This is a genomic window from Amycolatopsis orientalis DSM 40040 = KCTC 9412, assembly GCF_000478275.1.
GTDB lineage: Bacteria > Actinomycetota > Actinomycetes > Mycobacteriales > Pseudonocardiaceae > Amycolatopsis > Amycolatopsis orientalis.
The window spans coordinates 225,033-279,463 of record NZ_ASJB01000083.1 but is presented as its reverse complement, the minus strand read 5'-3'; the positions used below and the strand labels follow the sequence as shown (position 1 = coordinate 279,463).

Sequence of the window (54,431 nt, the reverse complement as noted above, 5' to 3'; positions counted from 1 at the left end):
ACCCAGCCTCCAGCAGGATCCGCGCGGTCGTTTCGATGTGACCCAGCCGGTGCGGGCGGTGGCTGTTCTGGCCGGTGCTCGCGGTCAACGCCGCCCAGGCGTGCGGCGTGGTCATCGTGCCGTTCGAGGTGCACCGGACGGCGTTCGCCGAACACGGGTGGCCGGGTCTCCTGCCGTCGCTGGTCACCGACGGCGGCGCGGTGGTCCTGGCGATCGCGCTGATCGTCGCCTACGTCCGTTCGCGACGGCTCACGCGGACAGGCGACCCAGTTCGGCTTTGACGGCTTCGACCGCGGCCTTCGTCTCGGCGACCGGGTCGGCACCGTCACGGGCGATGCGGCCCAGCGCGTCGACGAGCGCGGTGTTCGCCGCCGGTGTCCACAGTGGACCTGCGGCGCGGCCGTTCTCCTTGACCAGCCGGGCGGCGTCGTTCGCCGGGGTGAGCTTGTCGAGCACGCTCAGCCGTGCGGGCAGATGAGGGCCGAACTTCGTGGCGAACTCCTGCTGGAAGTCGGTGCGTTCCAGCCACAACCACCGGACGAAGTCCTTGGCGGCGTTGGGATTCAGGCTCTTCGCGTTGACCATCGCGCTCAAGCAGCTGACCGGGACCGAAGGCGCGCCCGCCGCGTCGAGCCGAGGGAAGGCCAGGATGCCGAGATCGTCCTTCATCGTGTCCTGGATCTTCGGCAGGTTCCCCAGCCAGGTCCACTGCATCGCGACGAGTCCGTCGATGAACGGGATCGGATCCGCCCAGTCCGCCGGGGCGCCCAGCAGCAGCGAACCGTTGAGGTCACGGAGTTTCGCGAACGCCGTCGCGGCGCGCGGATCGTCGAAACCGACGGATTTGCCGTCCTTGACGTAGTCGAGGCCCGCGGCCCACAGCAACGGACCGGCGAGTGCCGCCGCTCCCGCGTCGTTGCCGGCGAACAGGCCTTTGACGCCGTCCTTGGACAGTTTCCGCGCCGCGTCGACGAGTTCGTCGAGCGTCTGCGGCGGCTGTACCCCGGCTTCCTGCAGGAAACTCTTGCGGTAGAAGAGAACCTGGGTGTCGAGCGCCTGCGGGATCCCGTACGTCTTGCCGTCGACGGTCTGCGCCGCGAGTACCGAGGGGGCGAAATCGCCGCGCACCGGCCCGAGGACGTCGTCGAGCGGGACGAGGAGGTTCTGCCGGACGCGGTCGAGGGTGACCTGCCCTTCGAAGACGTCCGGAACCGGGCCGGCTTGAAGCGCGGCACCGAGTTTCGCCTCGTAGTCGTCGGCATTCCACTGCACCGCGACCTTGGCCTTCTGATACGCGGCCGCGTACCGCGTGACGGCTTCCTGGACGCCGGGCTCGGGATACGGGTGGTACCACTGCGAGAGGTCCACCGGTTTCGGTTTCGGCCGGGTCGCGGCGGCGGAGTAGGCCGTGGAAGGCGGTGGTTTTCCCGATTGGACGGTGTTGGACCCGCAGGCGGAGAGCGCGGTCGCTCCCGCCAGCGCCAGGAACGCGCGCCTGCTTGTCTTACGCACCAATGAAACCCTTCGCCAAAGCCGTGAAGCGCATCTTGGGGGACAGCGTCCCTCAAGATGCGCTTCACGGAAGGGCAGGCGCGCGGGAGATTAACCCGTTAGAGCTGACTGATGTCGAGCTTGCCCGCGGCGTGGAATGCCCGCAGCCGCTTCTTGTCGAACTTGCCGACACTGGTCTTGGGGACTTCGTCCACAAAGGTCCAATTCTCCGGCAGCTGCCACTTCGCGACCTTGTCCGCCAGGAACTCGCGCAGTTCCTCGGCGGTGACGCTCTGGCCTTCCTTCACCACGACGGCCACCAGCGGGCGTTCGTCCCACTTCTCGTCGGGGATGCCGACGACGGCCGCTTCGGCCACCGCCGGATGCGCCATCACCTGGTTCTCCAGATCCACCGACGAGATCCATTCGCCGCCGGACTTGATGACGTCCTTCGCGCGGTCGGTCAGCGTGAGATAGCCGTCCGGGCTGATCTTGCCGACGTCGCCGGTGCGCAGCCAGCCGTCGTGGAACTTCTCCGGGTCGAGCTCGTCACCGGACGTACCGCTGTAGTACGACGCCGCGATCCACGGACCCTGTACCTCCAGTTCGCCGACGCTTTCGTTGTCCCACGGCAGTTCCTCGCCGTTGTCGCCGATCAGCCTGGCGCTGACGGACGCCGGGAACCGGCCCTGCGTGTAGCGGTACTCCCAGGCCTTCTCGCCGGTCGCGGCCGCCGGGGGACGCGCGACGCTGCCCAGCGGCGACGTCTCGGTCATGCCCCACGCGTGCAGGATCGGCACGTTGTAGCGGTCTTCGAACGCGTGCATCAGCGACGGCGGCGCGGCCGAACCGCCGACCACGACCTCCCGCAGATGCGAGATGTCCTGGGGGTTCGCGTCGAGGTGGGAGAGCAGGCCCTGCCAGATGGTGGGAACGGCGCCGGCGAAGGTCGGCTTCTCCGCGTCGAGCATCTGTGCGATGGGGGCGGGCTGGAGGAACCTGTCCGGCATCAGCAGCGAGGCGCCGACCATCATCGCCGCGTACGGCATGCCCCAGGCCATCGCGTGGAACATCGGGACGATGGCGAGCGCCTTGTCGTGCTGGGCCAGCCGCATGCTGTCGGACATGGTGACCTGCATCGAGTGCAGCCAGATCGACCGGTGGGAGTACGCGACGCCCTTCGGGTCACCCGTGGTGCCCGAGGTGTAACACATCGCGGCGGCCGACCGCTCGTCCACCTCGGGCCAGTCGAAGGTGTCCGGCTGCCCCGCCAGCAGCTCGCCGTAGGAGTGCACCTGGACGCCTTCGGGCGCCGGAAGGGTGGAGGGGTCGCCGTTGGCCACGATGACGTGACGCACGGTCTTCAGCTCGGACAGCTGCTTGGCCAGCAGCGGGACCAGCGTGCCGTCGACGATGACGACCTGGTCCTCGGCGTGGTTGGCGACGAAGACGAGCTGCTCCGGGAACAGCCGGATGTTCAGCGTGTGCAGCACCGCGCCCATGGCGGGGATCGCCAGGTAGGCGGCCATGTGCTCGGCGTTGTTCCACATGAACGTGCCGACGCGCTGGTCGCCGGTGATGCCCAGGCTGCGGAGCGCGTTCGCCAGTCGCGCGGCGTGCTTGCCGAGCTCACCGTAGGTCTCGCGCCGGGCTTCTGAACCGGTCCAGGTGATCACCTCGCTCTCGGAGTGCACCGTCGTGCCGTGGCGGAGCAGCCTGGCCAACGACAGCTGTCCGTCCTGCATCGTGCTCAACATCGCGTACTCCCGTGGTGCTCGTTCTCCGGTGAACTGGGACATTAGACCGGACCCAGTGACTTGGGCAGTAACGTCGAAGGCAACCGTTCGGTCACAGTGTCGCGCTAACGGGTGTTCGCCGGTTCGGGTCAAGATCGTCAATAATTCGTCTTTTTCTTACCGCCAAACGAAAAATGGCTAACAGTGCGAAGCCCTGGCATCGCTCATAAGGGTGATGAACACCATCGCAACGCCGCCCGAAAGGCGTGTTTCCGCAGGCTGGGGCGGGTTGCCCATGGCGTGGTCGAGGGGTAATAAGTGCGTGTCGGTTTCACGGCCACGGAACAGGTGGCGTTTACTGGGGCCGTGGTACAGAGACGGCTGGCCAGCGCTTGCGGCTGCAAGCACGGGTAAATGGCCGTCGGCCGCGAAAGCGGAGACCTGAGATGAAAGGACTACTACGTTGGCTCTGCCCACGTTGACTCCGGAGCAGCGCGCCGATGCCCTCGCCAAGGCGGCTGAGGCTCGCAAGGCGCGCTCCGAGCTGCTTGCGTCGATCAAGTCCGGCAAGGAGAGCATCGACAAGGTGCTCAAGCAGGCCAAGGAGAACAAGACCATCGGCAAGACGAAGGTCACGCAGCTGCTGAAGGCCGTGCCCGGCCTGGGCGCGGTCAAGGTCGCCGCCCTGCTGGAGCAGGCCGGGATCGACCCCGACCGGCGTGCCGCCGGCCTGGGCGAGCGGCAGCGCGAGGCCCTCCTCGAGGCGCTGAAGTAACGCTTCCGCCCAGGTCACACGGGCTGTCCAGGGGAAGGTGTCGCCCGAGTGGCTGTTGTCCGGGCAACACTTTCCCCTGGTCTCAGCCGGAGCCTGGGACGCTGGTGGGGTGACGACCAGTACCGCACCGGCGACCCCGGCAGACCTGGCCGCCCGCTATACGCGGGGCGACTTCCTCCTGGCCACGGCCCGGCACGCGCTCCTCGCGAGCGGTGCCGCGACCACCGTGACCGACACCGATCCGGCACGGCTGTCCCGGGCGCTACCGGGGCTGTTCGCCGACTCGGGTGTCCCGGTCGCGGTGGGTGTGCTGCCCTTCGACACCAGTGAGGGCACGGGCACGCCGGGTCATCTGGTCTTGCCCCGCGTGGTCCTTCGCGCCTCCTCCGACCATGCGGCCGTTCCGCCGCGCACCGCGCTTCCACGGCCGGTGAAGGTCACGCCGGTACCCGAGCCGGAGGCGCATCTGGCCGCCGTCCGCGCGGCCGTATCGGCGCTGAGCGACCGGGACCTGCGCAAGGTCGTGCTGGCCCGCGCGCTCGATCTCGACTTCGCCGAGGCCGTACCGGTCGACCACGTCGTCCGGAACCTGGCGAACGGGAACCCCCGCCACACCACCTACGCCGTGCAGTTGCCCGGCGGGCGCACGCTCGTCGGCGCCACCCCCGAACTCCTGGTGTCCCGTACCGGCGGCTCGGTCCTGTCCAGGCCGCATGCCGGGTCGATGCCCCGGTCGGCAGACCCGGCGATCGACAAGGCGAATGGTGAGACGCTGCTGGCGTCCGAAAAGGACCACGTCGAACACGCCGTGGTGGTGGAATCCGTCGTCGAAACCCTGCGGCCGTTCTGCCGCACGCTCGACGTCCGCGGCCCGGAGCTGGTCTCGACGCCGGCGATCTGGCATCTCTCGACGACCGTCACCGGTGAGCTGATCGATCAGGACGTCACCGCGCTGGACCTCGCCGCCGCGCTGCATCCGACGCCCGCGGTCTGCGGGACGCCGACCGCCGCGGCGCGCTCGCTGGTGGGGGAGCTCGAGCCGTTCGACCGCGCGTACTACGCGGGAGCCGTCGGATGGGTCGACGCGGCCGGAGACGGCGAATGGGCCGTCGGGATCCGGTGCGCGGAGATCGCCGACACCTCGATGCGGCTGTACGCCGGTGGTGGCATCGTGCCCGCGTCCGACCCCCGGACGGAGCTGGACGAGACGTCGGCGAAGTTCCGCACCCTGCTCGCCGCGATGGGCCTGGAGATCAGAGGGTCGTGAAGTCTTCGGTGACCGAGATTTCGTCGGACGTGAGCAGCGCGACGGCGGCCCGGTAGCCCTCGGCCGCCTTCAGGTCCACGAGCCGCGTCCGCGCCGGGTCCAGGGCCGCGTCGCCCGACGAGACCAGCCGCGCCGCCTCGTCGTGGCCGGAGAACGTGATGCTCTGCAGCGGGATCTTCAGTCCCTTCCCGGTCGCCTTCATGACGGCTTCCTTGCGCGTCCAGTACGTGAAGAACGCCGTCGTCCGCTGCTCGGCGAGCAGACCGGACACCGCCGCCTGCTCGGCCGGGCTCAGCGCGTACTCGATGAGCGAATCGTCGGCGCGCCTCGTGGCGGTCTCGACGTCGAGGCCGACCGGCGTGCCCGCGGTGGCCGCGACGCCGATGAGGTCGCCGGAATGCGAGATCGACAGCATCAGCGGCGCGCCGGGCACCCGAGGGCGGCCGTGCGGTTTCCCGCAGTCGTCGCAGGTCGCGTCGAAGCTTACCTCCTCGACGGCCAGGCCGAGCCGCTCGGCGGTGACGGTCTTCGCCAGCACCCGGCCGGTCAGGAACCGGCGTTTGTCGATGTCCTGGCGATAGGTGTCGTACCGGCCTTGCTCAAGCTCGTCGAGCAGGGCCAGGAACCGGGGTTCGGCGGGCAGGGGCGGGGACCAGCGGACCGCACATTCGATCACATCTACTTCTTACCCGATTCCGCATCGGCTTCACTCGAATGTTCGTCGAGCAGCGTCGTTTCGTCGAACGGCGACTCGCCGTTCAGGGTCCGGTCGAGCTGCTCGCGGTCGATCTCCTTGGTCCAGGTGCCGATGAGCACGGTCGCGACGGCGTTGCCCGCGAAGTTCGTCAGCGCGCGGGCCTCGGACATGAACCGGTCGATGCCGACGATGAACCCGACGCCGTCCACCAGCTCCGGCCGGTGCGAGGACAGCCCGCCCGCCAGCGTCGCGAGCCCGGCGCCGGTGACCCCGGCCGCGCCCTTCGACGCGATGATCATGAACACCAGCAGGGAGATCTGCTCGCCGATCGTCAGCGGTTTGTCGAGTGCGTCGGCGATGAAGATGGACGCCATCGTCAGGTAGATCGCGGTGCCGTCGAGGTTGAACGAGTACCCGGTCGGCACGGTGATCCCGACGACCGGTTTGGAGACGCCGGCGTGCTCCATCTTCGCGATCAGCCGCGGCAGCGCCGATTCCGACGACGACGTCGAGAGGATCAGCAGGAACTCGCGGCCGAGGTACTTCAGCAGCTTGAAGATGTTGACCCTGGCCAGCAGGCCGATGATCAGCCCGAGCACCACGAACACGAACAGCGCGCAGGTGATGTAGAAGCCGAGCATGATCACCGCGAGGCTCTGCAGCGCCTTCCAGCCGGTCTCACCGACGACGGCGGCGATCGCGCCGAACGCGCCGACCGGGGCCGCCCACATGATCATCGCCAGGATCCGGAACACGAGCCGCTGGATGTGCTCGATCCCGCGGCGGATCGGCTCGCCCTTCGTGCCCAGTTTCTGCAGCGCGAACCCGGCGAGCAGCGCGACCAGCAGCGTCTGCAGCACCTCGCCCTCGGTGAACGCCGAGACCAGGGTCTTCGGGATGATGCCGAGCAGGAACTCGACCGTGCCCTCGCTCTTGGCGATCTGGCCCTGGCCCTTCTGGGCGATCTCCGGGGTCAGGTGCAGGCCGGTGCCGGGCTGCAGGATGTTGCCGACGACCAGGCCGATGACCAGCGCGACCGTCGACATCACCAGGAAGTAGCCGATCGCGAGCCCGCCGACGCGGCCGACCTTCGCGGCCTTCGCCACCGAGCCGACGCCGAGCACGATCGTGCAGAAGATGATCGGCGAGATCATCATCTTGATCAGGTTCACGAAACCGGTGCCGAGCGGCTTCAGTTCCTTGCCGAGGGCGGGGAACAGGATGCCGACGGCGATGCCGAGCGCCACCGCCACGATGACGGCGATGTAGAGGTAATGGGTCCGGTCCCGCTTCGTCGCGGGTTCCTTCGTGCTCATGGGTGCCCTTCGACGAGATGAGAACAGGTTGCGAAAACTTATGACAGGTTCTCGGTGTTCGACAACCGAAGCGGTACCCTTGGCCTAAGCAAGCGCTTAGTAATGTCGAGGAGGAGCGGGCCGACCATGGATTTCTCTCTCAGCGTCGAGGAACGCGAAGTGCGCGACTGGGTCCGCACGTTCGTCCAGCGTGAGCTGATGCCGCGTGAGCAGGAGGTGCTCCGCCGCGAACGCGCCGGTGAGCCAGGGCTCACCTCCGACGAACTGCGCGAGCTGCAGCTGAAGGCCAAGGAGTCCGGGTTCTGGGGCGTGCAGACGCCAGAGGAGTACGGCGGCATGGGCCTGTCCGCGGTGATGACAGCGCTGCTGGAGGCCGAACTCGGCCGCACCTTCGTGCCGTTCCGCTTCGGCGGCAACGCGGACAACATCCTCTACTACGCCAACGACGAGCAGAAGGAGCGCTACCTGCTCCCGACGATCTCGGGCGAACGCAAGTCGTGCTTCGCGATCACCGAACCCGGCGCGGGCTCGGACGCCAAGGCCATCCGGACGTCGGCCCGCAAGGACGGCACCGATTGGGTGATCAACGGCGAGAAGACCTTCATCACCGGCGGTAACGAGGCCGACTTCGTGATGGTCTTCGCGATCACCGACCCGGAGAAGGGCGCGAACGGCGGCGTCACCTGCTTCCTGGTCGACCGCGACGCGGGCTGGAAGTCCGAGTACATCGACACCATGGGCGAATGGGGTCCGGCGTCGCTGGTCTTCGAGGACGTCCGCGTGCCCGAGACGCAGATCCTCGGCGAACTCGGCCACGGTTTCGACCTGGCCATGCAGTGGATCGGCGCCGGCCGCTACCTGCTGCCCGCCCGCGCGATCGGCTCCTGCGAGCGGCTGATCTCGATGGCCATCGAGCACGCCAACACCCGGGAGACGTTCGGGCAGAAGATCGCCGAGCGCCAGGCCATCCAGTGGATGATCGCGGATTCCGGCACCGAGCTGGAGGCGCTGCGCTGGCTGGTGCTGCACGCCGCCTGGCAGGTCGACCAGAAGCTGGACTCGCGGCACGCGCAGTCGATGGCGAAGCTCTACGGTGGGGTGAAGGCGAACGAGATCGTCGACCGCGTCCTGCAGATCCACGGCGGAATGGGCTACACACGGGAACTGCCGGTCGAGCGGTGGTATCGCGAACTGCGGCTGCTGCGGATCTACGAGGGCACCGACGAGATCCAGCGCCGGACCATCGCCCGCAACCTGCTGAAGGGGCACGTCAAGGTCGGCGGCACCTTGGGTTGAGCCTCCCTGAGCCGCCCGGATGCCATGAAAGGTCCTTTCCTTGCAAAATTTGCAAGGAAAGGACCTTTCATAGCGTCGGTCTCTCTAGCTCTCGTCCTCGTCGTCGTCCTTCTGGCTCCGCATCGCGATCGGGACCCCGGCCAGGTCCTCCTCATTGCAGAGAAGTTTCACGTCGTAATACGGCGAACCCTTGCGGTCGTCATAGTCGAGATGGACGGCCAGCACATCGACCGGTTCCCCGAGCCACTCCTGAGCCTGACGTAGCCATGTCGCGCACCGTTCGAGCGCCGTGGGCAGGTCGTCGTCGCGGAAGCCCACCGGGCGGTAGGGAACGTCCTGCACCTGATCACGGGGGTTCGAAGGCACCGGCAACGCCGGCGAGAGACCCGAGTCGTCCAGTTCGAGTTGGATCGTTTGCTCAGTCACCCTTCGAGCGTCCCCCAGACAAGCCGTCTGAGCAAGGCGTACGGACCTAAAGTCGCCGCTAAACGGGCACTCGCCACACTCCTGAGACCACTTCACGGCAGTTTTGCAGGTGAGCGGACCCCAGCGGACCGGCGCAGCCGAGCGCCCGCAACGCCAGTTCCGCGTAGTGCGAGGCCAGTTGGTCGAGGCCGAGCGGCCCGCGCGGCGAGTACCAGCGCGCGACCCCGCTGCACATCTCCACCAGCGCGAGCCGGGTGACCGAAGGCTGGTCGGTGTGGAAGACGCCCGCCGCGACACCGTCCTCGATGGCGTCCGCCCACAGCCGTTCGTAGGCGTCGCGCAGCGCCACCACCTCGGCCCTGGCCGCGGGGGTGAGCGCGTGGACCTCGTTGTCCACCACGCGGGTGTCATCCGGCTGGATGGCGTGCGCGAGGACGTGCAGTGCCACCAGGGATCCGAGCCGCGACACGGGATCGGCCAGCCCGGCGGTGGCCTGCTCGGCCGCGTCGAGCAGCCGCCGCAGTGACTCGTTCATGATGGCCACCAGCAGGTCCTCTTTGGTGCCCATGTAGTGGTACAGGCTGGCGGACGACAGTTCCGCCTCCTGGGCGAGGTCCCGGATGCCGGTGCCGTGGAAACCCTTGGTGGCGAACAGTTTCACCGCCGCCTGCCGGACTCTCTCCCGGGTGTTCACAGCCATGACCCGGTCGTCCTGTCCCACGACCCGGCTCGCGGGTCCGTGACCTTCTTCAGCTCGCCCTTGGCGACGCGTTCCGACGGTGTCATCGGCAGCTCCGCCGGGAACGCCCAGAACCGGGGAACCTTGAAGTAGGCCAGTTTCGTCAGGCAGAACTCCGCCAGCTCGGCCGGTTCGCACCGGTGCCCCTCGTTTTCGTCGAGGACGATGTACGCCTTGACCTCCTCGCCGCGGAGGTCGTCCGGCACCGCGACGACGGCGGCGAGCTTGACCGCCGGATGCAGCTGCAGGGCCCGTTCGACCTCGTCGGCGGAGATGTTCTCGCCGCTGCGGCGGATCATGTCCTTGGTGCGCCCCACGTAGTACACGCGGCCTTCGTCGTCCATTGTGGCCAGGTCGCCGGTGTGGAACCAGCCGCCGGAGAACGCGCGCGCGGTCGCTTCGGCGTCGTCGTGGTAGCCGTGCATCAGCCCGACCCCGCGGATCAGCAGCTCGCCGGTTTCGCCGCGTGGCAGCGGTTTCCCCTCCGCGTCGGCGATCATCACCTCGCGGGTGGGCGCCGGCCTGCCGAGGCAGCCGGTCCCGACCGTCTCCTCGTGATCCGCCGGGTACATCCGGATGTCACCGCCGGTCTCGGTCATCCCGAAGGCCTCGAACCACGGCGCGCCCCAGCGTGCTTCGAGGGTGGCGTGCAGGTCGCGCGGGATGGCCGACGCGCAGATCGCGCGGACCTGGTGCGCCTTGTCCAGCTCGCTTTCCGGCTGGCGCAGCAGAAGGGTGGGCATCAGGCCGAGGCAGTAGAACCAGGTGACGCCGTGTTCGCGGACCTTCTCCCAGAAGGTGGACGGGTGGAAGCGGTCGAGCACCACCAGGGTCGCGCCGCCCGCGAGCCCCAGCGCGACGTTCCACTGTGGATCGATGTAGTGGAACGGTTGCGCGGTCAGGATGACGTCGTCCGCGCCGACCGACGGGAAGTCCGTGGCCAGGCTGATCGCCAGTGTCGTCCAGTACCGGTTCGGCAGTACGCAGCCCTTGGGCGCGCCCGTGGTGCCCGAGGTGTACTGGATGTTGACCGGACGCTCGCCTTCGCTCGCGAAGACCGGGGCGCCGCCTGGAGGCGCGACGAGTTCGGCGGGCGTGAGCACGCGTTCCAGCGAGGTCTCCGGCGCGATCTTGGTCAGCAGCTCCAGGAACTCCTCCGCGGCGACGGCGAACCTGGCACCGGAATGCCGCAGCACGTGGGCGCCGTCGAACTCGCGGTACCCGGTGTTGACCGGGACGAGCACCCCGTCGATCTTGGCCAAGGCCAGCCACAGCAACGGGAATTCGGGCTGGTTGCGCAGCATCACCGCGACCCGGTCACCCGGTTCCACGCCGAGGTCGAGCAGCGCGCGGGCGAACTCCGTGCTGCGCGCGTCGACGTCGGCGAAGGTGAAGCTCTCCCCGGTGGAGTCGAGGATCCACGCCGTCTTGTCCGGCCAGAGCGCGGCAGCCCTCGTGGTCAGTCCCACGAGGGTCTCGATCCCGGCGAGAGAGGTCATGTCCGGCTCCGGAACGCTTCGGCCGAGGCGGCGACCTCGGCGGAGTGCTCGGTGATCAGCGCGTGGCTGACTTCGAGTTCGAGGGCGGCGTCGAGCGAGCTGTCGATGCCGGAATCGAGGGCGCGTTTGGCCATCGTGGCCGCGGCGGCCGGATGCGCGGCGATCCTGGCCGCCCAGTCGAGTGCGGTGTCCATCAGGTCGTCGACAGGCACGGCGGCGTTGACCAGGCCGAGTTCGTGCGCCCGGGTGCCGCTAACCCGTTCGCCCAGCAGCAGGAGTTCCTTGGCCTTCAGCGGTCCGACCAGCAACGGCAGCAGCCGCGACGCGGCGCCCGTGACGCTCAGCCCCAGCGAGACCTCGGGGAAGGCGAACACCGCGTCTTCGGCGGCGAGGATCAGGTCGCAGCCCATCGCGAACTCGGCGCCCGCGCCGATCGCGTAGCCGTGGACCGCGGCGATGACAGGCTGGCGGAGCCCGCGAAGGCGGCGTGTCACGTCCTGTAGCCGGTCGAGTCGCGGGCGTGAATCACCCTCGGGGGTGGGCTCTTTCAGGTCGTGCCCGGCGCAGAAAGCGCGCCCCCGGCCGGCCAGCACGACGGCGCGCGCGTCGGAGCGGGCGGCCGCGTCGAGGGCCTCCAGCAGGTCGTCGACCAGTTCGGCGACCACCGCGTTGAGCCGTTCGGGGCGATTCAGCCAGATCACAGCGATTCCGTCGTCGAGTGCGTAGTCCACGGTGCTCATGTCGCCGAGCCTAGACGAGACGATCGATCGATCGATAGGGTCGAAACCATGCGGGTCGACACGGTCTACGAGAACGCGCGATTCCTCACCGGAACGGAGGAATCCGCGGCGCTTGCCACCCTGAACGGGCGCATCGTCGCCCTCGGCGAGGACGCGGCCGCGCTTTCCGCGAAGCGGCGGGTGGACCTCGGCGGCTCCGTGGTGGTGCCCGGTTTCCACGACGCGCACAACCACATGGCCTGGTTCGGCATGTCCCTCGACGACGTCCCGCTTTCGGATTGCCGCAGCGTGGACGAGGTGTACGAGGCCGTCGCGCGGCGGGCGGCCGGGCTGCCGCCGGGCTCCTGGATCATCGGCAGCGGCTACGACCAGAACAAGCTCGAAGGCGGGCATCCGACGAGGTACGGCCTCGATCGCGCCGCCCCGGGCCTCTTGGTGCGGCTGAAGCACACGTCAGGGCATATGACCGTGGTCAACTCGGCGGTGCTGGAGCGGCTGGACCTGGCGAACGTGCCGGTGGGCGGTGACGTCGTCCGCGACGAGGACGGGTCGCCGACCGGGCTGCTGCGGGAACAGGCCCAGCTCATGCTGCGGCCGCTGACCTACCCGACGCCGGTCGAGCGGGTCGTCCGCGGGCTGGACAGGGCGAGTGAGCGCTACCTCGCCGAGGGGATCACGAGTGTCCAGGAGGCCGGGATCGGCGGGGGTCTCGTGGGGGAGACCCCGGCCGAACTCGCCGCGTACCAGCTGGCGCGCGATCGGGGCGTCCTGCGGGTGCGGAGCACGGTGATGGTCGCGGCGAGTGTGCTCCACGACCTGGACGCCGGAGCGGGCTTCGGGCTGGACCTGGGGATGCGGACCGGGTTCGGCGACGAATGGCTGCGGATCGGCGCGATGAAGCTGTTCGCCGACGGTTCGCTGATCGGCCGGACCTGCGCGATGCACGAGCCGTTCGCCGGGGAACCGGACAACGTCGGCTACTTCCAGGTGCCCGAGGACGAGATCGCGCGGACGATCGCCGCCGCGCACCGGGCGGGCTGGCAGATCGCGACGCACGCCATCGGCGACCGTGCGATCACGGTCGTTCTCGACGCCTACGAAGCCGCGCTGAAGGCGCATCCGCGGCCCGATCACCGGCACCGCATCGAGCATTGCGCGGTGCTGCGGCCCGAGGAGCTGAAGCGGCTGGCCTCGCTGGGGTTGATCGCCTCACCGCAGGGCCGGTTCGTCAACGAGATCGGCGACGGGATGCGGGCCGCGCTCGGTCCCGGGCGCGAGCCGTGGTGCTACCGGCTCAAGAGCCTGCTCGACGCGGGATGCGTGCTCCCCGCCAGCTCGGACCGCCCGGTCGTCGAGGGCGCGCCGCTGCTGGCGCTGGCCGACATGGTGCGGCGGAAGACCGCGTCCGGGGTCGTGCTGGGTCCCGATGAGCGGCTCACTCCCGCCGAAGCCTTGCGCGCGTACACCTACGGATCCGCGTACGCCGCTTTCGCCGAGAAGGATCTGGGCACGCTGGAGCCCGGCAAGCTCGCGGACTTCGCGGTCCTCTCGGCCGATCCGACCGACGAGTCCACTTTGGATTCGATCCACGTCGTCGCCACCGCCGTCGGCGGCGACATCGTCTACGAACGGAGCTGAAACGGGATGCCGGTACGGGACGCGGTCGCCGACGACATCGAAGAGATCTGCGCGCTCATCGAGGAGCACGCCGTCTACGAGGACAAACACGATCTGAAACTCGACCGCCAGGAGATGGCCGGGTTCCTCTTCGGGCCCGATCCGAAGGCATGGGTGCTGCTCGCCACCCCGCCGGACGAGCCGGGCACGGTCGCGGGCTTCGCCTTCTGCAGCTGGAACTTCTCGACCTGGGAGGCCAGGCCGGGGATCTGGCTCGACGACCTCTTCGTCCGTCCGGAGCATCGCCGCTTCGGCCTCGGGGGTGAGCTGCTGAACGAGCTGAGCGCCCGCACGCCGGGCCGGGTCGAATGGGACATGCAGGAGGGCAACGAGAAGGGCGAGGCGTTCTACGCCCAGCTCGGCGCCGAGCCCGTCCCCGGCTGGATCCGGTACCGCTGGCGGCCGCACGCGGGGTGAGCCGCTGAGGAGCGGCAAGCCGTAAACTCCAGGGTATGGGTGAAGGGGCAAGCCGCAGGTCGTCGTCCGTTGAGGACTACGTCCGGGTGATCTACGGGCTGGTGGAACGCGGTGAGGCCGTCACCAACACGTCGCTGGCCGGGCGGCTGGAGGTCAGCCCGTCGTCGGCCTCCGGCATGGTCACCAAGCTGTCCCAGCTGGGGCTGGTCGCGCACGTCCCGTACCGCGGGATCGAGCTCACCACCGAGGGCAGGCAGCTCGCCCGCTCGGTGCTCCGCCGCCACCGGCTGATCGAGACCTACCTGGTGTCCGAACTCGGCTACACCTGGGACGAGGTGCACGCCGAGGCCGACGCGCTCGAGCACGCGGTGTCGGACAGGCTCGTCGAGCGGATCGCGGCGAAGCTCGGCAACCCGGTGCGCGACCCGCACGGCGACCCCATCCCCGCCCCCGACGGCAGCGTCGAGGAGCTGCCGATGCGCATCCTCGACGACCTCCCGCCCGGCGCGGTCGGCGAGATCGTCCGCGTCTGGGACACCGATCCGGAACTCCTGCGCTACCTCACCGAGCACGCCATCGGCCTCGGCGAGCGGATCGAGGTCGTCGAGCGCCAGCCGTTCGGCGGTCCGATGGTGGTCAAGGTCGGTTCGCCGCCGGACGCGGCGACGCACGCCATCGGCAAGGAGATCGCGCAGGCGCTGTCGGTCGAGCTTCGCTGAACCGGGTCATGTGTCCACTGTGGACACATTTCGGACGGCTCGCGCGGTGGGAATTTTCCCTACGTCCCTGCATAATTCGGTCCCGGCATGTCACCCGCATGCCGGGCGGATAGGTGATCCAAGACCCTTCCGATCATGTGATCGCGCGCCTAGGCTGCGCTATTCCGGGTGGCTAGCGAGCGTACGAAGGCGAGACGATGACCGGTCAGCGGACACACACCATCGACCGGGGGGTGGCGGAAGGGCGTGAACTCAGACGGCTGCTGGAGAGCGGGCCGTTCGCGGACGCCCTCAGGGCGGCGATCAGGGCGAGGGGTCTCGGTCTCGACCGGATCCGGTACCGGCTGCGCGGGCGGGGGTGCTCGATCAGCCTCGCGACACTGAGCCATTGGCAGTCCGGGCGCTGCCGTCCCGAACGGCCGGAGTCGTTGCTGGTGCTCAAGAATCTCGAGGACATCCTCGGCGTACCGCCGGAGTCCCTGTCGCGGCTGCTGGGACCGCCGCGCGGGCGGGCCGCCCGGTGTACGGTGCCCGGCGAAGGCCTGGTGATGCAGCGGGGCCGCGAGACCGGGACGTGAAGGAGATGCGGTGCGGGCGGTCGTCTTCGAGGAGTTCGGGGTGCTGCCCGAGGTACGCGAGGTGCCGGATCCGTCCGTGACCCCTGGCGGGGTGGTGATCGCGGTCGACGCGACCGGGGTGTGCCGCAGCGACTGGCACTCCTGGCAGGGGCACGACACGTCGGTGAAGCTGCCGCACGTCGCCGGGCACGAACTCGCCGGCCGGATCGCGTCGCTCGGCGAGGGCGTCCGCGGCTGGTCGGTGGGGGACCGGGTGACCGTGCCGTTCGTCTGCGCCTGCGGCACCTGCGCCCAGTGCGCGGCCGGTGACCAGCAGATCTGCGACCGCGAATTCCAGCCGGGCGCGACCCACTGGGGTTCGTTCGCGGAGTACGTCGCCATCGAGAACGCCGAGGTCAACCTCGTGGCGCTGCCGGACTCGATGTCGGCGGCCGAGGCGGCCGCGCTGGGCTGCCGGTTCGGGACGGCGTTCCGGGCGGTGCTCCGCCAAGGCGGCGTCCGGCCGGGCCAGTGGGTCGCGGTCTACGGCTGTGGCGGGGTCGGCGTTTCGGCGATCCTGCTGGCCGTCGCGGCGGGAGCGTCGGTCGTCGCCGTCGATCCGTCTCCCCAGGCCAGGGCGCTGGCCTCGCGGATGGGCGCGGCCGTGACCGTGGACGCGTCGGCGTTCGAAGGCCACGAAGCCGTTGCCGAGATGCTGCGGGTGGTGGAGACCGCCGGGATCGATCTCGCCGGGATGATCGGCAAGCGGGTCGGCCTCGACGACGTCCCGGCGGTGCTGGCGCGGATGAACGATCCGGTACCGGCCCAAGCCGGGGTGACCGTCGTGGAGATCGGTGATTCCCCGTAATCGGGTGTACGCAAAATCGTCAACCGGCCGATCGGAGTAGTCCGAAAGGTGGTTTCCTCGCGAATCTTGTGCCACGGTCAGTGACGTGACACTCAAGGCGGCCCCGTCCCACACCTCGCTGATCAGGCGGGTACTGGCGTGGTTCTCGGCGGCCGGTGTCATGGTGCGGGGACACCGGATGATCGGCGCACGCCCTGGCAGACTCGACGTGTGGACGCGCTGATCCCCCGACCCCGGGCCGAAATCGCTCCCGGTGCCGTGCACATCCCCGACTGGCTCGATTTCGACGAGCAACGACATCTGGTCGAAGCCTGCCGCGGCTGGCGTGGCTACCGGCGGACGCGGCTGCCGAACGGTGGCGTGATGTCCGTGCGGACGGTCTGCCTCGGCTGGCACTGGCACCCGTACCGGTATTCGCGGGTGACCGACGACGGCTCCCCGGTGTTGCCGTTCCCTTCGTGGCTGGGCGATCTCGGGCGGCGGGCGGTTTCCGCCGCTTACGGTCCGTCGTCGTACGAGCCGGACACGGCGCTGGTGAACTTCTACGACTCCGCCGCGAAGATGGGGATGCATCAGGACAAGGACGAGGCGTCGCTGGAGCCCGTCGTCTCGTTGAGCCTGGGGGACGCGTGCGTCTTCCGGTTCGGGAACACGTCCGATCGCGGGCGGCCCTACACCGACGTCGATCTGCGGTCGGGGGATCTGTTCGTGTTCGGCGGGGAGTCGCGGCTGGCCTTCCACGGCGTGCCGCGGGTACTGCCCGGGACCGCCGACCCGGCGCTGGGGCTGACGGGCCGGCTGAACCTCACTTTGCGGGTCTCCGGCCTCGTGAGTGGTAATGACGGTTAGAACCGTCATTACCACTCACGAGTACCTGAAGCGCACCCGTTGGCCTGGCCGGATCTGGGCGGCCAGGTCCAGGTCCGCCTCGTCGACCACGGCGAGCACCGGATAGCCCCCGGTCACCGGATGGTCGGCCAGGAACAGGATCGGCTGCCCCGAAGGCGGAATCTGCAACGCGCCCGGCACCGCGGCCTCGGGAGGCAGCTCGCCCTCGCGCGCCCGCGCCAGCTCGGGACCTTCGAGCCGTACGCCGACCCGGTCGACGTCAGCCGTGGCGGTGAACGGCGAAGAGACCAAAGTGGACAGTGTGCCGGGGACGAACCACGAGACCCGTGGCCCCGGAGTCACCCGCAGGACCGGCTCGTCCGGCAGCGCGGCACGGGGAGCGAGGTCGACCCCGGGATGGTCGAGCACCCGGTGGCCCACCGGCAGGGTCATCCCCGCCGAAAGGGCGGGCGGGCCGAGCTTGCCGAGGGTGTCGGTCGCGCGGGCGCCCAGCACCGCGGGGACGGCTATGCCGCCGCGCACGGCGACGTAGCACCGCAAACCCCGGGCGGCCATGCCGAGAACCAGTTCGTCGCCGGGGCCGACTGCGATCGGCGAGCAAGGCCCGGCGGCCCGCCCGCTCACCGTGATCGAGCAGGGCGCACCGGTGACGGCGACCGTCGCGGGCGCGGAGAACCTCAGTACGAGACCGCCCAACACCACTTCCAGGGCCGCGTGCCCCTCGGGGTTCCCGACCAGCCGGTTGGCCAGCCGCAGCGAACCGCGGTCGGCGGCGCCGGACCGGCCGACGCCGATCGCGGCCAGCCCCGGCCGTCCGAGATCCTGCACGGTGGCGAAAACCCCGGGGTGGACGACTTCGATCTTCGCCGTCATGAAGTGAACCGGATCCGGGTACCCGGCGTGAGCAGGTTCGGCGGCTCCCGTTCGACGTCCCACACCGGCAGCGTCGTCCGCCCGATCAGCCGCCAGCCACCGGGCGACGAATGCGGGTACACCGCCGTGTACTCGCCCGCGATCGCGACCGAACCGGCGGGCACCCGCGTGCGCGGGCTCGACCGGCGTGGCAGGTGCAGTGCCGGGTCGAGTCCGGTCAGGTAGGCGAAACCCGGTGCGAAACCGCAGAAGGCCGAGACGTAGACGCCGTCTTCGTGCCGCCGGACGACCGCTTCGGCCGACATGCCCGCGGCGGCCGCGACTTCGGCGAGGTCCGGGCCGTCATAGCGCACCGGCACGACGATCTCGGCGGCTTCGCGGGGTGAAACGTCCACAGTGGACCTATCGAGGATCGCGCCCGCGAGCCTGTCGTGGTGCGTCCGGCCAGGATCGAACCGGACGAGCAGGGTCCGCGCGGCCGGGACGAGTTCGACGACGCCGTCCGGCGGATCCTGCTCCAGTGACGCGTGCAGCCCGAGCACCTCCGACGGATCGTCGAAGTCGACCATGGCGGCACGCGCCCCATAGGGCAGTACTCGCATCACGCGGCCTCGAGGAACGATCCGATGTGGACACCCGACGCGCCTAGTCCCGCGCGGATCCGGCGCGCCAGCTCGACGGCGCCCGGGGTGTCGCCGTGCACGCACAGCGAATGCGGTTCGAGCTTCAGCTCGGTCCCGTCGTCCGCGACGACCTTGCCGGTGGTCGCCATCGCGACCGCGCGGTCGGCCACCTCGTCGGCGTCGTGGAGGACTGCGCCCGGCAGTTTCCGTGACACCAGAAAACCTTCCGACGTGTAGGCGCGGTCGGCGAAGGCCTCGGCGTACGCGGGGAACCCGGCCTTTTCGGCCTGCTTGGCCATTTCCGAGTTCGGCGGGCACAACAGCGCGAGAGCGGGATAGAAGCGCCGGATGCCTTCGACCACCGCGGCCGCCTGTTCCGGATCCACGGAAGCGGTGTTGTACAAGGCCCCGTGCGGTTTCACGTACCGCACCCGCGTCCCGGCCGCCCGCGCGAAGGCGTCGAGCGCTCCGATCTGGTAAAGCACGTCGTCGGCCAGGTCGGCGGGGGCGACGTCCATCGCCCGCCGCCCGAATCCGGCCAGATCCCGGTAGGCGACGTGGGCACCGATGACGACACCGCGTGCCGCCGCGCGTTCGCAGACGCGCCGCATCACCGACGGGTCGCCGGCGTGGAAGCCGCACGCGACGTTCGCGCTGGTGACGATGTCGAGCATGGCGTCGTCGTCGCCCATCTTCCAGGCGCCGAAACCCTCGCCCAGGTCACTGTTGAGGTCGATACGGCTGAGATCCATCAGGCCACCCTGAACTCACTGTCGAGCTTGTCGGTCACGAACATGTAGCCCGGCGCGTGCGTGATCGCGAACGGCGGCCGCGAGGCCATCAGTGCCGCTTGCGGGGTCACGCCGCACGCCCAGAACACCGGTACGTCACCGGGTTCGGCGTCGACCGGATCCCCGAAATCGGGGCGGGCGAGATCGGTGATGCCGAGTGCGGCGGGGTCGCCGATGTGCACGGGCGCACCGTGCACGGCCGGCATCCCGCGGGTGATCCGCACGGCGTCGTCGACGCGGTCTTCGGGGATCTGCCGCATGGAGACCACCATCGGCCCGTGCAGCCGTCCCGCCGGGACGCATTCGCGGTTCGTCACGTACATCGCCACGTTCCGGCCCTGGTCGACGTGTCGCAGCGGGATCCCCTCGGCGGCCAGCGCCGATTCGAACGTGAAGCTGCAGCCGATCGAGAACGCGACCATGTCGCTGCGCCACAGTCCGCTCGCGTCCGAGATCTCCCCGGACAGCGCGCCGTTCTGCCAGACGCGGTAGCGCGGCAGGTCGGTGCGCAGGTCCGCGTCGGGCGCCAGCCGGGTCGACGGGTCACCCGGATCGCTGACGTCGAGCACCGGGCAGGGCTGCGGATTGCGCTGGCAGAACAGCAGGACGTCGTACGCCCAGTCCTCGGGGACGGCGATCAGGTTGGTCTGGGTGAACCCGTTCGCCCAGCCGGTGGTCGGGCGGGCCGTTCCCGCGCGGAACAGGGCGCGGGCCTCGCGCGGGGTCATCGTCGCCGGTTCGTCGAAGGTGGTCATCGCGGTGCCTCCTCGTCCGATTGTGGTCACAGAAGTTCGCGGCCGCGAGTCTCGGGCAGGCCGAGCAGGGCCAGTACGGCGATGCCGTAGCCGACCGCGCCGAACACCATCGCGCCGCCCGCGCCGAGGAAACCGACCACGGCGGGGAAGGTCGCGCCGATGGCCCGGCCGAGGTTGTAGGTGAAGCCCTGCCCGGTCCCGCGCAGCGCCGACGGGTACAGCTCGGCGAGGAACGCGCCGAACCCGCTGAAGATCGCGGACATCGAGAACCCGAGCGGGAAGCCGAGGAACAGCACGAGCGTGTTCGCGCCGGCCGGGATCTGCGTGTAGGCGATGATGAGACCCGCCGACAACACGGAGAACAGCAGGAAGGTCTTCTTGCGGCCCAGGAGATCCGTGAGGTAGCCGCCGGTGACGTAGCCGATGAAGGCGCCGGAGATCAGGAACGCCAGATAGCCGCCGGTCCCGATGACGGTGAGGCCGCGGGTGGTCTTGAGGTAGCTCGGCAGCCACGTCGCGAGCGTGTAGTAACCGCCCTGGACGCCGGTGGCGAGCAGCGCCGCGAAGAACGTCGTGCGCAGCAGGTCCGGTTTGAAGATGCCCGCCAGTGAACCGCGTTCCTTCTTCGTGGCGCGGGCCGCTTCCGCGACGGGCGCGTCCTGGACGTTGCGGCGGACCCACAGCACCAGGAGGGCGGGGATGACGCCGGTCCAGAACATGACGCGCCAGGCGATGTCCGGGCTCCAGATGCTGAAGACGACGGTGTAGACGACGACCGACAGTGCCCAGCCGACCGCCCAGGCGCTTTGCACGAAGGCGACTGTGCGGCCGCGATATTTCGCCTGCGAGTACTCGGCCACGAGCGCGGCACCGGCGGCCCACTCGCCGCCGAAACCGAGACCCTGCAGGGCGCGGAAGATCAGAAGCGTCTCGAAGTTCGGCGCGAACCCGCAGAGCACGGTGAAGATCGTGTACATCGCGATGGTGATCTGGAGGGTGCGGACGCGGCCGATGCGGTCGGCGAGGACACCCGCGCCGATGCCGCCGATCGCCGACACCACCAGCGTCGTCGTGCCGAGCAGGCCGGCTTCGCCGCCGGAGAGGCCGTAGTAGGCGGTGATCGCGGCCAGGCCCAGCGGCAGTGTCTGGTAGTCGAACGAGTCGAGCCCGTAGCCGCCGAACGCGCCGACGAAGGCCCGGCGGCCTCGCGAACCGAGCGTGCGGAACCAGGCGAAGGGGCGTGTGTCTTCGGTAGTGGCTGTCGCGTCCATCGGCACCTCCAGAGGTGAAGCTCATCGTGGCACGGGTCACATGGAGAGCCACTGTAGGTATTGTTCAACAATTCCACAAGAGGATCCTTGGCTGGACCTCTTGTCGGTAGGTAGGATCGGTCACGTGACGATCGCGGAGGGTGGTCCTGCATCGGTGCAAGGACTCGAAGCGGATCGCGGCATGATCAGCCGCACCAGCACCGCCGAGCGGGTCGCGGGCGTCCTGCGCACGCGGATCGCGGAAGGGTTCTTCCTGCCGGGGGTGCGGCTTTCGGAGCACGACATCGGCTCGGCGCTCGGCGTCTCGCGGAACACGCTGCGTGAGGCGTTCCGGCTGCTGACGCACGAGCGGCTGCTGACCCATGAGCTCAACCGCGGCGTCTTCGTGCGGGTGCTGTCCGTCGAGGACGTCGTCGATCTCTACAAGGTGCGCAAGGTCGTCGAGTGCTCGGCTGTCCGAGGGGTGACGGAGAAGCCGCCGACGTTCGCGAAGCTCGCGCGCACGGTCGAGGACGGCAAGCTCGCCGAGCGGAGTGAGCGCTGGCAGGATCTCGGCACCGCGAACATCCGGTTCCACGCGGTGATCGCGGAACTCGGTGGCAGTGAACGGATCGACGAGCTGATGCGCGGCATCTTCGCCGAGCTGCGGCTGGTGTTCCACATGATGGCCGACCCGCGGCGCTTCCACGAGCCGTACCTCAAGCGCAACGCGGAGATCCTCGAACGTATCGAGGCGGGCGACGGCTCCGGCGCCGAGACGCTTCTCGCGCAGTACCTCGCCGACGCCGAAGCCCAGCTCGTCGAGGCCTACGCCGAACGCGCCCAGCACCCCTGATCGCGTTTAGCCCCCTGATCGCGCCCAGCGCCCCTGATCGCGTTTAGCCCGCTAACTGCGCCCGCTCGCACCCCGCCCCGCCGCATCCAGAGGACTAAACGCGGTGGGGTGGGGTGAGAGCTGCCGCATTTAGTCCTCTGGATGCGGTGGGGGCGACGGTGGTGGTCGCGGTTAGTCGGCTAAGTGCGGCGGGGTCAGGGGGTTGTCCACTTTTGGTTCGCGGTGCCGGAGCAGGTCCAGAGCTGGAGTCTCGTCCCGTTCGCGGAGCTGTTGCCGGTGGCGTCGAGGCACTTGTTCGCCTGCGGGTTCACGATGTCCCTGGCGCCACTGATCGCCCATCGCTGCGCGCCGGAACCGTTGCAGTCCCAGAGTTGTACGGGCGCGCCGTCCGCGGTCGACCCGCCGGAGACGTCCATGCACTTGCCCAGCGCGCGGAGCGTGCCGTCGCCGCCGACGGTCCAGTTCTGCGCCGCGTTGCCGTTGCAGTCGGTGATCTGGATGGGCGTGCCGTTGGCGGTGTTCGCCCCCGCGACGTCGACGCATTTGCCGCCGATTCCGGTGATCCGGCCGGTGTTGCCCGCCGTGCCGCTGGAGGTGACGTGCACGTAGTCGACGACGAGGCGCTGCGGGAAGACGGTGCTGGAGTTCGGGTCACCCGGCCAGTAACCACCGACGGCGAGGTTCAGGATCAGGTAGAAGGGATGGTCGAAGACCCAGCGATTGCCGTTGAGATCGGCCGGCGTGCGGGTCTGGTAAAGGTTCCCGTCCACGTACCACTTGATCTGGTTCGGCGCCCAGTCGACGGCGTAGGTGTGGAAGTCGTCGGAGAAGTTCGGGCCGTTGTAGGCCGCGCCGATACCGCCCGCCCCGGAGTACCCGGGGCCGTGAAGGGTGCCGTGCACCGTGTTCGGCTCGAAGCCGACGTTCTCCATGATGTCGATCTCGCCGCTGTTGGGCCAGCCGACGCTGCCGATGTCGGCGCCGAGCATCCAGAACGCGGGCCACATCCCTTGCCCGCGCGGCAGTTTCATCCGCGCTTCGAACCGGCCGTACGTCTGGGTGAACTGGCCCTGGGTGGCCAGCCGGGCCGAGGTGTACTCGCACCGGCCGTACCAGCAGTTGTAGTTGCCGGGGTTCTCCTTCTTCGCGGTGATGACCAGGTTGCCCTGTCCGTCGAGCGCCGCGTTGTTCGTGCCGGACGTGTACCACTGCCGCTCGTGGTTGTTCACGTTGTCACCGGTCTCGAAATGCCATTTCGAGGTGTCGATCCCGGCGCCGGCGGGACCGTTGAAGTCGTCGGTGAAGGTGGCCGCCAGGACCGCCGCCTCCGAGGCCGGGGCCTGGGCGGTGGCGGGGAGCGAGCCGAGCAGGACGCCGGCGGCGAGGAGTGCCGCCGTTCGTTGGACGACGTGGCGCAAGCGGGGTGAGATGGACATCGTTGTCGCCTCTCTGACCGTTGGGGACCCCGCGCGGCAGGACACGCGGGAGAACGGAAAGCGCGTGGCAGAACTACTTTGTTGTGCCTGACAACAAAGTATGCATGGTCTCTACCACTGCGACAAGACGTCGGGGCCGGTAATTTTCCACCTCGAATTAAGGCGGGGCTGAAGGGCGCTTTCCCCGCATGCGACGCGGGGAAAGCGCCCTTCACCGCGTGAGATGCGGGGAAAGCGTCCTTCAGGCGGCCGTGCCGCGCTTCGACCCGGCCGTCCGCGGGTCCGCGCCCTGCTCCAGCAGAGCGGCGACCGGAAGGGTGGCGGCTCCTATGGCGACGGCGTCCGGTCCGAGCCTGCCGAGTTCGATCTCGGTCTGGTCGAACACGTGCTTGAGCGCGTGCTCGCCCGCCGCGCGCCGGATCTCGGGCAGGTGGTCCTCGCCGAGCGCGAGTCCGGCCCAGCCGCCCAGCACGATCCGCTCCGGGTTGAACAGGTTGATCAGGTTGCCGATCCCCGCGCCGAGGTAACCCGCCGTCTCCTCCAGCACCTTGGCGGCGGCCTTGGACTTGCCCGCCGACTCCAGCAAGGCGGCGAACTGCGACTGCTCGTCCTCGCCCGCAGCGGCTTTTCCGCCCCGTGCCTTGCGATAACGCGCGAGGACGCCCTCCGCGCCGACGTAGGATTCCAGGCAGCCGCGCGATCCGCAGCGGCATTCCTGTCCGCCGTAGACGATCGTCGTATGACCCCATTCGCCCGCGCTGCTGGTGGAACCGCGGTAGGTGGTGCCGTCGGTGACCACGGCCGCGCCGACCCCGGATCCGATCAGGACGATCACCGCGTGCCGGGCGCCGCGGCCGGCGCCGAACCACATTTCCCCCTGGCCCTGGGTTTTCGCACCGTTGTCGACGAACAACGGGAGGTCGATGCCCTGCGCGCGCAGCAGATCCGTCAGCGGGACCTCTGTCCAGCCGATGGTGGGCGCGTGCACGCGAAGCGCCTCTCCTTGCTCGACGGTGCCGGGAACGCCGACACCGACACCGAGCACGGTCGCCTCGTCGATGCCCGATTCCGCGATCACTTCCCGGAGCCCGGAAGCCACCTGGGTCACCGCCGAGGCCGCGTCGGGCCGTGGTGAGGCGAGGGGGTGCTCGACGGTGGCGAGCCGGTTCATGGTCAGGTCGAACAGTTCGACCTTCACCCCGGTCTCGCCGATGTCGACGCCGGCGACGTGGCCGTACGCCGGGTCGACCCGGAGCAGAACGCGCGGCCTGCCGCCGTCGGACTCGACCAGCCCGGCTTCGATGATGAGGTGTTCCTCGCCGAGTTCGGCGGTCACGTTGCTGACGGTGGCCGCGCTCAAACCGGTCAGACCGCTCAATTCGTGGCGGCTGAGCGGACCGTCGAAGTAGAGTTTCGACAGCAGGAGGGAACGATTGTGCCGCCGAAGGTCGCGGACGGTGGTGCGCTTGGCAGGCATGCGATACCCATCTGATGGCGGCGTAGGGATCCAGGATGCCCCACGACCTTAACCCCCGCCATGTATTAACTGGTGAAATAAGGCCCCGTCCGGCTAGGAAGAAGTCAGCGACCGCGCGATGATCGTCCGCTGGACCTCGGACGCGCCCTCGTAGATCCGCGGCGCCCGGACCTCGCGGTAGAGGTGTTCGAGCAGATGCCCTCGCCGCAGCGCCCGCGCGCCGTGGATCTGCACGGCCGAGTCGACTACGTACTGGGCGGTCTCGGTGGCGAACAGCTTCGCCATCGCGGCCCGGCCCGCGAGGTTCCGTTCGCCCGCGTCGTAGGCGGCGGCCGCGGCGTAGACCAGCAGCCGGGACGCCTCGGTCCTCGTCGCCATTTCGGCGAGGGTGTGCGCCACGGTCTGCTGCTTCAGCAGCGGCCCGCCGAACGCGATCCGGTGCTGGGCGTGGGCGACGGCGGCGTCGAGCGCGGCCTGCGCCATGCCGACGGCGAACGCGCCGACACTCGGCCGGAACAGGTCCAAGGTCCGCATGGCGACGCCGAAACCGCGATCCTGTTCGCCGAGCAGTTCGTCCCGCTCGACCCGGACGCCGTCGAACACCAGCGTCCCGATGGGATGCGGGCTCACGAGGTCGAGATGCTCACCGGAAAGCCCGGCACGATCGGCGGGGACGACGAACGCGGAGACACCGCGCGAGCCCGCTTCCGGGGTGGTGCGGGCGAAAACGCTGTAGAAATCGGCTTCCGGGGCGTTGGAGATCCACATCTTCTCGCCGGTCAGGCGCCAGCCGTCGCCGTCGGGTTCGGCGGCCAGTTCCAGCGCGGCCGCGTCCGAGCCCGCGTTCGGTTCGGTGAGCGCGAAAGCGGCGACGGCGTCGCCCGCGGCCACGGCCGGAACCCACTTCGAGACCTGCGAGTCCTGTCCGGACTGAAGGACCGGATAGGTGCCCAAACCCTGGAGCGCCAACGCCGTCTCGGCCTCGGTGCTCTGGCTCGCGAGGGATTCCCGCAGGATGCAGAGATCCATCGCGGCGGCTTCCCGGCTCGGGCTGCCGCCGTCGACGCCGGGGAACAGCCGCGCGAGCAGGCCGAGCGTGCCCATTTCCTTGAGCAGGGCCCGGTTCACGGCGCCTTCGGTGCCGGATTCGGCCAGCGGGCGGAGTTTTTCGGCGCCCTGCCGCCGGACTTCCTCGGCGAAGGCCTGCTGGTCGGGGTTCAGCGCGAAGGCGGTCATCGGTCGCTCCCAGGTCGCCAGCGGGCGTGTGCGGTGCCGGGTTCCCCCGAGCGAAGGAGTTCCAGCCGTGGTTTCGGCCCGTCGGTACGGCCGCCCTGCGGTTTCCGGCTGCCCGCGGCGTACTGCTTCGGCCACGGCATCGGGTAGCCCTGTTCGGCGGCCGCGTGCAGGGTCCACTGTGGATCGTAGAGATGGGTCCGGCCGAGCGCGCACAGATCCGCGCGGCCGGCCAGGATGAGCGAGTTGACGTCGTCGTAGGAGGAGATCGCGCCGACGGCGATCACCGCGACCCCGTACTCGCGCCCGATCTCGTTGCGGATCCGGTCGGCGTACGGGGTCTGGTAACTGCGGCCGTACTGGGGTTTCTCCTCGCTGACGACCTGGCCGGTCGAGACGTCGATCCCGGCCGCGCCGTGCTCGGCGAACGCGCGGGCGATCTCGACGGCGTCGTCGACGTCGATCCCGCCGTCGTACCAGTCGGTCGCGGAGATGCGGACGGTCATCGGCCGGTCGGCCGGCCACGCCGCGCGGACGGCGTCGAAGACCTCGAGCGGGAAGCGCAGCCTGTTCTCCAGTGAGCCGCCGTATTCGTCGGTACGCCGGTTGGTCAACGGGGAGAGGAAGGACGAAAGCAGGTAGCCGTGCGCGCAGTGCAGTTCGAGGAGGTCGAACCCGGCGCGTGCGGCGGCGCGGGCCGACCGCGCGAACTGGTCGCGGATCTCCCGCAATTCGGGTTTCGTGAGTTCGCGAGGGGTCTGATTCGCTTCGCTGTACGGGATCGCGGACGGGCCGCAGATCTCCCAGTTGCCCTCCGGCAGTGGCTGGTCGATCCCGTCCCACATCAGTTTCGTCGAACCCTTGCGCCCGGAATGGCCCAGCTGGACCCCGATCCGTGCGGGGGTGTTCCCGTGGACGAAGCCGGTGACCCTGGCCCACGCCCGCTCTTGTTCCTCGGTGTACAGGCCGCCGCAACCCGGCGTGATCCGGCCGGTTTCGGAGACGCAGACCATCTCCGTCATCACCAGCCCGGCACCGCCGAGCGCCTTGCTTCCCAGGTGTACCAGGTGGAAATCGGTCGGGACGCCGTCTTCGGCGGAGTACATGTCCATCGGTGAGACGACGACGCGGTTCGGCAGCTCCAGGTTCCCGATCCGGAACGGCTGGAACATCGGCGGCCGGACCTGAGTGTCCAAAGTGGACGCGAACCAGGTGTCCAGCCCGGTGGCGAACTCGGGATCGCGCAGCTTGAGGTTGTCGTAGGTGACGCGGCGGCTGCGGGTCAGGATGTTGAACGCGAACTGCGGCGGGTCCTGATGCGTGTACTGGCCCAGGTTCTCGAACCATTCCAGGCTCGCCTGCGCGGCGCGCTGGGTCGAGGTGACGACGGGGCGGCGCTCGGCTTCGTACGCGCTCAGCGCGCTGTCGGTGTCGGGCTGCTCGTGCAGGCAGGCGGCGAGCGCGAGCGCGTCCTCCATGGCGAGTTTCGTGCCGGAGCCGATGGAGAAATGCGCGGTGTGCGCGGCGTCGCCGAGCAGGACGACGTTCTCGTGCCGCCAGCTGGCGCAGCGCACGGTGGCGAACGCGGTCCACTTCGAGTTGTTGGCGAACACCTGGTGCCCGCCGAGCACGTCCGCGCACAGTTCGCGGATGAGGGCGATCGACTTCTCGTCGCTCTCGCCCGGCGCGAGCGAGGTCGCGGCGATCTCGCCGAACGCGCGCTGCCAGACGTCCTCGTGCAGCTCGAGGATGAAGGTGCTCGCGGTGTCGCTGTAGGGGTAGCCGTGGATCTGCATGATCCCGTGCGGGGTTTCCAGGACGTGGAACTTGAAGGCGTCGAAGACCAGATCCGTGCCGAGCCAGATGTAGCGGCAGCGGCGGGTCTGGATGTCCGGGCGGAAGCTCTCGGCGAGGGCGGCGCGGGTCGGCGAATTGACGCCGTCCGCCGCGACGACGAGGTCGTACTCCGCGCTCGCCTCGGCCACGCTCGGCGCCGCGGTGCGGAACCGCACGTCCACGCCGAGTTCGGCGCAGCGTTCCTGGAGGATGCCGAGCAGCCGTTTGCGGCTCATCGCGGCGAACCCGTGCCCGCCGGAGGTGTGCACCGTGCCGCGGAAGTGGACGTCGATGTCGTCCCAGCGCGCGAACTCCCGCCGCATCGCGGCGTGGATCACCGGATCGGCGTGTTCGATGCCGCCGAGGGTCTCGTCGGAGAACACCACACCGAAGCCGAAGGTGTCGTCGGGCGCGTTGCGCTCCCAGACGGTGATCTCGTGATCGGGATGGAGCTGTTTCGCCAGCGTGGCGAAGTAGAGCCCCGCCGGGCCGCCGCCTAACACCGCGATACGCACGTCGCCCAGGGTATGTCGCGGTATGTACGACCGTCAACGATGCGGGATATGCTGACCGGTATGGAGCGCATCAATCCGCCCGGGCTGGGCCGCCCTTCCGGCTTCTCGCACGCCGTCGCGGCGAGCGGACGGTTCGTCTTCCTCGCCGGTCAGACGGCGTTGGACGAGGAGAACCGCATCGTCGGCGACGGCGTGGTCGAGCAGTTCGAACGCGCGCTGGCCAATCTGCTCACCGCGTTGCGCGCGGCGGGCGGCGAGCCGTCGGATCTGTGCAGCGTGACCATCTACATCGTCGACATGGACGACTACCGCGCCCACGCGCGCGAGATCGGCGCGGTGTGGAAGCGGCTGGCCGGGAGCGAGTACCCCGCGATGGCGGGGATCGGCGTCAGCCGGCTTTGGGACGCCGAGGCGCTGGTCGAGGTGCAGGGCTTCGCGGTGGTCGCGGGCGGCTGAAGGACGCTTTCCCCTCATCTCATGCGGCGAAGGGCGCTTTCCCTGCATCGCATGCGGGGAAAGGGCCCTTCAGCTCCCGGGGGCCCTCACGCGTCGGGAAGGGTGCGCGACACGTGTGCCGCGGCGGCTTCGCCCAGTCGTGAGTGCAGCGTGAAGAAGAGGTCCGAGGCCCGGATCCCGGCCCAGCCGGGCGGCAGCAGTTCCGCGGGCAGGCCCGGGTCGAGATAGGGCAGCCGCCGCCAGTCGGTCAGCACCCGGACGTAGTCAGCGAAGGCTTCGGCCTCGTCCGTGGTCTTTCGCCGCTGCCACCGGCGGAGTGCGGGCGTGTGCTCGTCGAGGAAAGCGGTGTAGAGCGATTCGAGCTGGTCGAGGTCCCACCACTCGCGGATCTTGTCCCGCACGTCCCCGAACGCGAGATGCTCGGCGTGGAAGAGGTCGGCGTACCCCTCCAGTTCGAGCCGCCGCAGCATGTCGGAGGTCGCGTCGCGCAGATGCGCGGGCGCGATCCAGACGCCGGACGACGCGGTCCCGAAACCGAGTCGCGCGAGCTGGGTGCGAAGAATATGCCTTTTGTGCCGTTCGGCTTCCGGGACGGAGAACACCGCGAGCAGCCAGCCGTCGCCGGGGGTGGCGCGTTCACGGCGGAAGATCCGTTCGTCGCCTTCACGCAGGATCGCGAGCGCGGTCTCGGAGAGTTCGTAGCCCGCCGCACCGTTGCGGCGTACGGCGGAAAGGATCCCGCGCCGCTTCAGCCGGGAGATCGACGACCGGACGGCGGGTTCCTCGACGTCCACCCCGGCCAGCAGGTCGATCAGGGAGCGGACCGAAAGCCAGCCGCCCTCGCCGCGCGAGTAGAGGCCGTACACGGTCACGATGAGCTGGCGCGGTTGCGCCGTTCGCCCCGCGCCGTCGACTTCGGTTGCCTCCGACACGGCCGTCACCCGGTCACCATAACAACGTGCCACCCGCTTCCGCGGCCCGACGTTTCGGCCGTGACCGAAGCGTTCCGCACTTAGCGTGGCGGAATGGAGAATCCGCTGATCGAAGCCCCCGTCCCGCCGGTGCCCGAGGACGTGGAGCCGGGTGGTGTCCGGTGGTTGCGGGCGAACGTCGCCCGGTTCAGCCGTCCCGAAGACCACGCCCGGCGGCGCGCGCTCGTCGTCGGCGAACTCGCGCCGATGGGGTCCTTGCGGGACAAGGCCTTCGCGCTCACCCGGGAGTTACGGCACGAACCGGCGGACCGGATCGCCTGGACGGTCCCGGTCGCCGTCCTGGCGGCGGAACTGGGATTGCCGGACGTTTCCCGCGACATCGCTGCGGTTTCCGCCTGCTACCACCCGCACACCGAACCCGGCGCGGACGCCGAGGCGGCCATGCGACGGTTGATCGAAGCCTGTGGCGGCGTCGCCGACGAGCGGACGGCTGCCCGGATCGGGCTACTGGTGCAGGCCTGCGACGCCACGGCCAAGCTGATCATCAAGGCGCGCACGGCCCGTCGGCCCGGTGAGGACGTCGACGGCCTGCTCGACCGGGTTCTGCGCGAGGATCCGCCTGTCCGCATCACGCGGCGGTGGGTCGGCGGAGGCATCGTCGAAGTGGACCTTACGGAGCGGCCATTCGGAGCAGGGCCCAAGCACTGTCCCGGAAAAGCTCAGGCACTCCAGGTGGCTGCGGGAATTCTCGACGCCTCGCTGTGCTAAGAATTACCCCGGTCATCTGGAACTGGGGAGTCTTTCGATGCTGTATTTCAATGGTCTATTCGGCGTTCTCACGCTCGGTCTGTGGATCTTCTGCATCGTCGACGTGATCACCACGGACGACGGATCCTGTCGCAACATGCCCAAGGGGATGTGGCTGCTGCTGGTACTGCTCGTTCCGCTGATCGGCTCGATCGTCTGGCTGGTCGCCGGTCGTCCGCAGCACACCGTCCGTGCCCCGCGTGGCCGCTACGAACGGGAGACGCCGTCGTTCCCGGAGTACGACCGGCCGGGCCGCTTCGCCGCGACGAGCGCCGAGGACGACGAAGAGTTCCTGCGGAAGTGCCGGGAGAGGGCCGAAGCCCAGCGCCGCAAGGCCCGCGAAAGCCGCGAGGACTGAGTAGCCTCGGCGACGGAGATCCACACAGGAGGAACGATGTCCGAAATGCTCGACTGGAACAAGAACATCATCAAGGAATTCCGCGAGAACGAAGGCAAGGTGGGCGGCCCGTTCGAAGGCGGCTCCCTGCTGCTTCTCACCACCACGGGGGCGAAGAGCGGCGAGCCGCGCACCTCCCCGCTCGCGTATGCGGAGGACGACGGCAAGTACGTCGTCGCCGCGTCGTACGCCGGCTCGGACAAGAACCCGGCCTGGTACCACAACATCGTCGCCAACCCGAAGGTCACCATCGAGGTCGGCACGGAGAAGTTCGAAGCGATCGCGACGGTCGTCCTCGAAGACCGCGCCGAGCGGGACCGTCTGTACGCGAAGATGGTCAGCCTCATGCCGGGCTTCGCCGACTACCAGAACAAGACCGACCGGGTGATCCCGATCGTCACGATCTCCCGCTGATCACCCCCCGCATTTAGTCCTCTGGATGCGGTAGTTGCACGCGCAAGTACCGCATCCAGAGGACGAAACGCGGGGGTTCAGCGCGCGGCGCTGGGCGCTTCGACGACGCTGGGTGCCTTGAGTTCGACCTCGGCCGCACGCAGGGCCTTGCGCTCCTGGCGGCGCGCGATCAGCTTCTTGCCGGTGGTGATCATCGGCTGCTCCACCCAGCGGTGGATCAGGTCCGCGATCGCGAGGCCGACCGCGAACACGGTCAGCGCGCTGATCATCCGGTGCTCGCCCAGCGGCGGGATCGCCGCGACCACGGCGAAGTGCACCGGACCCTGCAGCAGGTAGAGCGAGTACGACCGCTCTCCGACGAAGCGCATCGGCCTGGTCGCGAGCAGCCAGCGCAGCGGGCCGGGCGAGACCAGCACGACCAGCAGCATCGCCGAGAGCAGGCCGTAGGCGATCAGCAGGCCCAGGTTGCTGCCGGTCTCCCACCACAGGCTTTCCATGTTGACGTGCAGCAGCGCGAACGCGCCGAACACCGGAATCGCCGCGAGCGGATGCGTCAGCGGTTTGATCACCGCGTAGGACCGGCGGTAGTGCATCGCGATCGCCAGCACGCAGCCGATCAGCAGGATCGCGTAGTGCACTGTCGACCGGTAGATCGGCACCTGCGGCCCGTTGAGGACCCAGCCGCTGGTGACGCCGACCAGGCCCGCCATCAGCGCGAACGCGGCGATCGCCAGCGCGAGCTTGCGCCACGCCGCGGCCAGCCCGACGGCGCCCGCGACCACCAGCAGGAACGGCCAGACCAGGTAGAACTTCTCCTCGATGCCGAGTGTCCACGAGCCGCTGAAGAAGTTGTCCGCGCCGTTCGGCTTGCTGCCGGGCAGGAACTCGTTGAAGAACGTCAGGTAGTACTTCAGCGCGTGCGGGAACTCGCGGGCGATGAACTCGCCGCGCAGCCACACGAAGACCACGATCCCGCCGAGGATCACCAGGTACGGCGGCAGGATCCGGAAGACGCGGCGCAGGTAGAACGCCGAAAGCGAGATCCGTCCGGTCCGGTCCTGCTCACGAAGCAGCAGTGTCGTGATCAGGAACCCGGACAGCACGAAGAAGATGTAGACACCGACCCAGCCCGACAGCCAGCTCCACTTCGGACCCGCGAAGTGGAAGAGGATCACGATGGTGGCAGCGATGGCGCGCAACCCGTCGAGAGCGGGAAAGCGACGCATGGCGAGGAACTCGTCATGGTCCAAAGTGCGCACGGTGCCCCCTAATGGCGTTTCGGCCCGGAAGTATACGGGGGCCGCCCGCTGCGCCTTCGTCCCGGATAGGGGCCTCTCACCTGCGGTTTTCGGAGATCACCCAGCGTCACGCGCCGGTTCGACGTTATGTGTCAGCCGGAACCGGTTCGCCGGGTCGACGGCCGCCTTGACCTCGGCGAGGCGCCGCAGATCCGCCGGTGAATACACCTTGGACGCTTCCGTGCCCGCGTCGCTGTCGCCGTAGACGAAGGTGAGGAGCTTGCCGGTCGACCAGGGCTTCAGCGCGTCGAACAGCTTCCCGTGCGCGGCGTTGATCGCGGCCGTTCCGGCGTCGTCCACTACGGACAGCGCCCGCACGGTGAAGCGGGCTTCGCGGTCCCAGCCGACGCCGGGATGCTCGGGCGGGTCGGACAGCGCGCCGCCGAGCAGGTCGAGCAGGACGACGGTCGGCACTGGGGCGTCGGGGCCCGCGTGGTCGAGGATCGCGTCGAGCATGGTGTCGTTCAGTTCGGACACGGTGGCGTTGTCGGCGCGGTAACCGTGCGGGAACGGCGGCTCGTTCGCGATCGAGCCGGATTCGGTGAACGGGATCTCGGCGAGGGTGTCGCCCAGCGGCGGGGCCGCGGCGCGCAGCGGTGCGACGAGACGTCCGCCCTCGGCGGCGTCGCCGAGGTAGGCGATCCGGATCTGGGCGACGTGCTTACCGCGCAGTGGCCCGGGCACCATCGGCAGATCCGGCATCGGGACCATGGCCAGCGACGACGTCATCTCGCGCGGCATCCCGGCCGTCCAGTCGCGCCAGGCGCGGAGCACCGTCGCCAGCGATTCGGTGCCGAATTGCAGGCTGCCGCCATAGAGACGGGTGACGGGGACGAGCCCGAACTCGAGCGCGGTGACGATCCCGAAGTTGTCGCGACCGCCGCGCAGTGCCCAGAACAGGTCCCGTTCGGTGTCCGGGGTGGCGCGCCTGAGTTCGCCGTCGGCGGTCACGACCTCGATGGCGGTGACGTGGTCGGCGGCGAGGCCGTACCGGCGGCCGAGCAGGCTGAACCCGCCGCCGAGGGTGTAGCCGACGACGCCGACACCGGGGAACGAGCCGCTCAGCGGGGCCAGCCCGTACTCGGCGGCCGCCTCGATGACGGCACCCCAGCGCACCCCCGCGTCGACCCGGGCGGTCGACGTCTCCGCGTCGATCCGGACGCCGTCCATGCGGTGGGTGGTGACGAGGACGCCGCCCTCGAAGGGGACGGCCACGCCGTGCCCGGTCGACTGGACGGCGATCGGCAGGTCGTGTTCCCCGGCGTACCGGACGGCCTCGACGACGTCGGCGGCCGAAGCGGCGGCCACGATCACGTCGGGTCGACGGGGTACGGCGGTCTGGAAGCCGGCGAGTTCCTGGTCGTATCCGGCGTCGCCGGGGCGGAGCATCTCGGTCATGACATCAGCCTGATCTCGATCCGGCCAGAAGTCCAAGATCTAGTTTGTCTGGCAACTATAATCAGTGGTTATGGAACTGCGTCAGCTCGAATACTTCGTCGCGGTCGCCGAGGAAGCGAACTTCACCCGCGCCGCCGAGCGGCTGCACGTGGCGCAGCCCGGCGTCAGCGCCCAGATCCGCCGTCTCGAACGCGAACTCGGGCAGCCGCTGCTCGACCGGTCGGCGCGGGCGGTCCGGCTGACCGAGGTCGGCGCGGCCGCGCTGCCGCACGCGCGGGCCGCGCTCGCCGCCGTCGCCGGGGTGCGGCAGGCGGTCGACGACCTCACCGGGCTGGTCCGCGGGCAGGTCGCGATGGGCATGGTGTCCTCGCGCGGCCCGGTGAACCTGCCGGATCTCCTGGCGCGGTTCCACGAACGCCATCCCGCGGTGGACATCACGCTCGCCGAGGCGACCTCCGATATCCTGCTCGCGGGTGTCGCCGACGGCCGGTTCGACATCGCGCTGATCGGCGTCTCCGGTGAACCGCCGCCGGGGATCGGCCTGGAAGTCGTCCTCGACGAGCCGCTGGTCGCCATCTCCGGGCCGGACGATCCGCTCACCGCGCGGGCCACGATCACGCTGTCGGAGCTGGAGAGCCGTTCGCTGGTGAGCCTGCCGAAGGGCACCGGCATGCGCGCGATCGTCGACGCGGCCTTCCTCGCCGACAGCGCGCAGTCGCGCGTGACGCTGGAGGCGGGCGACCCGAACGTCGTCGCCGAACTGGTCGGACGCGGGCTCGGCGTCGCCGTCGTGCCGATGTCCTTGGCGACCCACTACACGAAACTGCACGCCATGGAGATCACCCGGCCTGCCGGGCTGCGGGCGAAACTCGCGCTCGCCTGGCGGACGGAGGGGCCGGTCAGCCCCGCCGCCCGCGTGTTCATCAGTCAGGCGCGGGCGTTACTCGCGCTGTGATGGCAATACGGGGGTCGTGAGTGGTAATGACGGTTCTAACCGTCATTACCACTCACGACCCAGCCCGGAGCCCCGCCGCGATTGCCTTACCCCGCGGTGAGACGCCACAGCGAAGTCACCTCCTTCGCGCGGGCCGCGTGCAGTGGATCGCGGGGATCGGTCGCCCGGGGATGCCGCGGCCGGACGTCCGTCCGTCCCCGGACTTCGAGCCCGGCGCGCGTGAACGCCGCCGTCAGCCGCTCGCTCGGGCGCAGGTCCAGCAGTTCGGCGAGGTCGGAGAGGATCAGCCAGGCCTCCCCGCCGGGTGTGAGATGCCGGGGCAGCCGGTCGAGGAAGGCGTTGAGCATCCGGCTCCCCGGGTCGTAGACGGCCCGTTCGAGCGGGGTGTGCGCGCGGGCGGGGAGCCAGGGCGGGTTGCAGACGATCAGCGGCGCGCGTCCGGGCGGGAACAAATCCGTTTCGAGGGTTTCGATTCCTTCGAAGCCGAGTCGCCCGAAATTCTCCCGCGCGCAGGCGACTGCGCGGGGTTCGCTGTCCGTCGCCACCACCCTTTCGACGCCGCGATGGACGAGCACCGCGGCGAGCACGCCGGTCCCGGTGCCGATGTCGAACGCCAGTTCCTTGGTGGGTAAGGGAGTTCTCGCCACCAGGTCGACGTATTCGCCGCGGACGGGGGAGAAGACCCCATAGTGCGGATGGATCTTCGCGTCGAGCGCCGGGATCTCGACGCCCTTGACCCGCCACTCGTGCGCGCCGATGACGCCGAGCAGTTCCCGCAAGGACACCAGCGACGGGCTTTCCGAAGGTCCGTAGACCTCGGTGCAGGCGTCCCGGACGTCCGGACCGCGGCGCAGCGGCAGGACGTGTCCAGGTTCCAGCGGAACCAGCAGCCTGCCGAGGATCCTCGCTCGGCGGGCTTGCCGGTTTCGCTGGTCCTGGAACGATTTCCCGGGTGTCGGCGCGCAACGGCGGCCCAACGCGGAGAGAAGGTTACGCGCGTTCGGGAAGTCGCCGTGCCAGGCGAGACCGGTGCCTGACATGGCGAGCCGAAGCGCCTCGTCGGCGGTGAGTTCGTCGCCGACTTCGACGACGTGGTGTGGTGGATTCGTGCCGATGGTGGTCAGCCAGCGCCGACCGCCGTCCATTATGGACAGAGGGTTCATGGTTTCCGTTCCTGTTTCCGCCCGCGGCGAACGGACCCCGCGGGCGTTGCTCCGAGGGGGCGCTTTCAGGAACGGCGGCTAGTGGACCGCCGCGGCATGAACCGGTGTCGACACGAATCCGATGCTACCGGAACGAGGCGGCGTGCTCGGCCGCCCAGACCTCGAAGTCCAGCGCCCGCCTGCCGGTGACGTCCTCGACGGTCGTGGTGACTTCGCCCGGGTTGTCCACCAGCTCCCGGAATCCGGACAGGATCGTTTCGACGATGAAGTCCGGTATCCTCGCGAGCATCGCCTCCCGTGCGGCTTCCGGGCTGATCTCCTCCCAGCGCGCCGGGCGCCCGGCGGCCTCGCCGAGGATCCGCACCTGCTCGATATGCGTGATCGGCCGCGTGCCCGTGAGAACGTACTTCGCCCCCGCGTGCCCGTCGCCGGTCAGCGCCTCGACGGCCACCGCGGCCATGTCGCGTTCGTGGATCAGCGTCATCGACGCCTCGCCGTACGCCCCGCGGACGACGCCGTCCTCGCGGATCGACGGCGCCCAGCCGAGGGTGTTGGCCGCGAACCCGTGCGGACGCAGAAAGGTCCAGTCCACGCCCGTCGCCTCGATCGCCTCTTCCACGGTCCGGTGCCAGGCGCCGATGAGATTGTCCTGCTTCGCCAGTGAATCGTCGACGGCGCCGGAGGAAAGGAACACCACGCGTTTCACTCGCTCGCCGAGCAGCGAGACAGTGGGCACGAGCGCTTCGGCGGGGCCGGAGAGCATCAGGAACACCGTGTCGACGCCGTCGAGTGCCGGCGCGATCGTCTCGGGTTTCGCCAGGTCACCGCGGACGCCGTCGGGCGGCGGGTTCCGGCTCAGCGGCCGGACCGGGACGTCCCGCGCCCGCAACTGGGTGACCACCTGCGAGCCGACGTTGCCCGTCGCTCCCGCGACCAGGATCGGCTTCATGCCGCCACCGCCGAAAGGATCGGGCGGTACCGCTTGACCGTCGAGCTCTTCATCCCCGGATGCTGACGCACAGCCTTCCAGGCGTCGGTCGTGCCGATGCCGCCCTTGTCGCCCGGCGCCTCCAGTGCGGCGATGTGGGCCTCCTCGCTGGTCCATTCGGCGTAGTTCAGCATCCGGCGGCCGTCGATGCTGAGGTGGAAGAAGCCCGAAACGCCGCCAGGAGCATGGGTGGGTTCCGAGTCCAGTGCCGCGAAGACGAGGTCGACCCACTCACGCTGCTGCCGCTCGTCGGCACGGTCGAATTCGACCGAGACGACCACGAGCACCCCGGGCTCGCCTTCGCCGCGTCCGCCGCGATAGAGGCGGTACACCGGTGCGCCGTCCAGGTCCTTGATGGCGTCTTCGCTGGTCCACTGCTCGTAGGTGAAGGCGCCGTCATGGCCGACTCCTTCGTACGCGGTGGCCGACACGAGCCCCTCGGCCGAACGGCTCGCGAGCGCCGCCCGCGCCGCGTCGGCGTCCGGCCATTCCCGCGCCACCGCCACCAGCTCGCCGCTCGGCGTCGGCCAGTGTCCGGTGTGGATGGTCATTTCGGATGTCCCCTGTGCTGTCATGCCTCCAGCTTCGAACTTAAACCAGGGTTTAAGTCAAGCTAGGATGGCGGACATGTCCGAACTGCCTGCCGAGATCACCATCGGGGAACTGTCGCGGCGCAGTGGCGTCGCCACCTCCGCCCTGCGGTTCTACGAACGTCAGGGGCTCATTCAGAGCAGGCGTACCAGCGGAAACCAGCGCCGGTACGCGCGCAGCACGCTCCGGGTCGTCGCGTTCATCCGCGCGTCGCACCACCTCGGCATCCCCCTGGAGGTGATCGGCGGTGTGCTCAGCCTCCTCCCCGAGGGCGCCGAGCCGGACCACGCGTTCTGGCGGCGCGCCTCCGCGTGCTGGAGCGCCGAACTCAACAAGCGGATCGAGCAGCTGGAGTGCATGCGCGACCGGTTCACCGAATGCATCGGCTGCGGCTGCCTGTCCTTCGACCAGTGCGTCCTGGTCAATCCCGCCGACTTCCTCGCCGCGAAGGGGCCCGGCCCCGCGCGGCTGATCAAGGACTGATCGCGGCCAGTTTCCGTTCCAGCAGACGTCGTTCGGCACTGTTCTCCGCTTGCCGGATCGCCGCCTCGTACGCCTGTGCCGCGTCCGCCGGGCGGCCGAGCCGGTGCAGCAGATCGGCACGGATGGCGTGGTACAGGTGGTATTTCTCCAGTTTCAGGCCGTCGACGACGTCGAGTGCCGCGCCGGGACCGTCCACTTCGGCCACCGCGACCGCCCGGTTGAGCGCGACGACCGGCGTCGGGTTCATCGTCAGCAGCAGGTCGTAGAGCTGGACGATCTGCGACCAGTCGGTGCTTTCCGTGCCGTCGGCGTCGCTGTGGACGGCGTTGATCGCGGCCTGGATCTGGTACGGCCCCGGCTGGTTCCGCCGCAGGCAGCCGCGGACCAGCGCCTGCCCCTCGGCGATCAGCTCCCGGTTCCACCGCGACCGGTCCTGTCCGGCCAGCAGGACGACGTCGCCGTCCGCTCCGGTGCGGGCGGCGCGGCGGGACTCGGTGAGCAGCATCAGCGCGAGCAACCCGGTGACCTCGGGTTCGTCGGGCATGAGCGCGGCCAGCAGCCTGCCGAGCCGGATCGCCTCGGCGCACAGATCCTCCCGGACCAGCCGGTCGCCGGAGCTGGCCGTGTAGCCCTCGTTGAACACGAGGTACACCACGGCGAGCACCGAACGCAGCCTGTCCGGCAGGTCGGCGTCGTCCGGGACGCGGTACGGGATCTTCGCGTCGCGGATCTTGCCCTTCGCCCGCACAAGCCGTTGTGCCATCGTGCTTTCGGGGACGAAGAACGCGTGCGCGATCTCCCCGGTGGTCAGCCCGCCCAGCAGTTTCAGCGTCAGCGCGACCTGCGCGGTGACGGCGAGCGCGGGGTGGCAGCAGGTGAAGATCAGCCTCAAGCGGTCATCACGCACGGGACCCTCGTCCTCCGCCTCGTCGCCCGCGTGGAGCAGCGCGGCCTGGGCGTGCTTGTCGTCGCGCGCGGCCTCCCGGCGCAGTCTGTCGATGCCCTTGTTGCGGGCGGTCGTGATGATCCAGCCCGCCGGACTCGGCGGCAGACCGGTGGACGGCCACCGGTCCACCGCCGCGGCGAAGGCGTCCTGGACCGCCTCTTCGGCGATGTCGATGCTGCCGAAGACGCGGACCAGGACCGCGACCGCGCGCCCGTACTCCTCGGTGAAGATCCGGCCGATGTCCTCGGTGGTCAGGGAACGCACGAAGGGTCTTCCTCGCCTTGGAACGGCCGGACCTCGATCGGCAGGTAGGTGATCTCCGCGATCCGCCTGCCCCAGACGAGCGCGGCGTCCAGATCCGGCGCCTCGACGATGGTGAAGCCGCCGAGATGTTCCTTGCCCTCGACGTACGGGCCGTCCGTCATCACGATGTCGCCGCTCTCCTTGGCCTGGAGCACCGTCGCCGTGGTCGGCGGGTGCAGTCCGGCGGCGAACACCCAGGCACCCGCTGCCCGCATCTCGTCGTTGAGCGCCTGGAGCTTGCGCGCGATCGGTTCGAGGAACTCCGGCGGCGGGGTGGGGCCGTCGGGCTGGTACAGGCTGATGAGGTACTGGGTCATGGCGTCCTCCTTGTTCGGAGCGGTTTGTCACCCCCTATACGAAGGGCGTCCCACCGATTCGACAGCGGCGGCGATATTTTCCCGGATTTTTCTTCGCCGACGCATTGTCGCAGGTCAAACTAGCTTGTAGTGCTATCTAGGTAGTACTGCTACATTGCTTGTCGTGGATCAGGACCGGCGAGGCCAATGGCTGCGGGGAGTGCTGGCGCCGTGTGTGCTGGCGCTGGTCGCCGAGCGCGAGTCCTACGGCTACGAGCTGGCCCAGTCGCTCGACGCCGCCGGACTCGGCCCCATCCAGGGCGGCACGCTCTATCCGGTTCTGCTGCGGCTGCAGCGGTTCGGCCTGGTCACCGCGAGCTGGCGGGACGGCACGGCCGGGCCGGCGCGCAAGTACTACCGGATCACCGCCGCGGGCCGGGAAACACTGCGGCACGCCACCGCCGACTGGCAGGAGTTCTCCGCCGGGGTGGCCTCGATCTTGCGGGAGGGAAGATGAACCACGACGGCTGGCTTTCCGCGCTGGCGCACGAACTGCGCCGTCGCGGCGTCGGCGGGGACGCCGCGCGGCAGGTGGTCGCGGAGGCGGCGGTGCATCTGCGGGAAAGCGGCGGGGATCCGATGCGGGTCTTCGGTCCGCCGCCCGCCTACGCCTCGGCCGTGGCCGACAGCGTGGGGCGTCCCCGGCGCCGCCCGGGTGAGGTGCTGCTGGAAGCGCGGGGCATCACGAAGAAGTACGGCCGCCGTCCGGTGCTGACCGGCGTCGACCTCGTCGTGCGGTCGGGCGAGGTCGCCGCGGTGATCGGCGCGAACGGCTGCGGCAAGAGCACCTTCCTGAGCATCTGCGCCGGGCTGACCGGGGCGGACAAGGGCGAGGTCCGCGTCCGCGGTTCGCTCGGCTACTGCCCGCAGGACGGGGGCACGGCGGACTTCCTCGACGCGGGTGAGCATTTCGTGCTGATCGGGGCGGGCCGGGGGATGTCGCGCGAGGAGGCTGCCCGCGTCGGTGACGCGCGTGCCTCTGCCCTGGACTGGACGCCGGGACGCGGCAGGCAGGCGCGGCACCTTTCCGGCGGGACCAGGCAGAAACTGAACCTGGTGCTGGCCGGGCTCGGCGAACCGGACGTCCTCCTGCTCGACGAGCCCTACCAGGGTTTCGACAAGGGCACCTACCTCGACTTCTGGCACCAGGTCTGGCAATGGCGGGAGGCGGGAAAGGCCATCGTCGTGGTCACCCATCTGCTCAACCGGCTGGACCAGGTGGACACCGTGCTCGAACTCTCCCCGGCCAGGAAGGCGGTCGCGTGAAGAAGGTACTGACGATCGCCGAAATGGCGCTGCGCGAACTCCTGCGCCGCCGGGCGGTCCTGCTGATCCTCCTGCTGTTGCCGCTGGTGTTCTACCTGAGCAGGCGCGGTGACCACCTCGGCCAGTCGATCCGGTTCGTCTGCCTCGGCCTCGGCTGGGCGCTGAGCACCGCCGCGCTGTTCGCCGGAAGCGCGAGCCGCGCCATGGAACCCCGGCTTCGGCTTTCGGGCTACCGCTCCCATCACCTGTACCTCGGCCGGTTGAGTGCACTGTGGACGGTCGGAACGCTCTTGTCCGCACCGTACTTTGTGCTGATCCTCGTCGACCAGCACGACGTCCGCTACGGCCCGGTCGCCCTGATCATGGTGCTGACGGTCGCCGTGTCGGCGCCGTTCGGGCTCGCGCTCAGCGCGGTGCTGCCGCGGGAACTCGAAGGGACGCTGGTCCTGCTGGCGGTCGTCGGGCTGCAGATGATGGCCGATCCGTCGAGCCTGATCGCGCGCCTGCTGCCGTTCTGGTCCAGTCGCGAGATCGGCACCTACGCCATCGACCATACCGACATCGGGTACCTGACCAGGGGAAGTGTGCACGGGGTGCTCTCGATGGCGGTGCTGCTCGCGACGGTCGCCATCGCGTCGGGAATCCGGTTGCGGCGGCGCTCGCATCTCAAGTTCGTTTAGCGACTTCCCCCAGTAGCCGGGCGGTTTCCCGATGGAGCCGCTCGGCTTCTTCGGCGGTGGCGGCGTCGAGTTCGAGGGGCTTGCCGCGAAGGTAGGCGCTCAGCGGTACCTCCGGCCGGTTCTCGATGAGGTCGAGCATCGGCAAGATGGCCTTCTCCGGCGGGGTGCCCAGGAGTTTCGCGAGGACGCCGACCATCGCGCGCGAGGTCCTGCCGAGCGCGCCTTGGTGGCTCGTGCGGACGAAACCGGGGTTGTAGAGCACGTACCGCACGTGATCGGACGCCAGCCGGGACGCGGACAGCAGACCGAGCCGACGGCTCTGGAGGTTCGCGATCTTCCAGGTATAGCCCCGTTCCAGCTGGAGGTCGTCCCAGCGGACGGCGTCCTCCGGTGCGCCGGGAACGGTGGTGTCGAGGATCAGCGGCCGCTCGGCGGCGCCGAGGACTTCCTGGAGTTCCGACGCGAAGATGTGGCGGCTCAGGTAGTAGAGCGCGAAGTTGTGTTCGAAGCCCTCGCTGGTCATCTGCCGGTCTCGGTGCACGTACGCGGCACCCAGTACGAGGGTGTCGACGACGGGGAACCGGCTGGCGATCTCCTTGGTGACGCGCAGGTTCTCCGCGACTTCGCGAAGGTCGGCCTTGACGAAATGCGCGTCGCCGTTCTTCGCCAGCTCGCGGAATTTCGTCTCGCCGCGGCCCACCACGACGACGGTGTGGCCGGCGCGCAGCCGGTCGGCCGCCAGCGCGCGGCCGAGTCCGTCGGTTCCCCCGGTGATCACGATCGTGGACATGGTCGCCTCCTGTTCCGGAACAAGTGATCCGGAAACCACCGTATCCGAAACACGCGTTCCGGAACAGGTAGGATTCCGGCATGACCACTCCTCGACGTCAGCGCTGGGACGCGGCGCGGAACCGGGCGCAAGTGCTGGAGGCCGCGCGCGAGACCTTCGCCGAACGCGGTCTCACGTCCGACGTCCGGGAGATCGCGCGGCGCGCGGGCGTCGGCGTCGCCACCCTGTACCGGCATTTCCCGACCAAGGACGACCTGGTCGAAGCCGTGCTGGAGGAGGACGTGGCCGAGTGGACGGCCGTCTCCGAGCAGGCGAAGGCCGCCGAGGACGCGTGGGAGGGAATCGGCCTGTTCGTCGAGCGGACCCTGGCGATGATGGCTCGTCACCGCGCGTTCCTCGACGGGCTCACCGTCACCGAAGGCGCACTCGAAGCCTGCCGGGCGCACCTCGCCGAGAGCCTCGATGACCTGGTCGAACGCGCGCACCGGGAGGGCCGCCTGCGGGCCGGGATCACCTCCGCCGACATCGGCCTGCAGATCCTCGCGCTCGGCCGGATCGTCGAACTGACCTCTTCGCAGGGCGACGACGTCTGGCGCAAGCACGCCGCTCTCGTACTCGGCGCCCTCGCGGCCTGAGGTCCTGGCTGGTACTGCCGGACCTAGGTTGAGCAGACCGTTCCACCTCTCGGCCCTAGCCGGTTTCCTGGACTCAGAACGCGATAACGAGTCCACTTAGGAGAGACAGAGATGACGAACTCCCCGGCACGGCACGCGAACAGGGTCGCCGTCGTCACCGGCGCGTCCAGCGGGATCGGCGAGGCGACCGCACGGCGGCTCGCCGCCTCCGGAGCGGCGGTCGCGCTCATCGCCCGCCGGGCGGACCGGCTGGAAACGCTCGCGAAGGAGATCGACCGGGACGGCGGGACCGCGCTCGTCCTCACGGCCGACGTCGCCGACGCCGAAGCGATGCGGGCCGCGGCGGCCGAGGTGGAGGCGAAACTGGGCCGCGCCGACCTGCTGTTCAACAACGCGGGCGTGATGCTGGCCGCGCCGATCGACGAACTCGCGACCGCCGACTGGCAGCGCATGATCGACGTCAACATGTCGGGCCTGATGAACGCGATCGGCGCGTTCGTCCCGCATCTGGTCGCTTCGGCGGCCGAAAAGGGCGTCGCGGACCTGGTGAACACCTCGTCCATCGGCGCGCAGGCCGTCTTCCCGTCCTTCGCCGTGTACGTCGCTTCGAAGGCGTACGTCACGCACCTTTCGAAGAACCTTCGCGCGGACCTCGGACCGAAGGGCGTGCGAGTCGCGGCGGTCGAGCCCGGTCTGGTCGAGACGGAGCTGCAGGGGCACGTCACCGACCCTGGTGCGATCGAATGGCTCGACGGCGTGCGCGAGACGCTGACCTGGCTGAAGCCGGAGGACATCGCCGAGACCGTGGCGTTCCTGACCTCGCTCCCGGCGCGGGTGAACCTCCAGCAGGTCACCGTGATGCCCACCGCCCAGGTCTGATCCAGGGCGTCAGGGGAAGAGGATCCGGGCGATCGCGCGGGCGGCGGTGTCCGGATCCTCGAGGTGCTCGGTGCGCAGTGCGCCGGTGAGCCACAGGTTGGCGAAGCCGTGCATCAGCGACCATGCGGCGACTCCCGCCATGGCGTCGTCGCTGACCGACGACGCTCCGCCGGTCAGCAGCAGACCCGCGCGGTCGCGTGCGGCGACCAGCGCCGCGTCGTCCTCGCGGTGGAGATCGGGGCGGAACATCACCTCGAAATGCGCGCGATGCTCGATCGCGAACCGCACGTAGGCCACCCCGACCTCGACGAAGTCCCGCGTGCGCTCCTCGGCGGCGGCGAGGGCGTCCGCGAGCAGCCCGAATCCCTCGGCGGCCAGTGCGGTGAGCACGCCGGCCTTGTCGCCGAAATGGTGCACCGGCCCGGCGTGCGAGACCCCCGCGCGCCGGGCGAGGTCGCGGAGGCTGATCCCGGCCGGGCCGTGTTCGGTGATGGCCGCGACGGCGGCGTCGAGGACGGCCCGCCGGAGGTCGCCATGGTGGTACGGACTCATGCCGATGAATCTAGTCATTGACAAGATGGCCCGCAACGGCGCATCTTGTCAGTGGAAAGTTTCACTGCCCCGAAAGGCGTCGGTCATGGATCCCGGTCTCGTCCCCGTCCTCATGTTGGTCGTCGTCACGGCGACGTTGTCCCTGCTCGGAGCGGTGGGCGTGCGGCGTCTGCGGTCCTGGCCGGTGGCCGTGCGCGGCGGCGTCGCGGCGCTGTTCGTCACGACCGGGGTGGCGCATTTCGTCGGCATGCGCGAGGAACTCATCGCGATGGTGCCGCCCGCGTTGCCCGCCCCGGCGTTGCTGGTCACCGTCACCGGTGTCCTCGAACTGGCGGGCGCGGCGGGAATCCTGTGGTCACGCACGGCGCCGTGGGCGGCGGGCGGACTGACCGTCCTGCTGTTGGCGATGTTCCCGGCGAACGTGTACAAGGCGCTGAACGGGCCGGTGACTTCGACGATGGACGAATTGGTGCCGCGCGGCCTGATGCAGGTGGTCTTCCTGGCCGCGACGGTGTCGCTGGTGGTGCATTACGTGCGTACACCGAACGGACCCTTTGCCCAAAGGAGACCTTAAGTCTTTCCCAAGTCTGGGCCCCGTCCCCGGGAACGGCCCTACCATCTGAGAATGAAGATCTCATTGTGGATCGGATTCTGTGGGCTGTGCATCCTCGCCGGGCACATGCTTCTCGGGGCGGTCGGACTCGTCCTGCTGATGAGCTGCCTCCCGGCGGGACACGACCACGAATCCGGTGACAGGGCAGGAAAAGCTCCCGTGCGGCTGGCCTGACGGCCGCACGGAAATCCTCATCCCAAGGTGCTCGCGAAAGCGAGTGCGCCCAATGCCGGAATCGCCAAGGCCGTCAAAAGTACCGTCTTCCGGTCCGGTTTGGGACTTTCCAGTAATGCGCGGACACCGGCCGGGACCAACGCGACACAAAGCCCCGCCGTACCGATGATCGACACCATTTCGGTGCCCTTCAACACGCCGAGCGGCAGAAGTCCCATCGTGGCCAGTCCGATCGATCCCACGACGCCGAGTGCTTTCGCGCGATAGGCGGCGAAGGCGAGCAAGTACCAGCCGAACATGATCGTGAACGACAGGAAACTGAACAGGTGCAGGTCCTGGTACGACGCGCTGACCACGTTCTCGGCGAACTCGGCGCCGCGTCGTCCGGCGAGGCTCAGCGCGGCCTGGTCGATGCCGGCGTGGAAGGTCCGCTCGAAGAGTCCAATGAGGACGAACGCGCCGCCCCAGGCGGCCGGCGCCGGTCTGGTCCGCCCGATCTTCGAGGCGAGCGCGATGATCGCGGGCCACAGCAGGACGTTGCCCGCCAGGAAACAGGTGTAGGCGGCGGTCATCAGCGCGGGATGGTCGCTCATCGCCCTGAGCTGACTGGGGAAGAAGAAGTCGAAGGGGGAGCGCAGCAGCGTTCCGGTGAGCAGCAGGACCGGGCCGAGGACCATCGAGACCGCGGCGATCCGGCGGCCGGGGAAGACGTATTCGGTTTCCATACCGGGAAGCCTGCCGATCCGGACGCGTTCCCGGATCGGCTCGGGGGCTGACTTCCCGGCTCAGACCGTGGGTGGGCTCGTGAGTGGTAATGACGGTTCTAACCGTCATTACCACTCACGAGCTTTCGCCATCCGGCGTCCGGCGGATTGCGGACACGGGGAACCGGCGGAACAGTGTGAGGACAACGGATTCAGGGGGAGCGATGACGATCAGAACTGTCCTGGCCGGTGCCGCGGTCCTGTGCGCGGGACTCACCTTCGTCGCCGACGGCGAGGCGGACGCGGCCGGGGACTGTGCTTCCGGCGTCAAGACCATCAAACCGGTCGCTCTCGAAGACCCCGGGAGGTGGACCTACGCCTTCGACCTTTCCTGGTGCGCGGACGGCGGGACGATCGTCTGGGCCGAGCCGTCGGTGACCGCCCGGGTACTCGACCCGGCGTGCCGCTGGATCGGCCGCGTCGAGGAATCCTTGCGGCGGGATCCGGACAGCGCGCGGTGGACGGCTTTCGACATGAGCGAGTTCTCCTGTCCGGACGGCGCGGGCAAGGAACACGGCGTCAACCCGTGGGTGGTCGTCACCTTCGATCCGGCGGGCGGGTACGACTCCCGAAGCGGCGTCGCCGTGGCCTGATCAGGCCCGCCGGATCGAGTCGACGGCGGCCGCCGCCCGCTTTCGCAGCGCCCGATAGCCTGCTTTCCCGGCGAGCGCGAGCGCTTGCCGGGCTTGGCCGACGTCACCGGTGGCGGTCGCGAGCCCGATGAGCGCGTCCACCTCGGGGTACCGGTCGCCGGTCTCCCGCAGCAGCGCCAAGGCCTGCCGGTACCGCCGGACGGCGTCCGGCAGGTGCCCCGCGTGCCGATGCGCCCCGGCGAGGGCGACGAGCGCTTCGCCTTCCGCGCGCGGTTCACCGGTTTCCCTCGCCAGCCGCAGCCCGTCGCGCGCGTACTCGAGCGCGTCGGTGATCCGGCCGAGATCGCCGTACACCGAGGCGAGCCTGCCGAGGGTTTCCGCCTCCCCGGCGCGGTTCCCGGCGTCGCGGTGCAGGGCGAGCGCCTTGGCGAGAAGACCGGCCGCTTCGGTGGTCCGGCCGCGAGCGTGCTGTACCTGACCGAGGTTGCTCAGGTTGATCGCTTCGCCGTAGCGCGAACCGATCCGGCGATAGCGGAGCAGGGCCTGCTCGTAATGCTCGGCCGCCCTCGGCAGATCGCCCATCTCCCAGTGGACGAGCCCGAGATTGCCCAGTGCGACCGCCTCTCCCTCTGGTCTGCCGACACGCCTGCTCAGCGCCAATCCCCGGGAGAACCGCGCCGCGGCGGCCGGAAGCCGTCCGGACTGCCAATACGCGCAGCCGAGGTTGCCCAGCACCGCGGCCTGCGCCTCCACCCAGCCCGCCCGCCGGGCGAGTACGAGCGCGCCGGTGTAGTGCCGGACGGCTTCCCGGTACCGCCCCTGCCGGAAACTCAGGTCGGCCAGGCTGAACCGGGCGGACGCGCGGGCGCGGGGATCGCCGTCCTCTTCGGCGGCGGACAAGGCGGCTCCGGCGGCCGCCCGCCATTCCACCTGCCGCAAGGACATCCAGAAGTACCCGCGCAGGGCGTCGGCCAGCAACCAGGCGACCGGACGCGGTCCGCTCCGCGCCGCCTCCTCGACGACGGCGACGACGTTGGCCAATTCGGTTTCCAGCCATTCCGCCGCTTTCTCCTTCGCGGCAGGGGGAATCGGTCCGTCGGGTACGGACAACGGAACGCGGAACATGTGCGGGTACACCTGTTTCGCCGCGCTGTCGACGGCGCGCAGGTACCACTCGTGCAGACGGCGGCGGGCGGAGGCGCGTTCGGCCGGGGATTCCCGCGATTCCCGGCGATCGGCGGCATAGCGCCGGAGCAGATCGTGGAAGTGGTAGCGATCCGGCGCGTGCTGCTCGACGAGATGCGCGCCCGCGAGGGTGTCCAGCATCGCGCCCGCCCGCTCCGATCCGGTGAGGATTTCGACCGCTTCGACGCCGATGTCGTTACCCGGGAACAGACTCAGCAGCCGGAACAACCGCCGGGTTTCCGCGGGCAAGGCCGCGTAAGAGAGGTCGAATGCGGTGCGGACGGCGATCTGTTCGTCGCCCGGCACGGTGAGCGCGGCCAACAGATTGCCCTTGCGCAGCTCGATGACGTAATCCTCGATGCCGTTCCCGGGATTGTCGGCGAGGTTGGCCGCCGCGATCCGCAGCGCCAGCGGCAGATACGCGCACAGTCCGGCCACCTCGGCGGCCGCTTCGCGTTCGGCACGGATCCGTTCGGGACCGAGCACCCGCGCGAGCAACTCCAGCGCCTCGCCGGGATCGAGCATGTCCAGGGTGAGCCGCCGGGCACCGTGCAGCGCGACCAGACCGGTCATCCGGTCGCGCGCGGTCACCAGGACCAGACAGCCGGGACCGGCGGGCAGCAACGGCCGGACCTGCTCCGTGCTGTCCACGTTGTCCAGCACCACCAAGGCCTTCCGGTCGGTCATCAGCGTCCGGTACAGCGCGGACGCGGTCTCCGTGTCCACGGGAAGGCGTTCGGCGGGGATCTCCAGCGCGGACAGGAACCGGGTGAGCACGTCGAGCGCCGTCGCGGGCGGACCGGGTGAATGGCCGCGCAGGTCGGCGTAGAACTGCCCGTCCGGGAACCGGTCCTTCACCCGGTGTGCCCAGTGCACGGCCAGCGCGGTCTTCCCGGCCCCGGCCGTACCCGTGATGGCCGCGAGCGCCACCGAGCCATCGAAGGAGCCTGCCCTCGGCATCAGTTCGTCCAAAATGGACAGTTCGGTGGTCCGGCCGGTGAACCCGGGCGGTTCGGCGGGCAACTGGCGCGGTACCCGGGCGGCGGCACGGGGTTTCACCACCGGGAGTGGTTCCCCCTCGTCGAGCAGCGCGGCGTGCGCCGCGAGGAGTTCGGGCCCGGGTTCGACGCCCAGTTCCTCGACGAGCCGTTCGCGGACCTCGCGGTAGAGACGGAACGCCGTCGCCCGCTGTCCCGCGCCGTGGTACGCGCGGATCAGCCGGGCCTGGGCGGGTTCGTCCAGTGGTTGCTCCGCGGCGGCTTCGAGCAGCTCGGTCAGTACCTCTTCCGCCGCGCCGATGGAGAGCATCGCGTCGCCGTAGCGGGCGAGCAGCGAACGCCGTTCGGCGACCAGCGACAGGACCTTCGGATGTGTTGCGAGCAAAGGGACATCGGCCAGTGGTTTCCCTCGCCACCAGCGCACTGCTTCGCCGAACAGGGCGGCGGCACGGCCTGTCTCGCCGTCGCGCAGGGCGTCGTTCGCCTCGGCGATCAGTTTCCGGACGTGGGGCAGGTCGACGTCGACGGCGTCCCAGCGCAGCGCGTAGCCGCCGCCGACATGCGGCAGGATCTCGCTCCCGGACCGCGACGGCCGATCGGGTTCCAGCAGCCGCCGCAGGTGTTTGACATGCGTCTGGAGGACGTTCACCGCGCTGCGCGGCGGCCGTTCGCCCCAGAGCGCGTCGACGAGGTCCTGCTGGGAGGTCGCCTCGCCGCCGGCGAGCACCAGCAATCCCAGTACGGCGCGGCGGGCCGGTGGGCCGAGGTCGAGTTCCTCCCGGCCGAGCCATACGCGCAACGAACCCAGCATCTGGATCCGCACCGCGGTCGGCCCCATCGATGGGAACGTAGTGAGCCATCCCGCGTCGCACAAGGAAGAAGCGCGGAAAGCGGCCCGGTTTGGGCCGCTCAGCCCAAGGGCGGTACGTCAGGGGCGGGCGAAGTCGCGGAGCTGCTGGTCGTGAGTGTTGAGTGTCGTTCTAACGACACTCAACACTCACGACCGTGGACGGCCTGCGCCAATCTCGAGTGCCTAATGTGGTTCGGCGGGCAGGAGGTCGTGCCCGTTCCAGGTGAACCGGGCCGTGGTGACCGCGTCGTCGCCGTCCCCGCCGGTGATCAGCTGATGGATCCCGACGCCGCTGAGTTCGGCGTAGGTGCACCATTCGTGGTCCGACGTCAGCATCAGGTCGAGGTCGAGCGCGGACAGCAGGCCGAAGACCTGCCCCCGGTTCGTGGTGTCGACGCCGACGAACACCTCGTCGAGCAGGATCACCCTCGGCGCCTCCGGTACGGCCTGATAGTGCGCGGCGACGGCGGCGAACAGCGGAAGGTGCAGCGCGATCGCCTTCTCCCCACCGGAAAGCGCGCCGTGCAGCTTCTTGGTCAGCAGCTGCCAGCCCGCCCCGTTGGCGCGGTCCACCTTGACCACGAACCGGTGCCAGGACGTGTAGTCGAAGACCTGCGCGAGCTGCTGTTCCCAGCTGGTCGCGGTGTCGTCCGCCTTCGCCTGCTCGACGCGCTCGCGGAAGAACCGGTGCAGCGATACGCGGTCTTCGGCGGTCAGCTGGTCCGGATCCTTCAGCAACAGGTCCCGCGCGGTCTTGGTGCCCGGCGGCAGGTCGGGGGAGACCTGCCAGACGAGCCGGACGGCGACCCTGGACGCGGTCCGCACCCGTTCCAGGCGCGCGTTCATCCCATCGACGAGGTCGTTGGCCTGCCGGATGCGGGCCGCGAGATGACGGCGGGTGTCACCGGTCAGCGTCTTGTCGAACAGATCGCTCTCGCGGTCGGTGATCTCGTGCCTGCTCTGTTCCGCCTCCGCGTAAAGGATCTTCAGCAGCTCGGCCGCGCCGACCCGCAGCCCGTCGACGACGGCGGTGAAGATCTGGACGTCCTCGTCGGTCTCCAGGTCGAGTTCCGCGCGCGAGCTGAGCGTGTTCCGGCAGGTGTGCACGGCCTCGGAGAGCCGGTGCAGTGCCTCGCCGAGATTGCTCGGCGCGTGCGGCACGGACGGCCACGCCGCGGCCACCAGCCGGGCCGTGTCGAGCGCGGCCTGCACGCCGTCGGACGCGGACAAGGTGGCCTGGAACTTCGGGAGGTCCTCGATCCCGCCGTCCGCCGGGAAGACCCCGGTCGCGAGTTTCCGGAACCGGAGCGCGGCCGTGTCCTGTTTCGCTGCGGCGTCTTCGCGGGCCTGCGCGTCGGTCGTGCGCTGGACGCCGAGTGCGCCCAGGCGGACGGCGAGATCCGTGACTGCCCGGTTCGCGGTGCGCAGTTCGTCGCCGAGTTCCCGAAGTTTCGTGCGCAGGCCGTCGATTTCGGCGAGCACCTCGCGCTGACCGGTGTCGGCGGTGCCTTCGATGGCGTCGAGCATCGCGGTGAGCTTGGTGCGCTCGGCCTCCGCCTCGGCGGCCTCCTCCTCACGCCGGGCCGCGTTCGCCTCGGAGCGCGCCGCCTGTTCGGCGAAGGTTTCGGCCCGCTGCCTCGCCGCACGCAGGATCCCGTGCTCGTACAGCCAGTTCTCGCCCTGGTCGGAATAGGTGCGCAGGGCCGTGGCGAGCGCGGTCAGCGGCGCGCGTTCGGTCGGGAGCCCGCTTTCCGAAGCCTGGCCGGTCAGCTCGTGGAGGGCGTGCTTGGCCTCGGTCTCCAGCGCCGAGACGGTCGTCTCCCGGTGCCGGACGACGGCGTCCGCGGCGGTCAGGTCGGCTTCCGCCCTGGTCAGTTCTCCGGTCGCGGCGACGAGATCCTCGTGGCCGGGCCGGGCGGCGCGTTCGATCTTGATCAGCTCGCGCCTGCCGCGCAGGGCGGCCAGTTCGCCTTCCAGTTCGGCGATCGTCTTCTCGCGGAGGGCGATCTCGTCCCGCAGTCCGGCGATGCGGAGTTCGCGGGCGTGACGGCGAGCCGACGAGCCGATGTACGCCGGCCTCTTCTTCTCCCAGCTCCCGGTCAGCCCGCCCATCCGCCAGCCGCCGTCCGCGCCGATGGCGGCAGGCCCCGACGGCAGCGTGTCGTCGAAGGCGATGGCTTCCAGCACCCGCCGGATCTTCGCCGGGGAGAGTTCCGCGTCGGGTTCCGGCACGAGGACGTCGGCGAGCGAACGGCCGGAAACCGACGGCAGCGTCGCGGTTTCCGCGAGTACGTCGTGTCCGTCGACGACGCCGTGGGAGTTCACCCAGGCGTCCAGCAGACCGGCGCCTTCGAGTGCGGCTTCGATCCCGGCGCGCGCGTCCTCCGGGACGGAGACGGCGAAATCGACCAGCCGCCACAGCGGCGCGCCGCTCATCTCGGTCCGGTCCGCCGTGCGGGTGCGCGGCGACGCGGGCGTGAGGACATCTTCGGTTTCGAGCACGCCCGCCTCGACGAGGAGTTCGTCGTGTTCGGTGCGCGCGGTGGCCAGTGCGGCGCCCGTCGTCGCCTCCTGCCGGATGATGTCTTCGAGCACGGTCTCGGCGACCGCGCTGACCTTGTCCAGCAGCGCGGCTTCCGCCTCGGCCTCCCGCACGAGCGCTTCCGCGTCGGGGAAACGCAGCTCGCGGCAGCCGATCGCCCATTCGGCGAGCCGGGTGCGCAGATCGCTCAGCGCGAGTTCGCGGGTCGCCGTCGTGAGATCCAGTTTGTCCTGTGCGACCGAGAAATCCGACCTCGCCTGGTCGAGATCCGCCTCGGCCTGGTGACGGCGCGCGACGGCGCGCTCGTGCTTGTCCAGCGTCTTGGCGACGGCCTCGACCTGCTCGCGTTTCCCGCGGACCGCGGCCTGCAGCAGCGGACGGAGCCGGGCCGGTTCACCCTGCTTGGTCGATTCATCAAGCCCCGCGACGAGTTCGTCGTGCACCCCGGCCAGATTCGCCCGCGTCGCCGCGGCCCGGACATCGGCCTCCTGCGCGCGGACGAGATCCGCCTGCCGTTTCACGACCTGCTGCGCGGCTCGCGACCGCTCCTCGTCGGCGTCCGCTTCGGCACGGAGCCGGTCGGCGTCCGCGCGGAGCGTTTCCGCCTGCTCCTTCGCCGAAAGGGTCCGCTGCCGCAGTTTGTCGAGTTCCTGGCCCTTGCGGTACGACTCGGATTCGGCCAGCCCCGAGATACGGGCCTCGGCCTCCTCCACGTCCTTTTCGAGCTTCGCCGCGTGTTCCTCGGCGGCTTCCTTGCGCGCGGCGACCTCGTCGTACTCCTCGGCCGAACGGCGGGCGGCCGCGGCGAGTTCGTCGAGTTCGGTGGTCGCGGCGATGAGGTTCGCGGCGCCCGCGCGCAGCACGCGCTGGGCGTAGGTCTTCTGCCGCGCGGCGAGCGCGCGGGTCGCGTCCACCTCGGTCTCCAGCGAGCCCAGCCGTTCGCGTTGCGCGTCGAGCCGTTCGAACCCCTCGGCGAGGTCCGCGATCTCCTGCTGCCCCAGCGGCGGGAGCGCGCGGGACAGCAGGTTGGACAGCAGGCTCGGGTCGAGCCGCTGCGAGAGTTTGGGCATCCGCAATTGGAGGAGCGCGGTGATCAGCGCGTCGTAGCGCTGCTCGCTCAAGCCGGGGAACAGTTTCGCGCGGATTTCGGTCCGGTATTCGGCCGCGCCGGCGTGCACGGTCCCGCGTTCGCCGAGGTGTTCTTCGAGCGCGTTCCTGGTCAGCGGCTGGCCCGCCTCGTTGACCAGCGGCAGGCCGTCACCGACCCGCAGCCCGGTGGTGAAGAAGTCGGCGTGCACCGTGCTGGTGTGCGTACTCGCCTGCAGCCGTGCCCCGCAGGTGAACCAGTCGTCCTCGCCCCGGCGGAATTCGAGCCAGACGTATCCGACGCGAGTGGCGCCGGAAGCGCCTTCGCCCATCAGGTTCCAGTGCATGCTGCGCTCGCTGGTGCCGAAGGTCGACAGCCGGTTGGCGCGCAGGCTCGCGTCGAACAGGAACGGCAGCAACAGTTCCAGCGCCTTGGACTTCCCGCTCCCGTTGGGGCCGCGCAACAGCAGGCGCCCGTCGTGGAACTCGAAGATCTCGTCGTAGTAGCGCCAGATGTTGAGGATGCCCGCGCGGGACGGGATCCACCTCGTCACGGTCACGTCGCCTCCTCTTTTCGGCCGGGGTCTCGGTCGGTGTATCTCGCGGCGGCCGGGAGCGGCCGG

General features: G+C 69.5%; 58 protein-coding genes (2 of these 58 cut by a window edge). 26 read left to right on the top strand and 32 right to left on the bottom strand.

Going from position 1 to position 54,431, the window contains the following annotated elements:
- Positions 1 to 115 carry the start of a TetR/AcrR family transcriptional regulator C-terminal domain-containing protein gene (locus tag L324_RS32470; protein WP_235783716.1) on the bottom strand. Its footprint begins 236 nt before the window's first position, so only the first 115 of its 351 coding nucleotides appear in the window; its start codon is at positions 113 to 115; its stop codon lies beyond the left edge, outside the window.
- Between L324_RS32470 and L324_RS32465 the strand changes: the two genes are divergently transcribed.
- A complete protein-coding gene (locus L324_RS32465; RefSeq protein ID WP_235783715.1) occupies positions 108 to 281 on the top strand; it encodes a hypothetical protein in 174 nt (57 codons plus the stop codon). The two genes, L324_RS32470 and L324_RS32465, sit on opposite strands and share 8 nt — an antisense overlap.
- Here the strand turns inward: L324_RS32465 and L324_RS32460 are convergent.
- Both L324_RS32460 and L324_RS32455 read right to left on the bottom strand, forming a co-directional pair.
- The gene (locus L324_RS32460) at positions 250 to 1,512 is read right to left on the bottom strand and encodes a sugar ABC transporter substrate-binding protein (protein WP_037317762.1); all 1,263 of its coding nucleotides are present in this window, start codon (positions 1,510 to 1,512) and stop codon (positions 250 to 252) included. The two genes, L324_RS32465 and L324_RS32460, sit on opposite strands and share 32 nt — an antisense overlap.
- A 98-nt stretch (positions 1,513 to 1,610) precedes the next feature.
- Positions 1,611 to 3,248 carry a long-chain fatty acid--CoA ligase gene (locus tag L324_RS32455; RefSeq protein ID WP_037317759.1) on the bottom strand — a complete coding sequence of 546 codons (1,638 nt, stop codon included), beginning with the start codon at positions 3,246 to 3,248 and terminating at the stop codon, positions 1,611 to 1,613.
- A gap of 442 nt (positions 3,249 to 3,690) precedes the next feature.
- Here L324_RS32455 and mihF point away from each other — a divergent pair, with 442 nt between their 5' ends.
- Together mihF and L324_RS32445 are read left to right on the top strand one after the other, a co-directional pair.
- Entirely contained in the window at positions 3,691 to 4,002 is a 312-nt protein-coding gene (mihF, locus tag L324_RS32450) for an integration host factor, actinobacterial type (protein WP_005155963.1), read from the top strand.
- Positions 4,003 to 4,111: 109 nt separating this feature from the next.
- Positions 4,112 to 5,269, top strand: coding sequence for an isochorismate synthase (locus L324_RS32445; RefSeq protein ID WP_037317755.1), 1,158 nt, complete (start codon positions 4,112 to 4,114; stop codon positions 5,267 to 5,269).
- Here L324_RS32445 and L324_RS32440 read toward each other — a convergent pair.
- Complete coding sequence (locus L324_RS32440) at positions 5,256 to 5,945, bottom strand: 4'-phosphopantetheinyl transferase family protein (RefSeq protein ID WP_037317751.1); 690 nt, start codon at positions 5,943 to 5,945, stop codon at positions 5,256 to 5,258. The genes L324_RS32445 and L324_RS32440 overlap by 14 nt on opposite strands.
- A 2-nt stretch (positions 5,946 to 5,947) precedes the next feature.
- Positions 5,948 to 7,282, bottom strand: a complete 1,335-nt coding sequence (locus L324_RS32435; RefSeq protein WP_037317747.1) for a cation:dicarboxylate symporter family transporter — start codon at positions 7,280 to 7,282, stop codon at positions 5,948 to 5,950.
- Positions 7,283 to 7,408: 126 nt separating this feature from the next.
- Between L324_RS32435 and L324_RS32430 the strand changes: the two genes are divergently transcribed.
- Positions 7,409 to 8,578, top strand: a complete 1,170-nt coding sequence (locus tag L324_RS32430; RefSeq protein WP_037317744.1) for an acyl-CoA dehydrogenase family protein — start codon at positions 7,409 to 7,411, stop codon at positions 8,576 to 8,578.
- 84 nt (positions 8,579 to 8,662) lie between these two features.
- On the opposite strand, the gene L324_RS32425 is transcribed toward L324_RS32430, so the two are convergent.
- The 4 genes from L324_RS32425 to L324_RS32410 are packed head-to-tail and all read right to left on the bottom strand — an operon-like array spanning position 8,663 to position 11,982.
- Positions 8,663 to 9,004 carry a hypothetical protein gene (locus tag L324_RS32425; RefSeq protein WP_037317741.1) on the bottom strand — a complete coding sequence of 114 codons (342 nt, stop codon included), beginning with the start codon at positions 9,002 to 9,004 and terminating at the stop codon, positions 8,663 to 8,665.
- Positions 9,005 to 9,062: 58 nt separating this feature from the next.
- Positions 9,063 to 9,704: a TetR/AcrR family transcriptional regulator gene (locus L324_RS32420; RefSeq protein ID WP_235783714.1), complete on the bottom strand. Its 642-nt coding sequence runs from the start codon at positions 9,702 to 9,704 to the stop codon at positions 9,063 to 9,065.
- Positions 9,695 to 11,242, bottom strand: a complete 1,548-nt coding sequence (locus L324_RS32415) for an AMP-binding protein (protein WP_037317738.1) — start codon at positions 11,240 to 11,242, stop codon at positions 9,695 to 9,697. Before L324_RS32415 ends, L324_RS32420 begins: the two co-directional genes overlap by 10 nt.
- Complete coding sequence (locus L324_RS32410; RefSeq protein WP_037317735.1) at positions 11,239 to 11,982, bottom strand: enoyl-CoA hydratase/isomerase family protein; 744 nt, start codon at positions 11,980 to 11,982, stop codon at positions 11,239 to 11,241. Before L324_RS32410 ends, L324_RS32415 begins: the two co-directional genes overlap by 4 nt.
- Before the next feature lie 48 nt (positions 11,983 to 12,030).
- Between L324_RS32410 and L324_RS32405 the strand changes: the two genes are divergently transcribed.
- The 7 genes from L324_RS32405 to L324_RS32380 all read left to right on the top strand — a co-directional run bounded on the left by L324_RS32405 (position 12,031) and on the right by L324_RS32380 (position 17,069).
- Complete coding sequence (locus L324_RS32405) at positions 12,031 to 13,620, top strand: amidohydrolase (protein WP_037317732.1); 1,590 nt, start codon at positions 12,031 to 12,033, stop codon at positions 13,618 to 13,620.
- A 6-nt stretch (positions 13,621 to 13,626) separates the two neighbouring features.
- Positions 13,627 to 14,076, top strand: a complete 450-nt coding sequence (locus L324_RS32400) for a GNAT family N-acetyltransferase (protein ID WP_037317729.1) — start codon at positions 13,627 to 13,629, stop codon at positions 14,074 to 14,076.
- 35 nt (positions 14,077 to 14,111) lie between these two features.
- Positions 14,112 to 14,795 carry a metal-dependent transcriptional regulator gene (locus L324_RS32395; RefSeq protein ID WP_037317726.1) on the top strand — a complete coding sequence of 228 codons (684 nt, stop codon included), beginning with the start codon at positions 14,112 to 14,114 and terminating at the stop codon, positions 14,793 to 14,795.
- 197 nt (positions 14,796 to 14,992) lie between these two features.
- On the top strand, positions 14,993 to 15,373 hold the full coding sequence (locus tag L324_RS32390) for a hypothetical protein (protein WP_037317723.1): 381 nt from the start codon (positions 14,993 to 14,995) through the stop codon (positions 15,371 to 15,373).
- 10 nt (positions 15,374 to 15,383) lie between these two features.
- Entirely contained in the window at positions 15,384 to 16,220 is an 837-nt protein-coding gene (locus tag L324_RS32385; RefSeq protein ID WP_037317721.1) for an alcohol dehydrogenase catalytic domain-containing protein, read from the top strand.
- An 85-nt stretch (positions 16,221 to 16,305) separates the two neighbouring features.
- The gene (locus tag L324_RS43160; RefSeq protein ID WP_162835890.1) at positions 16,306 to 16,443 is read left to right on the top strand and encodes a hypothetical protein; all 138 of its coding nucleotides are present in this window, start codon (positions 16,306 to 16,308) and stop codon (positions 16,441 to 16,443) included.
- Complete coding sequence (locus tag L324_RS32380) at positions 16,431 to 17,069, top strand: alpha-ketoglutarate-dependent dioxygenase AlkB family protein (RefSeq protein ID WP_037317719.1); 639 nt, start codon at positions 16,431 to 16,433, stop codon at positions 17,067 to 17,069. The genes L324_RS43160 and L324_RS32380 overlap by 13 nt, the downstream gene beginning before the upstream one ends.
- A gap of 15 nt (positions 17,070 to 17,084) precedes the next feature.
- On the opposite strand, the gene L324_RS32375 is transcribed toward L324_RS32380, so the two are convergent.
- From L324_RS32375 to L324_RS32355, 5 genes are read right to left on the bottom strand one after another with little or no spacing between them, the layout of a single operon-like run.
- Positions 17,085 to 17,942, bottom strand: coding sequence for a 5-oxoprolinase subunit C family protein (locus L324_RS32375; protein ID WP_037317716.1), 858 nt, complete (start codon positions 17,940 to 17,942; stop codon positions 17,085 to 17,087).
- Entirely contained in the window at positions 17,939 to 18,544 is a 606-nt protein-coding gene (gene pxpB / locus L324_RS32370) for a 5-oxoprolinase subunit PxpB (protein ID WP_037317712.1), read from the bottom strand. Before pxpB ends, L324_RS32375 begins: the two co-directional genes overlap by 4 nt.
- On the bottom strand, positions 18,544 to 19,302 hold the full coding sequence (locus tag L324_RS32365) for a LamB/YcsF family protein (RefSeq protein WP_037318821.1): 759 nt from the start codon (positions 19,300 to 19,302) through the stop codon (positions 18,544 to 18,546). Before L324_RS32365 ends, pxpB begins: the two co-directional genes overlap by 1 nt.
- A gap of 14 nt (positions 19,303 to 19,316) precedes the next feature.
- A complete protein-coding gene (locus L324_RS32360; RefSeq protein WP_037317709.1) occupies positions 19,317 to 20,111 on the bottom strand; it encodes a putative hydro-lyase in 795 nt (264 codons plus the stop codon).
- A 26-nt stretch (positions 20,112 to 20,137) separates the two neighbouring features.
- The gene (locus L324_RS32355) at positions 20,138 to 21,382 is read right to left on the bottom strand and encodes an MFS transporter (RefSeq protein WP_037317707.1); all 1,245 of its coding nucleotides are present in this window, start codon (positions 21,380 to 21,382) and stop codon (positions 20,138 to 20,140) included.
- Positions 21,383 to 21,563: 181 nt separating this feature from the next.
- Here L324_RS32355 and L324_RS32350 point away from each other — a divergent pair, with 181 nt between their 5' ends.
- Positions 21,564 to 22,217 carry a GntR family transcriptional regulator gene (locus L324_RS32350; RefSeq protein ID WP_051174261.1) on the top strand — a complete coding sequence of 218 codons (654 nt, stop codon included), beginning with the start codon at positions 21,564 to 21,566 and terminating at the stop codon, positions 22,215 to 22,217.
- 194 nt (positions 22,218 to 22,411) lie between these two features.
- Here the strand turns inward: L324_RS32350 and L324_RS32345 are convergent, their stop codons facing one another.
- From L324_RS32345 to L324_RS32330, 4 genes are all read right to left on the bottom strand, one after another.
- Positions 22,412 to 23,653 (bottom strand): glycoside hydrolase family 16 protein, encoded by a 1,242-nt coding sequence (locus L324_RS32345; protein WP_037317701.1) that lies wholly within the window; start codon positions 23,651 to 23,653, stop codon positions 22,412 to 22,414.
- A gap of 241 nt (positions 23,654 to 23,894) precedes the next feature.
- Complete coding sequence (locus L324_RS32340) at positions 23,895 to 25,130, bottom strand: ROK family transcriptional regulator (protein ID WP_037317697.1); 1,236 nt, start codon at positions 25,128 to 25,130, stop codon at positions 23,895 to 23,897.
- Positions 25,131 to 25,223: 93 nt separating this feature from the next.
- The gene (locus L324_RS32335) at positions 25,224 to 26,366 is read right to left on the bottom strand and encodes an acyl-CoA dehydrogenase family protein (RefSeq protein ID WP_037317694.1); all 1,143 of its coding nucleotides are present in this window, start codon (positions 26,364 to 26,366) and stop codon (positions 25,224 to 25,226) included.
- A complete protein-coding gene (locus L324_RS32330; RefSeq protein WP_037317691.1) occupies positions 26,363 to 28,714 on the bottom strand; it encodes a bifunctional salicylyl-CoA 5-hydroxylase/oxidoreductase in 2,352 nt (783 codons plus the stop codon). The genes L324_RS32335 and L324_RS32330 overlap by 4 nt, the downstream gene beginning before the upstream one ends.
- Before the next feature lie 48 nt (positions 28,715 to 28,762).
- Here L324_RS32330 and L324_RS32325 point away from each other — a divergent pair, with 48 nt between their 5' ends.
- Positions 28,763 to 29,170: a RidA family protein gene (locus L324_RS32325; protein WP_037317688.1), complete on the top strand. Its 408-nt coding sequence runs from the start codon at positions 28,763 to 28,765 to the stop codon at positions 29,168 to 29,170.
- Between the two features lie 86 nt (positions 29,171 to 29,256).
- Here L324_RS32325 and L324_RS32320 read toward each other — a convergent pair whose 3' ends face one another.
- Positions 29,257 to 30,111 carry a PaaX family transcriptional regulator gene (locus L324_RS32320; RefSeq protein ID WP_037317685.1) on the bottom strand — a complete coding sequence of 285 codons (855 nt, stop codon included), beginning with the start codon at positions 30,109 to 30,111 and terminating at the stop codon, positions 29,257 to 29,259.
- 84 nt (positions 30,112 to 30,195) lie between these two features.
- Here L324_RS32320 and L324_RS32315 point away from each other — a divergent pair, with 84 nt between their 5' ends.
- Genes L324_RS32315 through L324_RS32305 form a run of 3 tightly spaced genes read left to right on the top strand, consistent with a single transcriptional unit; the run spans position 30,196 to position 31,720 of the window.
- Complete coding sequence (locus L324_RS32315; RefSeq protein ID WP_051174218.1) at positions 30,196 to 30,870, top strand: cytochrome P450 family protein; 675 nt, start codon at positions 30,196 to 30,198, stop codon at positions 30,868 to 30,870.
- A 37-nt stretch (positions 30,871 to 30,907) separates the two neighbouring features.
- The gene (locus L324_RS32310) at positions 30,908 to 31,267 is read left to right on the top strand and encodes a PLDc N-terminal domain-containing protein (RefSeq protein ID WP_037317682.1); all 360 of its coding nucleotides are present in this window, start codon (positions 30,908 to 30,910) and stop codon (positions 31,265 to 31,267) included.
- A gap of 36 nt (positions 31,268 to 31,303) precedes the next feature.
- On the top strand, positions 31,304 to 31,720 hold the full coding sequence (locus tag L324_RS32305) for a nitroreductase family deazaflavin-dependent oxidoreductase (RefSeq protein WP_037317680.1): 417 nt from the start codon (positions 31,304 to 31,306) through the stop codon (positions 31,718 to 31,720).
- 77 nt (positions 31,721 to 31,797) lie between these two features.
- Here the strand turns inward: L324_RS32305 and L324_RS32300 are convergent, their stop codons facing one another.
- Positions 31,798 to 32,979 (bottom strand): acyltransferase family protein, encoded by a 1,182-nt coding sequence (locus tag L324_RS32300; RefSeq protein ID WP_037317678.1) that lies wholly within the window; start codon positions 32,977 to 32,979, stop codon positions 31,798 to 31,800.
- A 96-nt stretch (positions 32,980 to 33,075) separates the two neighbouring features.
- On the bottom strand, positions 33,076 to 34,416 hold the full coding sequence (locus tag L324_RS32295) for an FAD-binding oxidoreductase (RefSeq protein WP_037317676.1): 1,341 nt from the start codon (positions 34,414 to 34,416) through the stop codon (positions 33,076 to 33,078).
- A gap of 70 nt (positions 34,417 to 34,486) precedes the next feature.
- Here L324_RS32295 and L324_RS32290 point away from each other — a divergent pair, with 70 nt between their 5' ends.
- On the top strand, positions 34,487 to 35,371 hold the full coding sequence (locus L324_RS32290) for a LysR family transcriptional regulator (protein WP_037317673.1): 885 nt from the start codon (positions 34,487 to 34,489) through the stop codon (positions 35,369 to 35,371).
- A gap of 86 nt (positions 35,372 to 35,457) precedes the next feature.
- Here L324_RS32290 and L324_RS32285 read toward each other — a convergent pair whose 3' ends face one another.
- The 3 genes from L324_RS32285 to L324_RS32275 all read right to left on the bottom strand — a co-directional run bounded on the left by L324_RS32285 (position 35,458) and on the right by L324_RS32275 (position 38,073).
- A complete protein-coding gene (locus L324_RS32285; RefSeq protein ID WP_037317671.1) occupies positions 35,458 to 36,534 on the bottom strand; it encodes a methyltransferase in 1,077 nt (358 codons plus the stop codon).
- 124 nt (positions 36,535 to 36,658) lie between these two features.
- Complete coding sequence (locus L324_RS32280) at positions 36,659 to 37,483, bottom strand: NAD(P)H-binding protein (RefSeq protein WP_037317668.1); 825 nt, start codon at positions 37,481 to 37,483, stop codon at positions 36,659 to 36,661.
- The gene (locus tag L324_RS32275) at positions 37,480 to 38,073 is read right to left on the bottom strand and encodes an antibiotic biosynthesis monooxygenase (RefSeq protein WP_037317665.1); all 594 of its coding nucleotides are present in this window, start codon (positions 38,071 to 38,073) and stop codon (positions 37,480 to 37,482) included. The genes L324_RS32280 and L324_RS32275 overlap by 4 nt, the downstream gene beginning before the upstream one ends.
- Before the next feature lie 76 nt (positions 38,074 to 38,149).
- Between L324_RS32275 and soxR the strand changes: the two genes are divergently transcribed.
- Positions 38,150 to 38,596, top strand: a complete 447-nt coding sequence (soxR, locus tag L324_RS32270; protein ID WP_081736562.1) for a redox-sensitive transcriptional activator SoxR — start codon at positions 38,150 to 38,152, stop codon at positions 38,594 to 38,596.
- Here the strand turns inward: soxR and L324_RS32265 are convergent.
- Both L324_RS32265 and L324_RS32260 read right to left on the bottom strand, forming a co-directional pair.
- A complete protein-coding gene (locus L324_RS32265) occupies positions 38,586 to 39,806 on the bottom strand; it encodes an RNA polymerase sigma factor (protein WP_037317660.1) in 1,221 nt (406 codons plus the stop codon). The genes soxR and L324_RS32265 overlap by 11 nt on opposite strands.
- Complete coding sequence (locus tag L324_RS32260; protein ID WP_037317656.1) at positions 39,794 to 40,162, bottom strand: YciI family protein; 369 nt, start codon at positions 40,160 to 40,162, stop codon at positions 39,794 to 39,796. The genes L324_RS32265 and L324_RS32260 overlap by 13 nt, the downstream gene beginning before the upstream one ends.
- Before the next feature lie 163 nt (positions 40,163 to 40,325).
- Here L324_RS32260 and L324_RS32255 point away from each other — a divergent pair, with 163 nt between their 5' ends.
- The 3 genes from L324_RS32255 to L324_RS32245 are packed head-to-tail and all read left to right on the top strand — an operon-like array spanning position 40,326 to position 42,147.
- Entirely contained in the window at positions 40,326 to 40,658 is a 333-nt protein-coding gene (locus tag L324_RS32255; RefSeq protein WP_037317652.1) for a PadR family transcriptional regulator, read from the top strand.
- The gene (locus tag L324_RS32250; protein ID WP_037317649.1) at positions 40,655 to 41,467 is read left to right on the top strand and encodes an ATP-binding cassette domain-containing protein; all 813 of its coding nucleotides are present in this window, start codon (positions 40,655 to 40,657) and stop codon (positions 41,465 to 41,467) included. The genes L324_RS32255 and L324_RS32250 overlap by 4 nt, the downstream gene beginning before the upstream one ends.
- Positions 41,464 to 42,147: an ABC transporter permease gene (locus L324_RS32245; RefSeq protein WP_037317646.1), complete on the top strand. Its 684-nt coding sequence runs from the start codon at positions 41,464 to 41,466 to the stop codon at positions 42,145 to 42,147. Before L324_RS32250 ends, L324_RS32245 begins: the two co-directional genes overlap by 4 nt.
- On the opposite strand, the gene L324_RS32240 is transcribed toward L324_RS32245, so the two are convergent.
- Entirely contained in the window at positions 42,134 to 42,937 is an 804-nt protein-coding gene (locus L324_RS32240) for an SDR family NAD(P)-dependent oxidoreductase (protein WP_037317643.1), read from the bottom strand. The two genes, L324_RS32245 and L324_RS32240, sit on opposite strands and share 14 nt — an antisense overlap.
- A gap of 80 nt (positions 42,938 to 43,017) precedes the next feature.
- On the opposite strand from L324_RS32240, the gene L324_RS32235 reads away from it, so the two are divergent.
- Together L324_RS32235 and L324_RS32230 are read left to right on the top strand one after the other, a co-directional pair.
- Positions 43,018 to 43,572, top strand: a complete 555-nt coding sequence (locus tag L324_RS32235; RefSeq protein WP_037318816.1) for a TetR/AcrR family transcriptional regulator — start codon at positions 43,018 to 43,020, stop codon at positions 43,570 to 43,572.
- A 111-nt stretch (positions 43,573 to 43,683) separates the two neighbouring features.
- Positions 43,684 to 44,451: an SDR family oxidoreductase gene (locus L324_RS32230; RefSeq protein ID WP_037317640.1), complete on the top strand. Its 768-nt coding sequence runs from the start codon at positions 43,684 to 43,686 to the stop codon at positions 44,449 to 44,451.
- 9 nt (positions 44,452 to 44,460) lie between these two features.
- Here the strand turns inward: L324_RS32230 and L324_RS32225 are convergent, their stop codons facing one another.
- On the bottom strand, positions 44,461 to 45,003 hold the full coding sequence (locus tag L324_RS32225) for a TetR/AcrR family transcriptional regulator (protein WP_037317637.1): 543 nt from the start codon (positions 45,001 to 45,003) through the stop codon (positions 44,461 to 44,463).
- A gap of 85 nt (positions 45,004 to 45,088) precedes the next feature.
- Between L324_RS32225 and L324_RS32220 the strand changes: the two genes are divergently transcribed.
- Positions 45,089 to 45,577, top strand: coding sequence for a DoxX family protein (locus L324_RS32220; protein WP_037317632.1), 489 nt, complete (start codon positions 45,089 to 45,091; stop codon positions 45,575 to 45,577).
- A gap of 51 nt (positions 45,578 to 45,628) precedes the next feature.
- Positions 45,629 to 45,790 carry a hypothetical protein gene (locus tag L324_RS42915; protein WP_161780900.1) on the top strand — a complete coding sequence of 54 codons (162 nt, stop codon included), beginning with the start codon at positions 45,629 to 45,631 and terminating at the stop codon, positions 45,788 to 45,790.
- Between the two features lie 17 nt (positions 45,791 to 45,807).
- Here the strand turns inward: L324_RS42915 and L324_RS32215 are convergent, their stop codons facing one another.
- The gene (locus L324_RS32215) at positions 45,808 to 46,515 is read right to left on the bottom strand and encodes a hypothetical protein (RefSeq protein ID WP_037317630.1); all 708 of its coding nucleotides are present in this window, start codon (positions 46,513 to 46,515) and stop codon (positions 45,808 to 45,810) included.
- A gap of 203 nt (positions 46,516 to 46,718) precedes the next feature.
- Between L324_RS32215 and L324_RS32210 the strand changes: the two genes are divergently transcribed.
- Positions 46,719 to 47,147 (top strand): hypothetical protein, encoded by a 429-nt coding sequence (locus L324_RS32210; RefSeq protein ID WP_037317628.1) that lies wholly within the window; start codon positions 46,719 to 46,721, stop codon positions 47,145 to 47,147.
- On the opposite strand, the gene L324_RS32205 is transcribed toward L324_RS32210, so the two are convergent.
- From L324_RS32205 to L324_RS32195, 3 genes are all read right to left on the bottom strand, one after another.
- Positions 47,148 to 50,168 (bottom strand): AfsR/SARP family transcriptional regulator, encoded by a 3,021-nt coding sequence (locus L324_RS32205; protein ID WP_235783713.1) that lies wholly within the window; start codon positions 50,166 to 50,168, stop codon positions 47,148 to 47,150.
- Positions 50,169 to 50,363: 195 nt separating this feature from the next.
- Positions 50,364 to 54,368: a TIGR02680 family protein gene (locus tag L324_RS32200; protein WP_037317626.1), complete on the bottom strand. Its 4,005-nt coding sequence runs from the start codon at positions 54,366 to 54,368 to the stop codon at positions 50,364 to 50,366.
- A protein-coding gene (locus L324_RS32195) for a TIGR02678 family protein (protein ID WP_037317623.1) crosses the window boundary here: on the bottom strand, positions 54,365 to 54,431 show its end. Its footprint extends 1,166 nt past the window's final position; the window shows 67 of its 1,233 coding nt (coding positions 1,167-1,233); the start codon falls outside the window, past its right edge; the stop codon is at positions 54,365 to 54,367. The genes L324_RS32200 and L324_RS32195 overlap by 4 nt, the downstream gene beginning before the upstream one ends.

What these genes read in the sequence shown, in the direction of transcription:
- L324_RS32455 (WP_037317759.1), bottom strand. Translation starts at nt 3,248, where the DNA reads ATGTTGAGCACGATGCAGGACGGACAGCTGTCGTTGGCCAGGCTGCTC.
- L324_RS32435 (WP_037317747.1), bottom strand. Translation starts at nt 7,282, where the DNA reads ATGAGCACGAAGGAACCCGCGACGAAGCGGGACCGGACCCATTACCTC.
- L324_RS32430 (WP_037317744.1), top strand. Translation starts at nt 7,409, where the DNA reads ATGGATTTCTCTCTCAGCGTCGAGGAACGCGAAGTGCGCGACTGGGTC.
- L324_RS32420 (WP_235783714.1), bottom strand. Translation starts at nt 9,704, where the DNA reads ATGGCTGTGAACACCCGGGAGAGAGTCCGGCAGGCGGCGGTGAAACTG.
- L324_RS32415 (WP_037317738.1), bottom strand. Translation starts at nt 11,242, where the DNA reads ATGACCTCTCTCGCCGGGATCGAGACCCTCGTGGGACTGACCACGAGG.
- L324_RS32410 (WP_037317735.1), bottom strand. Translation starts at nt 11,982, where the DNA reads ATGAGCACCGTGGACTACGCACTCGACGACGGAATCGCTGTGATCTGG.
- L324_RS32405 (WP_037317732.1), top strand. Translation starts at nt 12,031, where the DNA reads ATGCGGGTCGACACGGTCTACGAGAACGCGCGATTCCTCACCGGAACG.
- L324_RS32400 (WP_037317729.1), top strand. Translation starts at nt 13,627, where the DNA reads ATGCCGGTACGGGACGCGGTCGCCGACGACATCGAAGAGATCTGCGCG.
- L324_RS32395 (WP_037317726.1), top strand. Translation starts at nt 14,112, where the DNA reads ATGGGTGAAGGGGCAAGCCGCAGGTCGTCGTCCGTTGAGGACTACGTC.
- L324_RS32390 (WP_037317723.1), top strand. Translation starts at nt 14,993, where the DNA reads ATGACCGGTCAGCGGACACACACCATCGACCGGGGGGTGGCGGAAGGG.
- L324_RS32375 (WP_037317716.1), bottom strand. Translation starts at nt 17,942, where the DNA reads ATGACGGCGAAGATCGAAGTCGTCCACCCCGGGGTTTTCGCCACCGTG.
- pxpB (WP_037317712.1), bottom strand. Translation starts at nt 18,544, where the DNA reads ATGCGAGTACTGCCCTATGGGGCGCGTGCCGCCATGGTCGACTTCGAC.
- L324_RS32360 (WP_037317709.1), bottom strand. Translation starts at nt 20,111, where the DNA reads ATGACCACCTTCGACGAACCGGCGACGATGACCCCGCGCGAGGCCCGC.
- L324_RS32355 (WP_037317707.1), bottom strand. Translation starts at nt 21,382, where the DNA reads ATGGACGCGACAGCCACTACCGAAGACACACGCCCCTTCGCCTGGTTC.
- L324_RS32350 (WP_051174261.1), top strand. Translation starts at nt 21,564, where the DNA reads ATGATCAGCCGCACCAGCACCGCCGAGCGGGTCGCGGGCGTCCTGCGC.
- L324_RS32345 (WP_037317701.1), bottom strand. Translation starts at nt 23,653, where the DNA reads ATGTCCATCTCACCCCGCTTGCGCCACGTCGTCCAACGAACGGCGGCA.
- L324_RS32340 (WP_037317697.1), bottom strand. Translation starts at nt 25,130, where the DNA reads ATGCCTGCCAAGCGCACCACCGTCCGCGACCTTCGGCGGCACAATCGT.
- L324_RS32335 (WP_037317694.1), bottom strand. Translation starts at nt 26,366, where the DNA reads ATGACCGCCTTCGCGCTGAACCCCGACCAGCAGGCCTTCGCCGAGGAA.
- L324_RS32325 (WP_037317688.1), top strand. Translation starts at nt 28,763, where the DNA reads ATGCTGACCGGTATGGAGCGCATCAATCCGCCCGGGCTGGGCCGCCCT.
- L324_RS32315 (WP_051174218.1), top strand. Translation starts at nt 30,196, where the DNA reads ATGGAGAATCCGCTGATCGAAGCCCCCGTCCCGCCGGTGCCCGAGGAC.
- L324_RS32310 (WP_037317682.1), top strand. Translation starts at nt 30,908, where the DNA reads ATGCTGTATTTCAATGGTCTATTCGGCGTTCTCACGCTCGGTCTGTGG.
- L324_RS32305 (WP_037317680.1), top strand. Translation starts at nt 31,304, where the DNA reads ATGTCCGAAATGCTCGACTGGAACAAGAACATCATCAAGGAATTCCGC.
- L324_RS32295 (WP_037317676.1), bottom strand. Translation starts at nt 34,416, where the DNA reads ATGACCGAGATGCTCCGCCCCGGCGACGCCGGATACGACCAGGAACTC.
- L324_RS32290 (WP_037317673.1), top strand. Translation starts at nt 34,487, where the DNA reads ATGGAACTGCGTCAGCTCGAATACTTCGTCGCGGTCGCCGAGGAAGCG.
- L324_RS32285 (WP_037317671.1), bottom strand. Translation starts at nt 36,534, where the DNA reads ATGAACCCTCTGTCCATAATGGACGGCGGTCGGCGCTGGCTGACCACC.
- L324_RS32280 (WP_037317668.1), bottom strand. Translation starts at nt 37,483, where the DNA reads ATGAAGCCGATCCTGGTCGCGGGAGCGACGGGCAACGTCGGCTCGCAG.
- L324_RS32275 (WP_037317665.1), bottom strand. Translation starts at nt 38,073, where the DNA reads ATGACCATCCACACCGGACACTGGCCGACGCCGAGCGGCGAGCTGGTG.
- soxR (WP_081736562.1), top strand. Translation starts at nt 38,150, where the DNA reads ATGTCCGAACTGCCTGCCGAGATCACCATCGGGGAACTGTCGCGGCGC.
- L324_RS32260 (WP_037317656.1), bottom strand. Translation starts at nt 40,162, where the DNA reads ATGACCCAGTACCTCATCAGCCTGTACCAGCCCGACGGCCCCACCCCG.
- L324_RS32250 (WP_037317649.1), top strand. Translation starts at nt 40,655, where the DNA reads ATGAACCACGACGGCTGGCTTTCCGCGCTGGCGCACGAACTGCGCCGT.
- L324_RS32240 (WP_037317643.1), bottom strand. Translation starts at nt 42,937, where the DNA reads ATGTCCACGATCGTGATCACCGGGGGAACCGACGGACTCGGCCGCGCG.
- L324_RS32235 (WP_037318816.1), top strand. Translation starts at nt 43,018, where the DNA reads ATGACCACTCCTCGACGTCAGCGCTGGGACGCGGCGCGGAACCGGGCG.
- L324_RS32230 (WP_037317640.1), top strand. Translation starts at nt 43,684, where the DNA reads ATGACGAACTCCCCGGCACGGCACGCGAACAGGGTCGCCGTCGTCACC.
- L324_RS32225 (WP_037317637.1), bottom strand. Translation starts at nt 45,003, where the DNA reads ATGAGTCCGTACCACCATGGCGACCTCCGGCGGGCCGTCCTCGACGCC.
- L324_RS32220 (WP_037317632.1), top strand. Translation starts at nt 45,089, where the DNA reads ATGGATCCCGGTCTCGTCCCCGTCCTCATGTTGGTCGTCGTCACGGCG.
- L324_RS42915 (WP_161780900.1), top strand. Translation starts at nt 45,629, where the DNA reads ATGAAGATCTCATTGTGGATCGGATTCTGTGGGCTGTGCATCCTCGCC.
- L324_RS32215 (WP_037317630.1), bottom strand. Translation starts at nt 46,515, where the DNA reads ATGGAAACCGAATACGTCTTCCCCGGCCGCCGGATCGCCGCGGTCTCG.
- L324_RS32210 (WP_037317628.1), top strand. Translation starts at nt 46,719, where the DNA reads ATGACGATCAGAACTGTCCTGGCCGGTGCCGCGGTCCTGTGCGCGGGA.
- L324_RS32205 (WP_235783713.1), bottom strand. Translation starts at nt 50,168, where the DNA reads ATGGGGCCGACCGCGGTGCGGATCCAGATGCTGGGTTCGTTGCGCGTA.